Below are 57671 nucleotides of genomic sequence, written 5' to 3'. Positions count from 1 at the left end.
ATACCCCTACAATGCAAGAGGAGAGCAAGTAAGGCTCGATTCCCATATCTACTAAACGGGTGATGGCAGAAGGGGCATCGTTTGTATGCAAAGTGCTCAAAACCAAGTGCCCCGTCAAAGCTGCTTGAATCGCAATTTCGGCCGTTTCTTTATCGCGTATTTCCCCTACCATGATGACGTCCGGGTCTTGGCGGAGGATATGCCTTAAACCCGTTGCGAAATCCAATTTAATCTTATGATGCACACCAATTTGAGCGATCCCTTTTAAGTTGTATTCGACAGGATCTTCGATAGTCATGATATTAATTTCATCATTAGTCATGTCGCAAATAGCGCTGTAGAGCGTCGTCGTCTTACCACTTCCCGTTGGCCCCGTGACTAAGACAATTCCCTCTGGAAGAGTGACAAGCCTTTGAAACTGCTCAAACACGGGTGGCAGCATTCCGATTTTATCGAGTCCGAGCAGGACATTGCCCTTATCCAAAATACGCAAAACAATGCGCTCGCCGCCTGCAATCGGCACAGTACTGACACGGAAATCGACCTCACGCCTTCCCATGCGCAGTTTAATCCGTCCGTCCTGGGGCAAGCGATGCTCGGCAATGTCTAACTTAGACATGACTTTGATACGAGTCAACAACTGCACCTGATAATCTTGAGAGGGTGCATGCCTATTTTGTAAGACGCCGTCGATGCGATAACGCACGCGCATTCCATTTTCAGAGGGTTCAAAGTGAATATCTGAGGCACCTTGTTGAATGGCTTCGGTTAGGATTAAATTGAGCAGCTGAACAATCGGCGATTGATGTTTGGTGTGATCGAGAAGGTCGAAGACTTCGATTTCTCCATCCCGCCCATCATCATTCTTATCCATGCCAGCAATCAGTTGGGATGCGGCTCCATCCTCTGTATTGTAGCAGTCATGAATAGCAGATAAAATGACATCGCGAGGACTATAGGCCGCCTCAACTTCACAGTTGAGCAAAAAACGCAGCTCTTCAAGCGGGGCTAAATTGAGCGGATCGGCAACAGCCACGACGACCACTGAACCATCGTCTTGAATCGGCAGAATCACGTGCTTCTTAGCAAAGGCATAAGGAATTTGTTTGTAACGCTCTTTACTAACCCGGTATTCAGACAGGTCGTGATAAGAGGCCATTCCAAATTGCTTAGCTAGCTGCGCATGCGCATCATCGCTACCAAATATTCCTGGCAAAGACAACCCTTCATTTGATTCTAGTTCTTTTTCGTCAACGCCCGTCATACTCCCCTTCACATTCTATATCGCTGTCTGCCTTGCAGCAGTCAGAAATATAATAACGCTCGCGTGGACGGCCAAACAGAACTGTCATGCTTCCTTCCATCAAACGAGTCTTTTCATAGCGGTGCGCCTCTTCTACGCATTCCAAGAAATAAGGAACATCGCCTGGGCGCAAACAAAGAAGCTCTTGTCTTAAACATTGCAGCTGCTCTTTTGGATCCTTTACAATGTGAGGCGTGATGAAGATAAACATTTCGCTGCTGCTGTCCTTCAACGAATTAATACTGAAGAGCTTGCCAAGTCCTGGCAATTCGCCAAGAAATGGAATGGCATCGCGATTGTCATTCGTCGTTTTGCGGCGCAAGCCTCCCAAAATAACCGTATCGCCGTCTGGAACTTGTACCTGGTTGGTGATATGACGCCTCGTCACATCGGGACGCGAACGATCGCCGCCTGGCTGAATCGTATCAAAAGTAATGTCTGTTTCCAAAGTAACGTAGTCGAAGTCCCATTCATCTTCGGTATCATGCTCATTCAAGTGAATCGTTGGTCTAACACTGATGGTTATACCGTACTGTGCACGCGTAAAGGCATCTTTTAGCGTCACTCCTTTAGCCGTTTCGACTTCAAAAATACCGGTATTGATTGAGATGTCTTCATTGACCGCGATCGTGGCTGGCGTCTGATTCATCGTCAAGATAGAAGGATTAGAGTTAATCTGTACATCGTCTTGCGAAAGGAGGAATCGATAAGCTAAGTCGAAAGCGGGAATCCCGCTATGCGTCTCTTTACGGCTCAAGAAAAAGTCAAAAACGCCCGCATTGGCAGGAATGGGTTCTCCGCGAACCGGAAAAATGTTGTTAAAGGTGGCTCCCGTCAGATTCTTATTCGAAGCAATGTGTTCACCTATTCGGAGCAGATTCAAACCAAACGTGTTCTCACGCGTTAAAATCTTTTCAAACAAAAGCGTTTCAATTTGCACCATCTTTTTAGGCACATCCAATTTGCGGAGCAATTCTTTGATTTTAGGAAGAATATCGGCTTCCACAACCATGACGATAGAACCCGTCTTAGCATCGACAATGAAGTTATCGCGGCCCACATTGGGATCGGTTTGCACAAAAACACCCGGTTGCGCGGGAGCTGGATTGACGATGAAACCACCTTCTTGATAGAAGCCCTCTTGGCCATATAAAAGAATCGGCGGCTCTTTTTGCGGAGGAAGAAGAGGCGGAGGAACTGGAGGTCCTGCCGGATTGTTGTCGACAACGTTAATCTCATTTTCAACATTTTTCGGAGCTTGTCCAGGCCCTTGTCCTAAAGGTCCCTCTCTTACACCCGTGCCTGTCGTGATCATCAAATTATAGACGCGGAAGAGCACATCAGCCAATTCCTCAGCCATAGAGTGCTTCACCGTGTACCAATAGACCGTTTTGTCTCTTGCTCCGCCAATGCGAGATTCGACATTGCGAATGACCTCTTCAGCCTTGCGTACCTCTTCTTTCGTACCCACAACAAACAACGCTTGAGCCATGTTTTCTAACACAACAATTTTGAGACCATTGACATCGCCTGAAAATCGCATGCCACGTCCCGGCTCATTATCAGGTGGAATGGCCAACGTTCCTCCTTCTTCCTGATCAAAAATGGCCGCCAAAATACGTGCCATTTCATCGGCGCGCGCCTTATAGATAGGGATCAAACGATAATCTTTTTCGCCGCGATTGCAGGCAATAAAGTCATAGAGTTTTAAAAGGTCTTGAATCTCGCCAACCTGGCCGACGAGTAAAATATCGCGCCCCAACACTTGTAATACCATTGTATTGGGATTAATAAACCTCTCTAGAAATGTATAGGCACGGCGCACTTCGGATGGCTCTGGAGACAGAACAAACCCCACACGCGCATCGTTTGGGAGAACTTCTAAGTCTTGGCGCTGATTGGTGATGAGTCTTAAATTGGAGTTATCCTGCTTGATTAAATAAAGCTGTCTTAAATAAGGATTGAGCGTCCTGATCCCAACGCCATTTTGGGTCAAAATGAGCTCAAGCATTTCATTCCAAGCCGCGCGAGGAATGGGTAAATTGGAGTCAATGCTCAAACGAATGGCTCCAACCTCTGGCGGGATCAAATAGACATAGTCCTGCGACCCATAATCGATGATGAGCTGCTCTAATGTTGTATCAGGAGCATGCCAAAGCCCATAACCTTCCGTCCGATTACTCCTGGCAGCCAAATCGCGCCAGCGATTCTCCAAAGTATAAAGACGGCGCTTATATTCATTAATGCGATCGAGCAATTGCTTATATTCTTCTGAGCAAGCATCGGCTTGATAGAGTTGAAAGACGTCATCATACAGACGCTGAATTTGCATCTGAATATGCTGCGTTTCCCGATTCACTTGCATCAAAAAACGATCCATTTCTTCATCCAAATCACTTTCAGAGGAGGATAAACTAGCTTTTTTCTCTGAAATTGACTGCGCCCACAAGTTCGATAAACCGCCCTCAAGCAGAAAACATATTCCGGTAATCCAAATCCACTGCTTTATCATGTGTACCACAAATTATTGGTTAGAAGATTGATTTTTGAGAGGTGCAGGCACAACTGCAGGATGTGGAACGGCTTCTTCCAACTTGACACCTTTTTCGGTATTCACAACCTCTACAACTTCTTTAGCCTCTTTCACTTCTTTCTCTTTGCTGTCTTTTCCTACAACAGCCTTACTGCTATTTCCTGGCTGAAGCACAAGTTCAACCGTTTGATAATCGCTGCGAGTCGGATTGTAAAGCGTTCCCAGCATGACTTGACGCTCATCTTTACGCGTCAATCCCTCGAACACAAACAGCGTTCCTGGCGTTTTGCGCTTTACATAATTGTCGATCTCTTCCGCAGAGGCGAGCTTTTTCCACCCCTTCTGCGTCATCAAAAGCCAGTCGGAGGGACGCACAACCATTCGCTCATGGTTGATTTCAAATACACACTGCGAACGCGTACGCGCTCCAACAAATTTAAACATGTGCTGAATGTGTTGGGCATTTTGTGCCATCCAAGGTTCAGCCGACTTTAACAAATTCAATAAAATTTTTCCCTTTCCTTCTACATCCCACAACTCAAAAGTCATCAAACGCTCATCAATTTTTTTGACAACAAGCAAGGGATGATTGCGCGACTCACTACCGGGTTGAACCACTTTCCAGCGGTTTTGATCCCAAACCAAACAGTCGCCAACTTTGACAAAAACAGAATAAATGTCGGCATTTTCACCAAAATCCACTCTCTGCTTGCCTACGACCTCTTGATATTCTTCGCCCCCATGCTTCTCTAAAAAGCGATCAGGCCCAAACCAGCGCGCCCGCTGGCGAGCTAAAATTGTTCCGTCCACGCGCCAAGTTCCAAGCTCCCAACTGGCTCCCGCATAACGAATAAACTCTTTTTCAGCCAGACGAAATTGATGATTGCTCTCTGGCTCTACAACGAGATCACCCTTATCATTCGCCATCGTCAACTTGACTTGCACCTCGGAATCAACCGGTGTCCCCTCAATCCAAAGCGAGGAGGGCTCATTATGGGGACTAAATACGTAACGCCCCGGCTGACTTTTTTTATCATAAACCAAATAAAGCCGCTCGCCTGGAGCAATCGAAACAACCGCTTTATTACCATTAAAAGAAAAATGAAGCAGCGTGTGCTGTGACTGCGCGTCAGGACGACCATTTTTTCCGTAATAGATGAACTGCTGCCGCAAATCGGGTAATTGCAGCGAAGGAGGAGTCTGCTGCAAAGCCAGTAAAGGTCCATTTAATTCTTGATAGGATTCTGCCGGATGCTCAAAAGCACCCTTTGGTAAATTGCAAGGCCTCCCCTTAGGATCACCGCAAACAATCTCTACCGGACGCTTCAACCATATCACCCCCATTCCTACTCCCAAAAGTAAGATGGCGCCAACAATGATCCCATTTACGACTGTCAACCAACGACTAATCATCTCGCTCACATTTTCAATAAAAATAATAAAAGGATTGTATCAATTAATTTAAAATTACACAATAGTTTATTAAAAACCAACCAATTGCAAACAAAAGTTCGATGGATTAAAACGTTTATTTATTTGGATCCATCAAATTGACTGAAACATTCTTTTTTGACAAGGTCAACAAACTTATGTAAGGCTGTTTAACCACCGGTTTTTTAAAAATTTCATTTTCGCTGCTGTTAAAAAAATGATTGCATAGTTGAACAATGGCAGTTATAACAGAAACTAGCATTTTTAGGTACTCGATATTTACCCTTGTACCGCTTGAGCTTTAACAGTCAATTTAGGGGAAAAAATGAATACTAACGATCCAAAGTCCTCGCAAGATCCCACAAATCCCATTGCTCGGGACCCATCCAACTCCGCGCAGCCGGCTCGTCCAACCCAGCCCAATCGCTCCTCATCTGCCGAACCAGGTAAAGTCTCTCCAACCAATGAAGCTGGCAAGGCTCGAACGGGAGAGCCCAATCGTGTCGGATCAGAGTATACACAAAAGGAAAAAGATTATTATCAAAAAGAATCTGTAGAAGATAAAGTGCGCGAGCATCTACGTCAAGCCAGAGACTCTAAGAAAGTGGACGAGATCTACGATTATGCCCGCAACAATAAAGAGCAAACAATTACCTATATATTGCTTGGAATCGGCTTGCTTTTAATGCTATTTGTTTACGAGAGCATATTAGGCGAATTACTCATCGGTCTCGTAGCCGGTTATCACTTTGCACCTGAAATTTTGTTTTACTTGCGCAATATCGGCCAAGTTTTTACCGGCCAAGACCAGCTCCGCTATATTGTTTTAACCGCCGTATTACTGGGGTTATTCATTGCCGCTCCGGGAATCTTTATCGGATCAGCGATCGCAGCCTCATTCAAGCAAGTCATTCAAGGTTTTAACGATCGGGGTGGAAAAGCTTAGAAGTTAAGCCTATACGCGCAAATTGGCCTGACTCTTCATTTGAGATAGCAACACACGTAAAATAGACTTTTACGTGTGTTGCTCAATCCCGCACCCTGATTTACTTTAGCACATCAGCAGCATACCGGCGCAGCCCTGTGCGAATGATATCTGCCATTTCGATTTTTGATGGATCGACAAAGGTTGCTAGATCGAAATCCTCAGCATCGACTTCTAAAAGGCCCAGTTCTGCCGCCAAGTCATAGTCTTCTGCCATAACCGCTTTCACCAAGTGCATGGTTGGAACCGATAAGGGCATGACGTCGTCATACAAAGTACTATCGACAAAGGCGCGATGCTCACCATGTTGATTGGTTGTGAAGTCGTATTCGCGATGAGAATTGTCTAAATGCCCAGATAAATAAGTGCCGCTAAAGGTATACTTATCGGCTCCCAAACGGAAGAAGTGTAAAAATTCTCGTTTAGTATTTTCTGGAATGGCACAAAAACAATCGTCGTAATAGCCTAGAAAATCTTCAGATCCCACTTTGCGGCCGCTTAACGGATTTCCTGAAATCAGGCGGACAACCCCTTTTGCCAAACGCCCTGCAACAAGGCCCGCAATGGGAAATCCTTCACGCACCTTGAAATAGCCCGTTTTACCCTCGACAATGCCAGGCCCTGCGATGCTTATCACGCGGTCGACAAAATATTGGCCATGCAGAAGCTGATAGCCTAGAGCCACGACTGTATGAGCATCGAGTGTCCACACAACATCCTCTGCCGAGCGTATAGGATCGATTTCCTGAATATGCAAGGAGGTATTACCAACAGGATGAGGCCCTTCTACCGTATGCTTTTCGACGCCTTTAGCTTCTGTAAAGGCGGCCAAGGAAGAGCCTTGTCGATAAACCAGGTGGACGTGTCCGTCGGTTAATTTAGTCAAGGCATCCAGCCCTTTCTGAAACTCTCTTTCATAGCCTATCACCTGCATTTCTGCTGGGGGAACAAAAGCGGCTGACTCAACGGCTTTAACAAAAATAGAGCGAGGAGTTTTGTCGGGATTGGCTAAAAAATTAAAAGGGCGCTGACGGATATGGGCAAAAAGCCCTGCCAGCTTTAAGTGATTGACAAGCTCCTCTCTCGAATTCGTTGCAAGATCAAATGCAGGCTGTTTATCGATTTCTTCTTGGGGAGCCACTTCGATGACAATATCTAAGAGTCTCCGTTTAAGTCCACGGCGAATCTCACGCACAACGCCGCCTGCTGGGGAGACAAAAAAACGACCCGGCGTGCTTTTGTCTTCCGCTAAGGGCTGTCCCAATTTAACACTGTCTCCCACATGGGCTAACAATTTAAATCTAACATCTTCAAAAGGGTTGAAGTCGAGTGCCAGCTGTGTAGGATGGGTCAGTGCATGAGCATCTCCACTCGCGACTAAAGGCTTAATAGCCCCTTCTGGTTTCCCTTTTAACGGAATATCTAATCCTTTTGTGATTTTAATATGCACCATGTGGATCATCCTTATCGATAGTTTGACGACGCCATGAAAATAATTGAAAAAATTGTTTTAAGCAAGCTACCCGAACATCTCGTCACTCAATAGATTGACGAGGCTCTTTAGAGTGTTTATCTTGGTAAGCATAAAAAAATCTCATCATAAAAGGCGCCATGACGGTTGTAATCGCAATCACAATGATCATCGCAGCATAAATATCATCGTTAAAAATTTGACTACTGCGGCCAACCTCTGCAAAAATTAAGCCCACCTCGCCTCTTGGAATCATGGCAAGCCCTACAGCCCACTTGATCCACTTAGAGTCCTTTAAGAGTAAAAATCCAGAGCAAAGCTTTCCAACAACAGCAACCAGCAAGATCAATAAAGAAAGCGACCAAATAAAAGGAGAGCTCCAATCAATTTCGCGCAAATTGAGCGACAATCCAACCGTCACAAAAAAGATCGGGGTGAAAAGGTGCACAATAGGCTTCATTTGATTCTCCACTTTATGTGAAAACTCAGGATTGCTGTGAATAAAGGCTCCCAAAGGCAGGAAAAATTGACGCGATAACGCAAGCCCTGCTGCGAATCCCCCCAAGAGCTCTGGCGCTCCTATTTGGTGAGCCAACCAAGCAAATAAAAGAAGTAAAGAAACAATCGTCGTTGGCAATAGCCCCGGGATATCGCTCCTTTCCTCATAATATTTAATCGTATGGGAAATGAATTTGGCTGCAACGGGCGCAAAAACGAGAAAGAGTCCGATAAAAAGGATAATCTTTCCAACATTAAAGAAATTGATTCCGCCTCCCATCGAAAATTCATACAGCATGGAAAGAATGATAATGCCAATGATATCGTCAACGACTGCAGCCCCAAGAACAATTTGCGCCTCGTCACTGGCTTGTTTTTTCAGATCGGTCAAAACGCGAACGGTAATCCCAATGCTCGTTGCCGTTAAAGTACTGGCAATGAATAGTGAAACGAGCAAATTGAGATCAAAAATGGAGTAACTGACAAAAAAGCCTAACAAAAACGGCAGAGTGACTCCACCAACGGCAACAATGAAAGGCTTCATTCCTGTCTTGGCTAAACGAGAAAGATCGGTCTCAAGGCCAACTTCAAAAAGAAGCAAGATGATTCCAATCTCCGCCAAAAGCTTAATGGTCGCTGTCGGCTCGACTAACCCTAAAAGACTGGGACCAATCAAAATCCCAGCAAACAGCTCTCCTATGACGGAGGGAATATTGAAGCGCGCTGCCGCCTCACCTAATACCCGTGCAGCAAATAAGATGAGCACGAGTTGAAGAAAGAAATTTTGAATCAGCATGACCTACCTGTCAATCACATTTACTCGGAAAATGAATCTCTCAGCCCAAAGGCTATAACCTAAACCTTATTTTCAATACAAATAATCAATCACTGTAAGATTTTTTTCGAACTCACAAAAAAGAAATAAACTTAAAACAATGCATTTAAAATCCAAACTAAACGATAATTAGATTAAAGAAAATTAATAATAAGGAAATGAGTATGATCCCTTCAATCAACATGCAACAGGAAATACAGGGGCTAGAATCTGCAGCCCAAGAAGTTGCGGAAAAAAATCAGCAAGGGAGATTGTCCCGTCTCGTTTCTGTTAGTATGAGCTGGTTTAAGCAAATTTCAGATCCCAATGTAGAATTTAAAAAACATCTCAACAATCTTTTACTATTAAATACAGAATCTTCTTTAGATGAAAAAGTCATCGCTAAAATTAAAGACTGTCTGGACAGAGTATTTGTACAAGAAGATGAATTACTTGATAAAACGCTTATATTAGCACAGCTTAAAGACTCCGCGGCTCAAAGTAAACTTGAAGAGTGGATTGTTGAAGCGGCGCAAAAGCCTTCTTTAACGGCTAAAGAATTAAATGACATATTAAACGAAATTGCCGTGCTTCAAGGCATTAACTATCAAGGAGATTTAAAAAACAGTCTCTTCCAGTTATTTGAAACGCATGCGAAAGCTCGTCCCGCAGAAGGCATTAAACTTGCAACTTATTTAGCCTATTACGACAAAGAATTGGCCATTGCTTTACTGCGTCCTCTTGCAAATGAGTGGCTCAAAGACAATAACACTAAAGATGTGGGATTAAAAGCCTATGCCTCTCTTTTAGAGCAGCTGGAAGCTCAACATTCGGAGCAATCGGAGCAATTAGTTGTCAAAAAAGAACTGTTGGACGAGCTTCATCTATTTGGATTGATTCATCACTACGGTAAAGCAGCCATCAATTATCACTCCGCAAGTTTAGCGGATGCATTAACGCTTTTGGGAGGCTCCGCTTTCGGAGCTCAAATGATGCGCAATAAGAAAGTCATTAATGATGTGCAAAATAGCATTAGGAATTGGTGGAATGGGCTCGGTACGCATAGCCAATCGCCCGATATAGCTCGAGAAATTTACAGCCTGCAAGCACGCCATGGTGACCTTCGAGGCATTGAAGGATTAAAAAATCTGGCCCTTCATCATGCCGTTGGAATGGAAGTTGAAGCACGGGAATTTAAAGATCATCAACAGATTTATGATTTTCACACCCCTTCCAAGCTAGCCGAACCAATACACGAAGAAAACGCTCAGTTGAATTATCACCTATTTAAGGCTCCTTCGCTCAACGTTCATGTTAAAGAAGTTGGGGAAGCCATAAGCAGAGAGAGCAAGAGCACTTTCAATTCCAACCTCTTAAATCCATTAGCCTCGACGCTAAAAACGTCACTGATCGAGCAGGAACAATCTGGACATACGACGAAGGTTGATTTTTCAGCCTCTCTTCTTCAAATACCTTCCTTGTCTGTGACGACAACTGAATTAACTTACACCATTAAAGTCTCTTTAGATCAAACCAAACAGGCGGCTCTCGCCTTAAAAGAGTTTGTACCGCTTTTCTCTGAAGCACAACAAGCGATTGCAGACATCACAAATGAGCTTGAAAAACAAACCGGTGAACTTAAATCTTCTCCGGAAGCTTCAAAAGTCTTTCATTTCTGCGATTTAGCATTGGCGCTGAGTGCGATTGAACCAAGCCACAAAGAACAGGCTGTTAAAGATCTTAAAGATTTTCGTCAGTCATTTGAAAGTAGCTATTGGTCATTTGGCGGCCTAGTAGCAAGAGACATTGATCCTTCAGTTGCGATAAAAATTCAAGAAACACTCTACACTTTAACTCAAGATATAAAAGAGCTAGAAACTCTTCAAGCAATCGCCGATGACTACCTCTTAGGAAAGGGAAAACTCAAAAAAAATCTCAACCATGCGCAGAGTTGTTATCAAATCATAAGCAAGCACGCTCCTCGCAATTCTAAACTTCAATTTGATGCCAGGCAAGGGCTCGAAAGAATTGATGAATTGAAAAGAGCTCAACAAAAAAGTTAAAGTTTCCCAAAATTGAGTCCTTGGCTGCCAAATTCTTCATTCTTTCAGTCAAGGATCCCAATTAGAATTCGATAGAGCGAAAGTACTCCTTTGCTCTAAAGAACCTCTTTGAATTGGTTGGATTAATTCTTGCTTTAAAGCAACTCCCAGATGTGAGTCAGGCAAATAAAAGAAGAAAAGATATTTTCTTTTTCATATCCTATTAATGTCTATTGGCAGTGATTTAATCTTAAAAGAACAATTTGGCTAAAGTTAGCCCATTCTGGGAAAGGAGCAGATCTACCGTTATCGAAAATCGCCATGGCTCTACCAAGAAATATGCTTGCTATTCGTTTTGCCAATAACAAACATGTAGCCATTCCTATGACATTAAGAATCAATAACGGGACGAAATCTGTCTTGCTGATTTGAGAGAAAACTCCTTTAGCAATTATATCTATATTCTTAACAACAATCGCACAAAATATCCCGGTTGATACTAATCCAGCTACTCCATACGCAGAAGCCATGCAGTGATCTTTTATTCTTTCTATATTCATAAATGGTTCCTTATTGATTAAAATGATGAGTCCTTGTTTCGTAAACAGTTCCGTTAGCTACTCGGTATGGATGATGGGTTTGTATGGTTCCGCTAATATGATAATTTCCATCGCGATCATAATAAGTATGAGTGAATCCCAAAGAACTAGAGTTATAAGACCCTGTTAAGGTGGTACTTTTTAAGAAATTATAACGATCTACTTTCCTCTGTAAATAATCTTCTGCAATGTTTAATTGATTTGGGTCTATTGTATGATCCAAATTCAATTTCTTTTCTTTGATTTTCTCTATTTTACTTATCATTCTATTTATTCTAGGTCGGCCGGCATCCATTGCACTATGTCTTCTAGCTCTATTTTCAAGCACAAACATGTGAGCACCAAGACCTACAATTCCTCCCATTAAAGCGGCTCCAATAGGCCCACCCATTAGCCCTCCAAAAATAGCGCCAAATCCACCACCAACAGGATCAAATAGGATTTGACAAATTGATCGATTTATTATTTCTACCCTACATTTCTCCTCAGCTAATTCTTCAAGCGTTATGCGAGCATTGGTAGGTTTATCTTGAAGCGTGCGTTCTTGATTATCCATTTCTTGTAAAAATGAGCATAATTGGACATTCTTCAATTCATCTGAATTTTTAACATACATTTCATGAGCTAAAGGAATAAGGCAGGGATAAAAATGCTGTTCTAATAATGAAAGAGATTGAACGCTCATAGATGGCTCCTTTGTTAATTTAAATTTTTTTGCTTACATCAAAGAAACCGTGAATCATATGTAAAGATATTATAATCCAACAATATTTATTTCATGGGTCACATGTTCAACTTAATCGATAGGATCCCCTCTTTCCGGCTCGTATTGGTTGGATTAATTCTTGCTTTAAAGCAACTCCCTACGTATTCTCTTCCTTCTTTAACACAATGACTTAAACCACTCACTAGCCATTAAGAGGGTATTCGCAAAGCACAATGAGATGATTTGTGAACGCTCTCTAAGCTCGCACTATTAGCAATGCTTGTGCCTATGCTCGATTATCGAAAACACATCTTCTGCTTTTTCAGCTGTTTTGCTTGCTTGGCATGCTCCTTTCTGCCTGCAATCGATTTTGCATGCGATGATAGCCAATCTAATTTGATGGAAGACTTACTTGTTGTCGACTATTGGAATAAAAGGCATAACGAACGGTTGCCCGTGACCTTTAATAACCTTTTGCAAGGGGGTTATTTCAGCATGCCTTCGGCTCGCATGGGTGCTGAAGGAGAAGTGGGCGCAGGCTACTCTTGGGTTCCTCCATACTATACGTATAACCTGCGCGTCCAACTGGTCGATTTTCTGGAAATTACAGGTAACTATCGCATTTTTCGAGGGGTCGACGACCCTGTTTTGACTCCCATGGGATTCGGGGACTTTTCCGATAAGGGAGCCAACGTCAAACTCTCCCTTTTTAGCCCCGAAGCCAGTCATTACAAACTTCCAGGCGTTGCCATCGGTATGGAAGACTTCATGGGTACGCAGGCCTTCAAAGCCTACTACATCGTCTTGACTCAAGTTTTGCTAGACAACGATCTGGAAATTAGTTTGGGCTATGGAGCCCATCGCATTCACAAGTGGTTCGGCGGGATGACCTGGTTTCCGTTTCGCAAGTTGTGCTGGTCTTACCTTCAAAGCCTTGCATTTGTTTTAGAATACGATGCCATCCCTTATGAAGATGAAACCTATGAAAGGCACCCAAAGGGGCGGGTCAAGCATACCCCGTGGAACATTGGCGTTAAATACCGGTTATGGGACTCGATCGATCTATCTCTGTCCTATATAAGAGGCGATGCCGTCGCCTTCACAGCCTCCTCTTTTTTCAATTTTGGCAGCACAAAAGGAATGCTCCCCAAGCTTGCCGACCCCATGCCGTATAAAGCCCCTGTCAATACGCAGGCACTGGGATGCTTGAGACCGGAAGATGTGATGATTCAGGACTTTAGCTTTGCCATGAGGGAACAGGGCTTTGACTTGGTCGAAGCGTGGCTAAGCTATGAAGATGAAAGCACAGTCTTGCGCCTGAAAATCGTCAACATGGTGTATCGAGAAGAACGCCTCTTGAGAGATCGCTTTAATGCCCTCCTGGTGGCTTTGACTCCTGAGAATATCGATAAGGTGATCATTGTCATCGATGCTGTGCCAGCCCTCATTCAGGAATACCACTACAACATGAGCTTTGTCCGGCTTTTTCAAGTCCAGGCGATTGGCCGGTATGAACTCAACATCTTGACTCCTGTCTGCGAAGTGAGCTACCCCAATGTTTTTGAATCCAAGCTTCTTTTTAAAAAGAAAAGGGAATGGTTGAATCTTGAACTCCTTCCCAAAACCCACACTTTATTTGGTAGCTCGCGGGGTAAATTTAAATATGCATTGGGCTTGACCCTGGCTGTCAATGGCTTTCTTCCAGAAAACATTTACTATTCGATCAAATTTGGCTATTTTATTTTCTCAAATTTGCATGACATCCATAGCGTCGACCGCCTTAACCCCTCGCAATTAATCAACGTACGCACTGACATCATCACTTATTTCCAGCAAAAATCGATCACAGTTGACGAAGCCTATGTCGAGAAAGTGTGGAATTGGGGGCGAGGATGGTATACGCGTTTGACGCTTGGTCTGCTAGAGCAGGAATATGGGGGCGTGGGTGGCGAATGGCTCTATTATCCCGTCAATTCTTCGTGGGCTATTGGAATGGATTTCGCCATCTTAAAAAAGAGAACCCCGGAAGGAATCGGCTTTACCAACAGAGTTCGGCAGCTCCACGGTTTTGAGCCCCACTACGTCAAATTTATTGGATCACAATACTTTCTCAACCTTTACTACGACTGGAAATGCACAGCCCTGGAATTTAAAATCAGTGCCGGTAAATTTTTAGCGGATGATGTCGGCGTGCGCACAGAAATTTCGCGCTACTTCCCAAGCGGTTTGAAAATCGGCTTTTGGTATACCTATACCAATGGCAATGACGTCATCAACGGCCAAACGTACCACGATAAAGGGCTCTACTTTTCGATGCCTCTCGATATTTTCTACACCAAGAGCAGCCGCACGCGTTGGGGATATGGAATGTCGGCATGGCTCCGCGATGTGGGTGTACGTGCTTATACGGGGACTGAACTCTATCAATTGATCAATCAGAATCGTCAGTAAGTTCGAAGAGATGGCATTTGCTCCACCGCCTCGAAGAGCAAACTAGAAGTGCTATTTATCAGTGCTTGCACTTATACTTTGTCGCCCTGCACGCCGCCCTATCCCTTTTATTCTAGAATCGATCTCATATTATTTTATTATCATCTAGAACTGATCTTATTAATATAAATTTAATATTTAATTAACATTAAATATTAAATTTAAAATTATAATAATTACTTTAATATCAACAAAAAGGTATTATGGTTAATTATTTTAATTTCAATTCTGATTTAAATTCTTCGCCTATTTACTTTCAAAATCCAGAATTTTCAACTTCCGCTGTTACAGTTCCCCTTTTTTCTAATTGTCAATTACCGCTATCTTCTCAAATAAATACAAAAAAAAATAAACGGGTGATAAGGAAAATTACAAAAATAGCTGAGAAAAGTATAGATCAACAGATTCAATTTTGCTTAGAGACTAAAGATTATTTCAAAGTCGCCTCTTTACTAGCAAAAGAGTTAAAAAGCGGCAATGCTATTGCCGCAAAAGAGATTTTTTTTAACCTTTTAATTGAAGAGGACTTTGAAATAATTTTAGAAAACTTTCTTGCTCAAGCTCTCAGTGACTCTTTACTTGTAAATTTTTATAGAAAATGGGTACCAGAACTCGTCAAAGATGATCGTGAACTTGTCTACGATTTAACTTTGTCATTATTTAAGAATGATTTAGCTCAAATTGAATGTTATTTTAAAAAATACACGTCAATTTTTAAGAGTTTAAAATTTCATGCTCTAAAAGAGTCGTTTCTTTTAGAAGAAAAGTCCATGGTTGTTCTCAATAAATCATTAACTAAAGAAGATAAGCTTCTTTTTATTTCTATTTACGAAGATGATGAAGAGTGTAGAGACCTTATTCATTTCTTTTTTGAAAATACAACCTGCTTATATTCAGAATTTCGAATGAAAAAAGATATCGATTTTCAGTGTGCCTACACTAATGCAAAGATTAACTACAATTTTTTCTTAGATAAAGCAAATTTTAATCACTTAGAAGAATACGAAGATGGAGAATTGTGGTTACTAGAATATAGCATGCCCATATTTTGTCATGCATTACAACAAATAACTCAAAATTTTGAATTGACGAACCATCAAATTGATTATAATTTGTTCATAAAAATGGCAAAGTCTCTAGATCAAGCCCTCTATACCGTAAAAGAAACTGAAAGGAATAATGAAAATACAATTTATTCTAAAATTGAGGATTTAAAAGCCGGAGATTTATTTTTATATCCCATTGAAACAGCAGGGCATGCAACTCTTCTATGTTTAAAAAAAGAGAGCCAGGATAAGGCTACAGTTTACTTATATAACACAGGTTTAAGCAGCGACCGCTGGCATTTTAAATTAGAGGGTTCCTCTTATTATCAAACTTTTTACCAACTAAATCAAATTTCAATTGACTCTTTAAATCCTACTTTTTGGGCAGATTTAAAAAATTTGACTGAATCTCATCAATGTTATCATTCTTTTGATCCTGTCTATACATTTTTAAATGATAAATTAAATCAAGGTAAACAAATCAGCTATAAAGCTGAAAATCCCTTGTTATACGAACCAGTTCAACAGAAAGGCACTTGTACAGCGCAATGTTTATATGCTTTTTTTAGACATCAAATCCTTACACAACCTTCTTCTTCGATTGAGAAAAATTATCAAGATTATAAAATTAGCAAAGGATATCTGCAAAAAGCCATCTTTGCATTAGAGCAGAAAGAAGAAATCATTGATCTAGAGCAAGAAAAAATAAGAGATCTTGCATTAAGTAAAATAGAAAAAACACACCAAAACTTAGAAATTTTCTCTCTAATGACGCATCATTTTAAACAGACAAAGGCAAGCATTGCAGAAACTTTAGAAGTCTTAAACAAGAAATCGATGCCTTTTCTGTCTATCCAAAATTCATCTCCTTCGACGTTTATTATTTTAAAAGATTTATATAAGGAAATTGCAAAAACATGTAGAGAACAACAAAAAGCCCTTTCTCTCATGCATTCAAGTCCTTCTTTAAAACCCGCTCTTGTTTTATTTCAAAATTACAATTAAAATAAGTAATTTAATTCAACCTCCCTAGGGCCTTTATCAACCTAAATTTCAGATTGTACTCATCGAAATTTAGGTTGATTAACTAAACTACCCCTCATCGCTTGCGCTGATATTCAGCCACTCGACGAGCCGCATAAGTTAAAATAAAGTCCGCACCCGCTCGCTTAATCGACAAAAGCGATTCTTCAAAAACGCGATCCGCATCCAGCCAGCCATTTTGAGCCGCGGCCATCACCATGGCATACTCTCCGCTCACGTGATAAGCACCAACTGGAAGCGCCGTCTGTTCTTTGATCTTGACAATCACGTCCAAATAAGGGAGAGCCGGCTTAACCAAAATCAGATCTGCCCCTTCTTGCTCGTCTAATTGACACTCTAAGAGAGCTTCGCGGCTGTTAGCCGGATTCATTTGATAAGTCTTTTTATCCCCAAATTTTGGGGCCGAATGAAGGGCGTCTCTAAAAGGTCCATAAAAGGCAGATGCATACTTAGCCGTATAGGACAAAATGCCAACATGCTGGTGGCCGCCCTGATCAAGAATCTGCCTAATATAAGCCACTCTTCCATCCATCATATCACTCGGAGCCACGATGTCAGCCCCGGCTTCTGCCGCTAAAAGAGACATCTGCGCCAAAACTGGCAAAGTCAGATCATTGTCAATCTCCCCCTGCTCATTCACAATTCCGTCATGGCCATGATCGGTAAAAGGATCGAGAGCTACATCGACCATGAGGCACATGTCGGGCAACTCTTGCCTTAAACGCCTTAATGCAGTCTGGAGAAGATTACCTGGCCTAATAGCCTCCGAAGCTTGGGCATCTTTTTTTTCGTTTGGCGTATAACAAAAGAGATCGATGGCGCGAATGCCCAACTCATACAATGCTGTTGCTTCCTCAATCAAAAGATCCACTGAATAACGGGAAATGCCTGGCATGCTTTTAATTTCTTGTCGGCGATTGTCGCCCTCCAAAATAAAAACAGGTGCAATCAATTGGCTTGGATGCAAATGAGTCTCTTGAACAAGTCCACGAAGTGCAGCCGTTCGACGATTGCGTCGAGGCCTTCTTGTCAGAGCAGTTTTAACGGCTGGGTGAGAAAAATGTAAGTCCGGAATTGATGCGATTAAAGAATTATTCATAACAGGCCTCTGGTTTATGCACAGATTAAGGCGGTGTCAAATCGCTAATCGCCCAAACTCAGTTCTTTCCAGATAGATTGAAGAAATAATCTTGAATGTAGGCACTATGAATTTGACACGCCCTAGCTAAACTACTTTTTCTTCGTTAAAATTGAAACGACAATTCAATCCCTTACTCGAAAAATTTGCCCATCCTTTTTTCCCTTTTTTGCTATAATCCCTTTTAACCTGCTCTAAATTTAAGGCACATAACTCAAAGTTCAGGTTTTCATCATCATCTATCAGGAACAATGGCTATGGCTCTTTTATCAGTCGGAAGTGAAGTCCCTTCTTTTGAAGCAACTACTGCCAATGGGCAGGCGCTTTCGAACAAACAATTGCTAGATCAGGTGTATATTTTTTACTTCTATCCAAAGGACGATACTCCGGGCTGCACGGCTCAAGCATGCAGCTTCCGCGACGCCAAACCTTTATTTGATGCTGGCCAAGTGCGGGTAATCGGCGTCAGCCCTGACTCGGCCGCTTCGCATGCCCGCTTCACCTCCAAATATGGGCTCAACTACACTCTACTCCCCGATCCTACTCATCACCTCTGTGAGTTATTTGGTGTTTGGCAGGAAAAAGTCGTCTTTGGCAAAAAAAGGATGGGGGTTGTTCGCACAACTTTCATTGTTGACGCCCAAGGAATTATTCGTTGGATAGAAAGCCCCGTTCGCGTTGAAGGACATGCCGAACGTGTATTAGAAGCTCTTCAATCGCCATCTTTTCGGAATCCATCATGATACGTCTCCCCATCAGCGTCACCATTCTCACGAAAAACAGCCAAAAGTATTTAAAAGAAGTCCTGGAAGCTTTAGCGTCGTTTGATGAGGTTCTCATTTGTGATACGGGATCGGAAGACAATACGCTACTAATCGCTCAAGAATTTCCAAACGCTGTCATCTACAAGCGCTCTTTCATCGGCTTTGGCCCTACTCACAATATTGCCTCAAGCCTTGCACGCAATGACTGGATTTTGTCAGTCGATAGCGACGAGGTCGTTACAGGTGAATTGGCAAAAGAGATTGCAGATCTTAAACTAGCTGCTGGACATGTTTACTCATTCCCTCGCCACAATGAATATCGAGGAAAATGGATCAAATGGTGCGGCTGGCACCCTGACCGGCAGATCCGCCTTTTCAATAGAGCCGAAACGCGCTTTACAGATGCTCAAGTGCATGAATCGATCATCATTGAGCACCTAAAGCATGTCCATCTTCAAGCCCCTCTTCGCCACTACTCATACGACAAAGTCGCTGACTTTCTAACCAAAATGCAATCCTACTCAACCCTGTTCGCTACGCAATATCAAGGACGTAAACACTCATCCTTTGGAAAAGCCCTTTCACATGGAAGCTTTTCTTTTTTTAAGAGCTATATCTTAAAAAGAGGTTTTCTGGGAGGGCAAGAAGGTTTTGAAATATCCTTTTACAATGCTGCCACAGCCTTTTACAAATACCTTAAGCTAGCGGAGGCTAACCGTCAATTAGAGCTTGAAGGCCTTGAAAAATGCGGCGATGGCCAGACGAAAAAGCTCGCTGCTTCAAAGCCTCTACATCAAGCCACTCCAAATCAGGCACCGCCAAGCGGTGAGCACAAGCAAAAATAACAGGGTCAAGCCTTGCCTGATAGCGGGTAAAGCCATGTTCGACTGATGGAAGGGATTGGCCGGCCTTGACCGACAAGCCAAATTGGCTATTAATATGCCTTTGTAGCTGCTGAGGTGTCATCCCATCTCTAGCAGTCTCAAAGAAGGGAAACTCATACAGATCCGACATGATTTCCCCCTTCTTGCCGCGCTTAACCAAGAAATAGCCAGCACTTTGAATGACAGCCACTGCGCGGTAAAGATGCTCTGTTTTTGCAGCCCGGCTCTTAATGGGCAATTGATCGACAAGTCCATGCCGGAAGCTTCGGCATCCCGCTTGCAGAGGACATTCTCCGCACTGAGCTTTGCGTTGGCAAACCGTAGCCCCAAGCTCGATGAGCGCTTCCCCTACAATCCAAGGCTCTTCATCTGGTAAAAAAGACTCCGTTAAGGCTCTTATTTTTTTCACGGTGGAGGCTTTTGCAATGTCTTCTTCGATTTGAAAGTATCGGGCAAGTACGCGCAAAACATTTCCATCGACGGCTGCTTTTTTTTGATGAAAGGCAAAGCTTAAGATGGCGCCAATCGTGTATGGGCCGAGCCCCTTGATTTTAGCAAGCTGTTCTTCGTCAGACGGCAACTGCCCTTCAAAATGCGCGACTAGGTAGCGTGCCCCTTCATGCAGATTGCGCGCTCTCGAGTAATAGCCAAGGCCTTCCCATGCTTTGATCACCTCGTCCAAAGAAGCTGACGCCAAGGCCGGAATGGTTGGGAAAAGCTCCATCCATCGCAAAAAATAGGGAAGTACGACCGCCACCTGAGTTTGCTGAAGCATCACTTCAGAAATCCAAACAGCATAAGGATCTGGGTTGTTGCGCCAAGGGAGCTCCCGCTTTTCCGCTAAAAACCATTCCTTCAATTTTTCGTGCTCAAACTGAACATCCATCCGGCAAACCTTTAGTTGTAAAATTGAATATCGATAAAATTTCGGGGTGTCTGGTAAGTCTATTCTTAAAAGCGAAACCCAGGTTGCAAATCCGCTTGTTAAGCCCAAAAACTTGGAATACAAGTTTATTAGAATCAGGGTTTAAAGACAAAGGCTGATCTGATTCAAACTCTTGGATGCATTCCTCATAAGGCAGCCAACTCAAGCTCGAGGAGCGCATGCGGATCGCGCTCTAGCAGTACATTTTCTTCTAACTCTGCCAACACTTTTTCTCGCTTATAATAGGCCATTTTTGTGAAGTCTTGCGACAGTTCCAAAACGCGATTGTAATCGATTAGAGCAGCTTCTAAGTTTCCTTGTTGTACATGCAAATCTCCTCGGCATTCTAAAGCATTAACCGCATAGGGATCGATTTCCACGGCACGATTGAGATCGCTCAAAGCCTCTTCAACTCTGCCTTGCTTGAAAAAAAGCAAACCACGGCCACTTAAAGCCAAAACCGACCGAGGATCTAATTCCAATGCATGATTGAAATCGCGCAAAGCACAATCGAGCTGCGCATGGCTAACCCGATCAAGAACATGCCGCCAATAGAGCTCTGCTCGATAACAGAGGGCCTCCACTGAATAAGATCCCATGCGCAAGGCTCGGTTGAGATCATGCAGGGCATCCATTAGCCTCTTTTGCTTATAATAGATAATCCCGCGCAAGCGCAGTGCACAAGGAGAATCGGGCTCTGATGCGATCGCACGTTCAATATCCGCTAATGCCTCGTTCAATCTTCCTTGCTGGCTGTAAATATTTGCGCGCTTGCACAAGGCAGTAATTGAATTAAAGTCTTGTTGCAACTCTCTCTCAACATCGATTAATTCTTGTTCTAGACTTCGCTTTAGATGCCCTAGCTCCTGTTGGCGCTGTAAAATATAGACCGAGTCAGGATCGAATTGCAAGGCAAAATGGGTGTGATTCACGGCCTCTTCCAACTCTCCCTCTTCACAAGAGAGATTGACTCGATAGATAAAATGGTTCGCTAGCGTCTTTAATGCATAAACAGCGAGTTTCTCATGCCCTGCCACCCCTTGTATCCATGCACGCTTTAAAAATTTGCGATATTCCTTAAAACACAAAGGGATGATTGCAAGGGAGAAGAGGGTTGATGCAAAAGCTTTAATCATTTGCCCCATTTGCCATAACAATCCCCTTTCTGCAATCGTTTTTCCCAAATAGCAGTAAACTTTTCCCGCATGTATTCTTTCTCTCGGATCAGCTGCCATCGAATGGCCCTTATAATGAACATCCAACAATTGCAGCTGAAGATGACTCACTTCATCAATATAGAGAATACGCATGATCGATCCTTAACAGAGAGATATAATGGAATCTTTAGCTTGGTCAATTTAAGAATAGGGGCGAGATTAATGGGACTATCTTATTCAACCACCCATTAAAAAACAAATGAGACAAATAATCATACTTTCAAATGAAATTGGCTGACTTTGCCGATTGGCAGATGGTTTAAGGTTCAAAACCATCTGCCAAGAGCTCCTAGGAAGGATAAAATGGCGGACACAAATTTTTCTAACATCAAATAAAAGCTCATTAGGATTGAGCTCTTAGCTCTAAGCCTCACTAACCTGCAGGGTATAACCTCTTATATCACACTATTCTGGATAACTCATTACATTTCTCAAAAAGTCTATCCTTTCGTCGATGTAATTATTCATTGCCAAGGCATGCACATCGGTTCCAAATCTCTGAGTCACTTGTTGCCGCATTTTTTTATAGATTGGAATAGTAAAGGGGTCTTTTTCATGTATATCATGATCTCCCCGAGCTCTTCGGGCAATATTTTCACCTATAGGATGTTGGGAGTCCAAAGGGAAATCTTCTTTTAGTATAGCTAAGAAAAGTTGTTCAGCAGCATCTTCAAAGCGACCTTGTTGGCAATACAAATACCCCCTATACTCAAAGATTTTAGATAAATCGGTATCGAGAACTTGAGCTCTATTCAAATCGGCTGATGCTTCATCCAAAAGATTGTGTTTAAGATAGATATTTGCTCGGAAGGCAAGCAAAAAAGCTTCTTCTTTGCTATCTAGATTCAAACCTAACAAACGGTTCAAGTCATTTAAAGCCTCATTCAAGCGGTTTAAATGGTAATAGCAAAACATTTGATTTCTAAGGGCTGAAACTGAATCGGGCGCTATCGCTAATACCTGACTAAAATCGGCTAAGGCCTGTTCGTAATTTCTACTGATCAAATAACTCAGACCTCGCCCATTTGAAGCAAAGAGGGAATGAGGCTCGACTTCTAAAATGCTGTTAAAATCTTCAACATAGGTAGGATTAGCTTTTGCCACTATGCCTGCTCGGCCTTTTAGAGCCTCTAATGAATGAGTATCTAAATATAAAGCATAATTAAAATCGTACCAGGGATTTGCTCGCTTTTGCTGTGCACGCAGTGTAAAGTCATGAGATAAGGTCTTTAAAGCATATAAAGTGACCTTTTCATGCTCTCTTCCATATACTACTTGCTTCCAAGAACGCAATAGGAGCTAGCGATAGTGAACCGAAAACAAAGGCAAAATGGTGAAAGCTGCAATCGTTGTCACCCCTGTCGTTAAACCTAACTTTAAGACTTCGCCCAGGACACGCAGAAATCCCTCTTCTTTATCTACCTTACCCATTTTTACATAGCTACGACCGTCAATAACTTTTTCTTTTCGTCCTTCAATTTCTCGATCTAAATTAAAAGGTCGAGAAGGTAATAACATGGCATCATTAACAGAAGATTCATAATCCCTTTTTTGCCTTTGATAGGCGAGATCATCAGAATTATTAATATAAATAGGCATAATATTTCCTTCTTAATAGATTTATCCTATTATATTAATTTTAACTTTTATAGAAATTAATAAAAAATAACAATCAAATAATCATCGCAATCAAATATGACAAGACAATGCTAAACAGGGAATGCTTTAGAAAGCTTGAAACGCGTACATTTTTCTCTTTCGATCAGGGAAAAATCTATGGAATGCCCAACTTGCAAAACAGAGATTTAAAAAAAGAATGGTATACTTGGCATGGCAAACAAAACTATCGTTGTGTTGAATGTGATAAGCAATGCTCTCAGCATTAAGAATTAAACAGATAAAGGGAATTGGTCACGGACCTTATTAAAAAGGTGTCAGAATAGCATCTGTCAAATATTTGTGATCTTATGCCATAGCTAATCGAAAATAATGAACTTTAAAGTTTGTTGACCAGAAACCAAACGATCAGTAGCTGATGGCTCATTTTTTTATAAGAACAGTCGTCAAGTACTTGCAATGCAAGGCTCCAGGAATAAAAAGCATTAAAACCGTCTATTTCACAGATAAATTTAGTGTCTATTATGACATCTTTTCCCTGGAGCCAACCATTTCCATCCATTCTCAAAAAATCGGAGTCAGACAAGCTATATTGAAAGATTTAATTGTACGCTCAGGCGGTGAAGGTAAGAAAAACAATATTGGGAGCCACCACCTACCTGTCAAACGAAGCGCTTAAGATAGATGCTGAGTGCGAATGCTTTCTAGCATCGAAGGCAGCTCATTGATCAAATGCAGAGCCCTTTGATCCCAAGTATGATGGTGCATGACCTTTTCTCGTCCTTTGCCAACCAGGTGATGGCGCTTATCATCATCGGCTAAATAGGTGCGGATTTTGCGATTAAGCTCTTTCCACTGACGGGGTCCATACATTAAAATATTCTCTTCATCTGTAAAGTGCTCGCGAATGTAAGGGGTATCGAGGGTTAACACGGCAGCGCCGCAAGCCAGCCCGCTCAAAATTCTTTCATGGGCTCCTTGCTTGATCTCAGGGGTGCAGTTTAAAACAATTTTCGCTTGTTTAATCAACTCCAATGCCTCGCTGAAGGGGACAGCAGAGTGGATCTTTACATTGGATTTTTTGCCAAGATACTTTTTCCAGCCTCCAGTCTGCGGCTGAGAGCCAAAAATGTGAACGGTAGCCTCCTCAATCGATTGAACGAGTTCGATGCGGCTCTTGCCCCCAAGATAGGCTTCTAAATCATCAAGAAGAGCTTCATAGTCCAATTGACGGGGATCAATAGCCTTGCCGGCACGCAGATGGCGATCGAGGGTCTGAATAAATGCCTGCATATAAGAAATGTGCTGATCATTCAGGGTCAGTTCAGCCGCTTCTTCTAGAACGGCAATCAAATCTGGCGGATATTTTGCCGTCCATTCTTGTCGAATCGCTTCATAGTCAATAAAAGAGTTCAATAGCAGAAGATCATAACGGGGCGTGTTCGATAGCGGCGGCGCTAAAGACTTACTGACAGCATGCGGCATAAATAAAACGTGAGGAGCCTTAAAGTCGCGGAACGTTTGGCAAAAGTTGCGGTCGACGCAAGTAATGATAGTATAGGGACTCTTAACAAGCGGAAAAAAATGATTAGGCGCGTCAGTCAAGCACGCAACGTGGGGTATCTTAATCATATCGCTTAAAAAGCGACCATTTTCATCTGGCAACAGTCCATTAAATGACAACGTACAATCGGGCGGATCGTTGAGCAACTGATCGAGAAAAGAGCGGGGATCATCTCGCTTAGCCTCAATCACACGGCTGATGACGCCTTGGCGATTGAGAGCATTGTTCAATTCGCCTATAAAGTGGTCTAGCACCCCATATTGAGTCGATACCGAGGTGAACAGATAAACTTTTTTTAATTTCATAGTGATTATGCCCAATAATTTATTATCATCGAATGTTCGCACCTTCCGGAACAGATTGACCGCTGCCACGCTATCACCCGGATTTGGACGCGATCTCAACAGTTGCGATTGCGTCCTGCGCCTGACTTGTATCATAATCATTTGGGTAAAATGAGCAAGTCATTCATTTTTTGAAAGACTACACCATTTCCTCTCTTTAAAATCTGATTTCCAATCTTTTGTTTTTGAAGCAAAAAAAAGCCGCTAAATGCAAGCATTTAGCGGCTTTTTTTAAGCTTAGAGAAACCGTTACTTCATCGGAATCCAATTGCGGCGTGCCCCAATCGTCTTTCCTCTGCGCTCTTTAGTTGATTGAAGCGTCTCCCTGTCCTGCTGCGATTTAGTTTTCGTCGCAGGAGCCATGGCCAATTCTTTTTCAGTTTTGAGTGAGTTGAGAAAATTTTGACGCTCTAGTTGAACCCTTTCCCATTCTTCACGTGTAAAATTATTGGGGTTGTCTAAAAAAGTTTCGATGTATTTGGGTGACCAACCGGATTTTTGATAAATTTCATCGAGTTTACGATCAATTTCATCATGCAATTGACGCACGTTTGAGATCATTCGCTCCACATCTTTTAGGGTCATGGTCTCTGGATCGAATTGATCCAATTCAACCTGAGCCTCTTTCTTTCTATCTAAACCGAAAGGGTCTGACTGGGCAGCAGCAGGCTTATTAGCAGGTCTGTTGCTTGGTTTGGCTTCCCCTCTTTTTCGGGAGGCTTCATCAAAAATACTGGAACGCTGATCCATAAATACCTCAAGAATAATCTCTCCTATTTACTATTTTAGCAGAAAAAATTTATTTGGGGTATTAGGAAATTGAGCGATTAATTCAGTTAAACGATTAATCACTGACATTGAAAATAATAAAGTGAAGAGATATATTGCTTCACACAGAGCTTATAAAAAATGAGAAAAACAGTCTTTTGCTTGAAAATGATGGATTTGTCCGTATCAAGCATAAGAGGTGGCAATCTCTTAGAGGGTGTTTACAAAATATGATCAAGTTATTTTGCTGCTCTAGCGTATAAATAGCTGTAAAAATTTTTCGCAATAAATCCATATTCCGTAAAATTTTTATAACTATCTAGGCAATTTTAGCAACAAATCAACCGATCGGATTTTATAAACACTCTCTTAGGGCTATTCAAGTCTGTTTGTTTTGAACGAGATCCTTTTAGAAGAGTTTAGCATAAACTGGCAGTAACATCGTTGTCCTATTAGCAAAAATTTATGCTTGCGTCTTCAAAAATTGAATTAAAGCCGAACAAGCGGGTTTTTTACCCCCCTCTTAAAATGAAGACAAAACAACGTAAGGTTTGATGATGGGCTATTTGAAGGAGTTTCTGACGCAAATCAATAATCGAGATTTTCACAAATTTCTCGTATTATGGGAAGAGTATTGCACCAGCGACACAGTAGATACTGAAGAATTTAGTCAGCTTTTAAAAGCGATTAAGTCCTCGGATTTAGCAAAACATTTTGGACAAATTATTGAAACGGCCCTTCCTTTATGGAAGACAATTGCCGATCCTGCACAATCTTATGAGATCCTTCGATTACTGATCGATCTTCAAACGACAAACAGCCCGGCTTTAGTCGATTTGGCTATTGAAATTCTACAAAAGCATCATGGCCATGAAGCGAAGTTCAATGAACGCTTAAAGCTGGCCGGCTTGCGCAATAAGGATCAATTCCAAGGAGCCCTCTCCAAATACGACTTAGTGGCGCATATGGCCAAAGGGAATATGGTCTTCCACGTTGGTGGGTGGGGCACAGGAGAGATCATGGAAGTCTCTTTTGTTCGCGAACACCTAGTAATCGAATTTGAAAATGTCTCCGGGCGTAAAGATCTCTCTTTTGCCAATGCCTTTAAGACCCTCATCCCCCTCTCAACCAATCACTTCTTAGCCCGCCGTTTTGCAGATCCTGATCGTTTGGAAAGAGAAGGACGAGAAGATCCTGTTGGATTGATCAAGCTTCTTTTGCACGATATCGGACCGAGAACAGCCGCCGAAATCAAAGATGAGCTCAGTGAGCTTGTAATTCCAGAAAAAGATTGGACGAAATGGTGGCAAGGAGCTAGAGCAAAAATTAAAAAAGATCCTCTCATCGAAACACCAGATCATTTAAAAGAGCCATTCCATTTAAGAAAAGCAGAATTGTCGACCGAAGAGCGCTTAAAGAACGCGATGCATAATAAAACAGATGCAAGCGAAATCATTCAAACGACCTACAGTTTCGTCAGAGATACAGCAGGTGCCCTCAAAAACGCAACTACAAAAAATACTCTTCAGACCAGGCTCATAAATCTGTTAGAAACACCAGGATTGAGCGAAGACCAGCAGCTTCAAATCCATTTGCTACTCGAACAATTTTTTGGTTATGAGCCCTCCGAAAGCCATATTAGCCAGCTTGTTCAAAGCAACCTAGCCATTGAAAGAGTCATCCAAGACATCGAAATCATTGCATTCAAGAAACGTGCCTTAATTGCAGTCAAAGAATATAGAAAAGATTGGCCTTCAATTTTCTTGTCGCTGCTCTTCTCTTTATCACAGGCACAGCTGCGTGACTACCTTCTCAAAGAACTCAATCAACCAGCCACCATCAAATCTCTTGAAACAAAGTTAAAAGAGCTCCTAGCAAATCCTGCCGCTTATCCAGAAATGTTTGTGTGGTACTTCCAGAAACTGATTGCCTCAACGGATGAAGATCTTCCTTATCAAAATAAAGAAGGGTTAGAGCATTTCTTTGAGGCCTTTTTCATCCTTTTCCGCTCTTTAGAGAATCAACCAGATTATCGAGAGCTCTGGAAGAAAATGTATAGCATGCTTTCAAGCAAGCGCTACGCATTAGTCCGCCAGCTCCTCCAAGGAACTTCTCTGGAATTTACAAAAGAATTTTTATTGTTGGCATCTAAGTGCCAGTCCCTCAGCGACCATGACATGAAAATTTTGCGTTCATTAGCCGAAGTCGTGCATCCTTCTTTAGCATCTCCAAAAGGGCGTAAAGGGCACTCGTCTTCTGACGAAGATGAAATCTGGACGACAGAACAAGGATACTTGAAGATTCAAGATCGCATTCGCCAAATTGGAACTGTTGAAGTTGTAGAAAATGCACGCGAAATTGAAGCCGCTCGTGCATTGGGAGACTTACGTGAAAATTCTGAATTTAAATTTGCGCAAGAAAGACGCGCAAGATTGCAATCTGAATTAAAAACACTATCAGATCAGCTTGGCCGTGCACGCATTATCACGCCTGACGACATCCTCTTAGATGAAGTGGGAATTGGTAGCGTAATCGATGTGGTGGATAACCAAGGGCAACGTACTCAATACTCTATTTTAGGGCCTTGGGATGCCGATCCAGAGAAAAACATTCTATCCTTGAATTCCAAACTGGCCCAAGCGATGGTAGGAAAAAAGAAGGGTGAATCCTTTCAGTTCAAAGACGAAGAATTTCAGATCCTCTCTTTAAGCAGCTTTTTGAATTAAACATTCAGTAAAAGCTTCGATGTCACTTTCTAAGCGGAAGTGGCATCGAATAGCTTCCTATAGGCCTATTTTTTTACATTTTTGCGTATAATCATTTTTAAAAATTTTACATTAATGTATGAAGTCACTATATTCTTGCACCCATTAAGTTGAGTCCATATTCAACGTAAGAGTGAATATCTCTCAGATAAACAAAAACTAAGGCTTTGAAAGCTCTACTGGCATTTCAGACAGATCCTCACAAAGTACTAAGTTAATAAAATGGATTCCTATGGAAATTCTTTTGGCGACAACTAATTTGCATAAAATCCGAGAATTTCGGGAGATGTGCAAACCGTTTTCCCATTTAGAGATTCTTTCGTTACACCAATTTCCCTCTTATATCGCGCCAGTGGAAACAGGGAAGACCTTTAAGGAAAATGCCATATTAAAGGCAGAACATGCTGCCAAACAGCTCAATGTATGGGCAATTGCCGACGATTCGGGCTTGGTCGTTCCCTTCCTTCAAGGACAGCCTGGCATCTACTCTCGCCGCTATGCAGGGCCTGAGGCTTGCGATGCCGACAACCGGAAGAAGCTGCTGCAGGAAATGGCCCGTTTAACGACGCAAGAAGATCGCTCTGCCTACTATGAATGCTGCCTAGCGGTTGCCAATTCATCAGGATTAAAAAAGTGTGTACAAGGCGTCTGTGAAGGATTTATCCTCACAGAAGCTAAAGGTCGTTATGGCTTCGGCTACGACTCTCTTTTTGTTAAAAATGACTATGAAAAAACATTTGCAGAACTAGACGAAACAATTAAAAATCGCATCTCTCACAGACGCAAGGCTTTTGAGCGACTAGCTGCTTTTTTAGAAAATCTCAGAGGCTAACACATGCACTATTACATCGACGGATATAACCTTCTATTCCGCCTGATGCATGCGCATGATCATTTGCAAACTTCCCGAGAACAGATCATCCTCGACCTCAATAAGAAAGCGTCTCTTGTCAGAATCGACGTTTCAATCGTTTTTGATGGAACCTTTCAAGTGGGAGAGGGAACGCGTACCCACTTCGATCACATTGAAATTTCATTCACTGCCGAGGGAGAAACAGCCGATGAATTTATCTTAGATGAGCTCAAAAATTCTCGGCATCCAGAGCAAGAAACGGTGGTGACATCCGACAAAAAGCTTGCTTGGCAGGCAAGGTGCCGCCAAGCTCATACAGAAAGCGTAGAAGACTTTATGGCGTGGCTCAACAAGAGCTATAAAAATAAGCTCAAGCAGCTCAAAAATCCCCCAACGCGGCGTATCGCCCCCAAACTTGTTACGCCCTTGACTCCCGCAGAACCGCTGATTGAAGCGACAGTTGAGTCTTCCCATGACTATTATGCGCGCATTTTTGAAGCGCATTACCTCGAATTAGTCAAAAATGAAAAGCCGCGCAAACCCAAAGCCGAAACCAAGCCCCCTTCCCCTAAAAAGCAAAAACGCAAAAAAGATCCTTTCCAAAGCGAGCCTATCTTACCACTCGATGCTCCTTCACAAACAGAGCGGTGGCAAAAAGCTTTTGAGGAGCGCTTAAAACACTCATCCGATCATCCGCTTTAGAATTCGCTAGCCTCGCATTTAGGGCGTGTCGTCAAATTCATCATGCCTAAATTCACGTTCTTTCCAGGCATGTCGGAGCAAAAACTTTGGTAATATTATAAAGTATTTCCTACAGTTTTTTGCTTCAACCCGCCTAGGAAATAATTTTGAATATAGGCATGATGAATTTGACGACACGCCCTAGGTATTTTGTGTATAATCCTAGATACTGCTATAAATTAAATATGAAATGTCCATGCGGCATATAAAAAATTGAACTTTGGGTTTATCTGCTAAGGAATGCTATGAAAAAAATCGGATACTTGGGAATGGGAGCTTGGGGCTACTGCCTAGCTTCATTATTGGCCTCAAAAGGATATGAACTTGTTTGCTGGACCACAAAGCCCGAACTTGCAGAGCATTTAAATCGGACTCGCCAACACCCTCTTTTGCCCGGACATACGTCAACCGGACAGATGACATTTACAACAAACATGGCCGAAGCCCTGCACGGCGTCGACATGATTGTTGAATCGGTCACATCTGCCGGATTGCGCTCTGTATTTGAACAAGTACGCTCCCTTGGGCTTCCCAGTTGCCCCATTATCATCACTTCTAAAGGCATCGAACAGGACACTGGCATCATCCTTCCAGAAGTTGCGATTGAAGTCTTAGGAGAGCAGTTTCGTCCCCTAATTGGCTTTGTCAGCGGGCCAAGTTTTGCTCAAGAAGTTATCCGCGGTCTGCCAACCTCAGTCGTAGGAACAGGTTACACCTCAGAAGTTATTCAAGAAATCTGCGACACGTTTACGACCCCAACCTTTCGCATCTATCCGAATACAGATGTTTTAGGAGTCGCTTTTGGTGGAGCGTTAAAAAACATCATTGGAATTGCCTGTGGTATTTCAGATGGCTTATCGCTGGGGTGCAGCTCTAAAGCCGCTTTGATGACGAGAGGATTGCACGAAATCCGCAAACTAGCCGTGGCCTGTGGCTGCAAGGCAGAAACAATCAATGGACTTGCAGGTATGGGTGATTTATGCGTCACATGCAGCTCGCCGATCAGCCGCAACTTCCGCTTCGGCACTCTGTTAGCCCAAGGATTAACAAGCGAAGAGGCTCAGAAACGAATTGGTATGGTTGTAGAAGGCGCCTATACGTGTATATCTGCTTTACAGCTCAGCAAACAGCATAAGGTCATGATTCCAATCGCAGAAACCGTCTACGATATCATTAAAAATGCCATTCGCCCAATCGATGCAGTCAGCACTTTAATGCAAAGAACCATCAAAGAGGAACATTTATAGGTTTATGAAAGTCTTTACCGCCAAAGCAATGTCCCAGTTAGAAGCCGAAGCTTACCAACAAGGACATTCCGAGCATGACTTTATGGAAAAAGCGGGCTACGGCATTTCTTTGGCCATTCAAGACTTTGTTCAAACATATCCCTCTATCGATCATCTCATTCTTCTATCTGGCAAAGGCAACAACGGGGGCGACGCATTTGTTGCAGGCCGCTATTTGCTTGAAAAAGGCTATAGCGTCTCTGCTGTCCAGTTAGACGAGCTTAGTCACTGCTCACCCCTGTGCCAGCAAAATGGCAAGCACTTTCTTGATCGTGGCGGAAAGATCGAAAAACAGCTCGTTTGCCAACCAGGAACTCTGCTCATCGATGGATTATTTGGCACGGGCTTCAAAGGGGCAGTCAGGGAGCCTTACGCCTCCTTAATCGAGCAGGCTAATGCGAGCCTATGCCCCATTTTAGCCATCGATATTCCCTCTGGCCTAAATGGCTCTACCGGAGAAATAGAAGGAGCCGTCATCCGAGCCACCCAAACCCTCTTTCTTGGCCATCCCAAGTCCGGTTTTTTCCTGCGCGATGGATGGAATGTAGTCGGCAAGCTTCGCTTTGTCGATTTTGGCCTTCCTCAAGCGATCAGCGACGCAGAAATGGGCGACTTTATTCTCATGACATCTCCTTTCATCAAGAGACTACTCCCTCCCTTAAAGCGCAATCGCCACAAGTATCAGGCAGGTTATGTCATAGGACTCGCAGGATCGCCTTCTATGCCAGGTGCCGCCCTTTTATCCAGCTTGGCTGCCCTACGAACGGGAAGTGGAATAGTACGCCTCCTCCATCCTAAAGGAATGGAAGCAGAGCTTGCTAATAGCCCTTATGAACTTATTAAAGTCCCCTATTCGGTCGATGATCCAGATACCATCTTACAATGGCTCCAAAAAGGAAGCGCTATCTTTGTTGGACCTGGACTTGGAAGATCAGAAGCCATTAATAAGCTCTTACAATCCACCCTGCGTAGCCTTGTAAAGCCCTGTGTCATTGATGCAGACGCCCTTATAGTTTTTGCCGAAGAGCCTTTTAAGCTGCCTCCCCAAACCGTTTTTACACCTCATACAGGCGAAATGCAAACACTGCTTCATCAAGCGACGCATTTAAACCTAAACGAATCGCTTTTACAAACCTGTCAGCAATTTGCAGAGCAGCATGCTATCACGCTTGTCTTAAAAGGAGCCCCTACCTTTATTTTTCATCCAGGCAAGCCGATACTAGTGAATCCGACTGGCAATCCTGGCATGGCAACAGCAGGCAGTGGAGACGTTTTAACAGGCATGATCGCCTCTTTTCTCTCGCAGGGATTAAATGGCCGCGAAGCTGCAGCACTAGGCGTTTATCTGCATGGACTCGCAGGAGATTGCACAGCAAAAGAAAGGGGAACAAGGCGAGGGCTCATCGCAAGCGATCTCATAGCCCATTTGAATGATGCCTATTCTCTACTTGAGGAAAGCCCTGCTTAAAAAAAGTAGGGGCTTTTACGGATCACGTCATCGAGTGCAAGCAATGACGTGATAGAAACGAAGGACTATTGAGTATTGAAATATCTTTCGCCAGAATTATAATTAAAGCCTCTTAACGGAGCGTCTTTCACATCTGTAAATGGAAGATCGACTTCTCGCTTAATTAAGGCTAACTCACGGCTTTTTGTGTAGGGTTCAAAGCGATCATGAGACCAGTCGATGCTTTGATCTTTTCGGTCGAACGCATAGAAGTGAACGCATCCTGCTTGCAGCCACGCTAAACCAACATACTGCTCGTCAATGTAACGCCCATAAAAACTTTCGAAATTGATTTTGACGTCTAAGTCGTCAGCTGTGAATGGAAAGTGTTCCAATTCAAAACTAATCAAAGAGTGATTATTGATGCGATAAAGCAATTCCTCTACCAATTCTACCATTAGTAGACGAGCATCATAAACGGTCAGTAAGCGCTGGGAGGAATACTGTAAGCATAGCTTTTTGATGTAGTCGTCGTAGGCCGCCCATGAATCCTCAAGCTCTAGATGCTTGTCAATTTTCATTTTGGCAGAAAAACTGATTACAATCTTGGACAGCTCTTCTGAATCAATTTTTTTGACCCAGGGACCGTCTCCTACCGTTTTTGTCTGGCAGCTGGTTAAAACTAAAATCGCGGTGCATACCAGCCAAAATGTTAAGCGGTGCATGGTAATCGGTCTCCTCAATTGGCTTCTTCTGATTTTTTATCTTTACTGATATGGCAAATTAATCGAATAGGGAAAATAAAAAAATAAAAAAATGCACGTGACATACAGGGAAATGGCTGCACCCAATATCTAAAGATGAATTACGACCTTAACACCCCACCATCAAATCCGCCTTAAATCAACCACATGTAATTAATAATAAACAGCTTAAATTACCCGATAACGATCAAAGTCAATGCCATGACTTACATCTTTTGGATCATAAGAATCCTCTGTGCCTCTTTTCTGCATCTGCAATCATTTCGTCTACTAATTTAGAATCGCTAGCGTCTAAATAGTGAAATAACTGATTGGCTGCTCCCAATCCAACACACTCGATCCATTTTAAGCCGTATGTTTCCATTCCATCTAAAATTTCTCTTCGTTTGTGTGATGGTACTGGAGCATACAGCTCCTGCTTAACCTGATCGATGACGAGTGCAATAAAGCGGGCCTGTCGTTCTTTTTTCACTTTAATCGTGCATTTTTTTATCGAGTGGTAATGTTCTACAAGCTTTGTACTTATGCCTTGAGGAGACAGCTCGTTAACGGATAAAGCTTGGATGGCATTAAACATCAGAGTCGTCATGTCATTAATGATCGCTTTCCTCGTCTTATAAACATAATAATCAAACATTGTGCGGCAAGGTTCAATGACAAGTACTGGTCTATTATAATAAGAATTGTACTCAATATGCATATAACCCCCACTGATAGAATGTAAAGTTAATCATCACACTAAGTGTGTCTGTACACTACATCCAGCGTCTTTTAATTTGAAGATAATTCAAAAGCTCTTTATCCCTTCAAGGTTTGCAAAGATAAGGATCTAATGAAAGAGACGAAAATAACAAGAAGAGGAGACCGAAGAACAATGATAGGCAAGACTAAAAAAGCTTTCCTCACAGCATTTTAAAGTCTTCTGGCTAATCGAAAATGGCTCATTCGGCCTAAAGGCCTATAACACGCGTTCAGTTTACTTTATAAATGTTAACTGAGAGCCAAGGGACTTGAATAGAAAGAATCAGGTTTTCAGGGTAAAGGTTTAAACCCTTAGTGTTGCCAGTCAAGCTTTTCCATGACCGATTTGCCATAGCGGGTCGCAAGGGTTTTAAGTAAGAGGCTATTCATGATATTCATAGGGAAAGGAAGCTTCCGCTTCACATCGATGAATAAAACGACGCGGATACTTGGACTGTCGTTGATGACTTGATGGATCCACGTATCGTCGAACAAGACGCTTTCCCCTTCTTTCCATGTATAGTACTTGTCTTTGACGTGTAGGTAGGGCGGATTTACCTGAGGTACGATGAGTCCCAAATGATAGCGTAAAATGCCCATGTAAGGCCCCATATGAAAGGGGATAGACTTGCCCGGCTCTAGAATCGAAAAAACGGCATGTTGAATGGAGGGGATTTTATCTAGGATGGCGCACGTCTTGGGGCATAATCTGCGATTGGCTTCGGGCTTTTGTCCATAGCAATAGAGCTCGAACATGCGCCAATTCTTATTCGGCTGATTGGCGGAAATAAACGTTTGGGTCGTATCGATTTCATGAAAGCAGGGGATCTTGGTATCGGTCTTAAGCACTCCCTCTAATTCTTCCTTGATAATACTGTAATTGTCTTGAATGGCAAGCAGCTCTGGGTAGTCCTTGGCAATATCAAAAAAGACGGGGCGTTGCTTGCCGCCCACGCAATAGGCAATCGCCTGATTGATCTTCGTGATGACGCAAGGAATAGAGATCAACGGATTTTCCATGAGGTGCTCCTCTCATTTCAAACAGCGAGTCCCTTACTGTACATCTTTTATTTTAAAATGGTAATACTCTTTATACCATTCAACGAAGCGGGCCAATCCCTCTTCAATTCCAATTTTAGGCGTAAAGTTTAGTTGCTCAGCACTCTCTTGAATGTCGGCATACGTTGCCACCACATCACCAGATTGCATCGGAAGTAAAATTTTTTGCGCCTTTCTGCCAAGCTCTTTTTCCAGAATAGCTACGAAATGGAGCAATTGCTCAGGCTTATGGTGCCCCAAATTAAAAAGGGCACAAGGCATTTCCCGATCAATAGCCGCCATAGTCCCATCCACAATGTCATCGATATAGGTAAAATCGCGCATCATCTGCCCACGATTAAAAATTTCGATAGGTTTTCCCTCTACGATTGCATTTGCAAATGAAAAGTAAGCCATATCGGGACGTCCCCAGGGCCCATAGACCGTAAAAAAGCGCAGTCCCGTGGATGATATGCCGAATAAATGATGATACGTTTGAGCCATCAGCTCGTTAGTCTTCTTCGTTACTCCATACAGACTCGCTTGATGGTCAGTGCGGTCGTCTAGCGAAAAGGGGACTTTTTTATTGAGCCCATAAACGGAAGAAGAAGAGGCATAGGTCAATTTAAGCGACGGGTGGGCGCGGCAAATCTCCAAAATATTCAAAAAGCCGTCAACATTCGTTTTAAGATAGGCATAAGGCTGTTGAAGGGAATAGCGTACTCCTGCTTGTGCAGCCAAGTGGACTAAATGAGTCGTATGATGCTCTAAAATAGCCTTTTCTAACAGCTCAAAGTCCTGGATATCGCCTTCAATAATCGCGATTCCCAATTTAGCAAGCTCTTTGGCTCTATCCCGTTTCAAGCGAGGGTCATAATAGGGATTAAAATTATCAAAGCCAATGACTCGATCACCTCTTTGAGCTAGCTGACGAGCCAAGTGGAAGCCTATGAAGCCCGCAGCTCCTGTGATAAAAATATTTTTACTCATTTTACTCATTCACTTAAAGGTTTCCAATAACGCAATAATAACGCGTTTGCAACGACTGAGACTAAACTTGTCGCCATTGTCCCGGCTACTATCATGGGATTGAGTAATCCCGAAGCGGCTAAGGGAATTGCAAGGATATTATAGACGAAGGCTAGGAATAAATTCTGCCTCATTTTACTCATGCTTTTGAAAGACAAATCGACCGCATCAACAACTCCCATCAAATCATTCCGCTTCAAATTAATAGACGCCGCTTCAAGTGCCACAGCGCGATATCCAAAAGCAAAGCTCACATCAGCCTCTGCTAAAGCTTTTGCATTATCAATTGCATCACCTACTATCCCGACTATTCCCGCTTGCTTTGCTTCGCGAACAATACCCACTTTTTCAGCCGGTAGCAGCCCATTCCGGACATCTTCGATCCCCACAAGATGAGCAACACTCTCAGCAGTCCCTTTGCGGTCTCCAGTCAAAAGAATGGGATGAATGCCTCTTTCTTTTAACAAACGAATAGCCTCTGCACTCTTAGGACGTACTTGATCGATCAAGCTAATCAATCCCACTAAATGTTTAGCAGTCCAAACCAATACCAGGGTTTCCCCTTTGTGCTCGAGCAGTGTTAAGGCAGGCTCCACCTCGATTCCCATTTCCTCAGCAAAAGAAATAGAGCCAAGATAGTAAACCTTACCATCAATGGATCCAGAAACTCCTTTGTCCATGGATTGAAAGTCTTCGACGCGTTTTAAAGCAATTCCTTCATGCTTGGCCCGATTGCTAATGGCTTTAGCAAGAGAATGAAAAGAGAAGCTCTCTAAAGAAGCCGCTAGTTGCAGCACCTCTTCCTTAGGGTGCTTTGCATGAGGATAAATGGCAGATATAGTTGGACACCCTTCTGTGAGAGTTCCTGTTTTTTCAAAAAACAAGACTCTGAGTTGTCCGACCTGTTCTAAAGACGTTGCATCTTTAAATAAAATCCCCTGCTTTTCTCCAGCTTCCTTTGTCATGAGTAAAATAAGCGGATTGACCAGCCCAATTGCACAGGGGCATGCAATCGCAAGCACAGCAATGGCATTTAATGCACCGCTCTCAGGACTCTCCCACCAAAATGTCCATACACCCCATGTCAAGACACTTATCAATAGAATAAGGGGAATAAAAATGGCCGCTATGCCGTCACCCCTTTTTGAGACAGGGGTATTTGGCATCTGAGCTTGTTCGACAAGGCGAATCAATTGAGAGAGCCTGGTTTCAGCCCCTACTTGCGTCGCCTGTATGTGAATGAGGCCTCTCTCGCTAGTGGTGCCTGCAAAAACTGCGGATCCGGCCTCCTTAAAAACAGGTGTGCTTATCCCTGTTAAAAGAAGTTCATTGACAGAGGCTTCTCCTTCACGAACTATTCCATCAACGGGAATGCGCTCTCCAGGATGTACTACAAAAAGATCTCCTGGTTTAGCAACTGTTATATCGGCTATCGCCTGTTTTCCTTTGTCAAGCCTTGCACTTTTCGGCTGCGAGTGCAGCAGCTGTTCCAAGGTCTTGGACATTCTGCCCTGCATTAAGGCTTCCAGCCATCTTCCAAGTAGAGTGAGCGTTATGATGATCGCACTACTTTCAAAGTAAAGATATTGAGGCAGGTGCCAGAAATAAACGGCCAAGCTTAGACTATAGGCAGCGGTTGTACCAAGTACAATCAGCAAGTCCATATTGCCTCTTTTTGCTTTCAAAGCCCTATAAGCAGAAAGGTAGAGTGGCCAACCGCATCCAAATTGCACAAGGGTGGCGAGTATCCATTGCCAGGCAGAGCCAACTTCAAAAGAATAGCCAAGCCCCTTGGCTATCATTTGAATTAAAAAGGGAAACGAAAGAAGAGCTGCGATGAGAAAGGAATTGAAAGAGGATTGAACAACTTGACGCCTTAAGAGTCTTTGTTGATCCAAGACTTGCTCAGAAGAAAGGACATCAACGCGTTTTTCCATACCATGCCTTTTCGATAAAAAATGATTAAGTAAATCATTTTTTCTACCGAAGTTACGCTTTGATGGCAATGATCGTTCGAAAAAGTTCATAATTATTATTTTCAACGAAAAACTTGAAAAAAGAATTCCACATTTCTTGCTTCATTCCTCTCAAAAAGAAACTGCATGGAGAATAGGTCTTGAAAACCACCTAGCTTTGGGATCTGTTTCGGTTTAATCTAACTTGATTTGGTGCTCTTCCCCTTTTGACATTTTCATTGTAACGAACCCACCCCCCAGCAAAAATCGTCCAAAGCTAATATTCTCTAAATGATCAACTCTGTTATAGATTTCTTCTATTTTTTTATTAACAAATAATTGAATATTGTATTCATCTGGGAATTGCACACTATCCAATTCAATAATTTTGTTAAAAATGCAAGTAATTTTCTTGGTCATTAATGTATAATGAACGACTCTTTCGGGAACTTTACCATTCAATTTCACAATATACTCAATAGGATCGTCCGTCTCGATAGCTTCCTCAAACGCAATAGGCTGTCCAATTTTTAATGCTTTTTCTCTTGATGCGCCAGCTTGCACCAGATAACCCGCCCATAATCCTTTCACACAAACCACTATATCCTCGAACGTTCTCTCAATCTGTGCCTCAGCCCGCTCAAAGATTTTACACAATCGCTGTTCATCATAAGCAAAAGAGGGATCGTTAACCGCATGGTAATTAAGTAAAGCACAGCAGTAGATGGACCAGCCTTCTACAACGTGATTGCTTAGAATGGTATGAACATGTATGCATTTTTTTACAGCCTCTACATATTGTGCATCGCGTGGACTATATTTCAGAAACAGCTGAGCCATCCATCCCATTTTAGGCTCCTGAGAACTTTGCCTACGCGTAATCGCCAAGTTATTGGCTGCAGGAGTGGAATTAGAAGAGAGCAAATAAGAAACAGCTAGTGAAATCATATTATTTCCATAATGAATTATTTAAAGATTGCTTTTTATGTATATTTCTTTAAAAAACTGCTTATACGAGTCAATAAAAAAACAGGTGTTTTATTAATAGAACATCCCTCAAAGCTACAATGTCTAAGGTTGCTTGATCGGTATCAAATCTTAAATGCTCAGTCGAAAATATCTATCCCACCAAATTTAGCTTCCACTTAATAATAAGAAAACTGCACTTATCCGTATTTTAGGGCTTCTACTTTCGAAATTTCTCAAAAAAAGAGCCATTTTAACAATCGAGTGAAGTTTTGAAGAAATCTATCATTGCTAATTTGCCTTTTTTAAAACCACAGCTCTTATGTTTATTGAAGACTTTAATAAGTGGCAAAATTTGCACGTAAATTGATTGAGTTAGTACTCCTTTCCCCAGTCTTTTTAGCTTGTAGATTCATTCCCCTATTTTGCGAAAGCCCTCAAAGGAATATCAGAAACTCATTTGATTGGAAAAATGCCTTTTAATTTTCTTTCTCATTGATTTTATTCGGAATGCTTCTCCTGTTATTCATTTCAAAGTATCCAAAAAAAGAAAGAGTACGTCTCTAGTGAGAGGCAAATAGCTATTCGCCTTCTAATAGAGGAGAAAAGCGCATCAGATTCTAAAACAGACCGCCACATCTAATAGCTTCGCCCTTTACAACTTCCTACGAGCCGTTCATCTTAGATTATCAATCCAGCCTGATTCGCTTAGATCTCTTCCTTGACTCCAAAAAGATGGAGTAAGCGATCGAGATCATCCAAATTGTAGTAGTCGATGCTAATGCGGCCGCGCTTGCCTTTACCCTGAATCATGACCTTCGTTCCAAGCTTGTGTTGAATCTTTTCAGCCAATTGCTCCAGATAAAAATCGCGCGCCACATAGCTCAGTTGCTGCTTTTTTGCTTTTTCCCCGATACGCGTTGCAGCTTGCTCGGCTTCGCGCACATTGAGATCATCGCGTAGAATCAAATCATGCAGCAGTTGCTGCTTATCTTCTGACTCCAAGGCTAAAATGGCCTTAGCATGGCCCATCGAAATCGTTCCTTGCAAAATGCTCGTTTGAATCGAGTAGGGCAAAGCGAGTAAGCGCAAATAGTTGGCAACGGTTGAACGTTTTTTTCCGATTTGCTGAGCCAAGCGGTCTTGATTAAAATTAAAATCTTGCATGAGCTGCTTAAGAGCTTTGGCGATTTCCAACGGATTGAGATCGACCCGCTGGATATTTTCAATCAAAGCCGCTTGGGCCGAGAGAGCATAAGATGTATGACGCACGAAGACTGGAATGGTCTGCAGTCCAGCCAATTGAGAGGCTCGAAAGCGCCTTTCCCCGGCAATGAGTTCGTAGCAATCGTCATCGGCTAAGGGACGTACAAGAGGGGGGTGGATAATGCCCACTGCCTTAATCGAATCGGCAAGTTCCTGTAACTCTTCCGGCTTAAAATCGCGCCTTGGCTGATAGGGATTGATTCTAATCTGAGTCAAGAAAACTTCGCGCAAGTCGTCTTGCGCCGATTCTACTGGAAATTCTTTTTGCATGCGTCGACAAATGATTGCTTTAATTAAAAAAACAGGGTAAAAATTAATTCGCTTAGAGGATATGAAAATCCAATCGGTTGATTTGTGTGCTAAAATTGCCGGAAAAGTTGCAAAAATTTTCTAAACGATTATAGCAGCAAAGAAAACTGATCATATTTTGTAGCATCCTCTTACATGGACGTTCATAAACTGGAATAGTTTATATCTCAGCAATTGCTTTTCTGACTACGCTCACAGCCTAATTTACACGACTCCTTCGTAGCAATTCAATGAACAACCAAAGGAAATTCTTAAACTGACGTTATTTATTAAACTCTCATTTTACAAGAAATAGCTGAAAAATATCATGCTTTTATTTATGATTTCGCTCGCATTCTTTTTTGAGAGTCTATTATTAGGCAAAAACCCATTAACCTTGTGATGGCCATGAGTAAACAGTCTACACCTTCTTCTCTAGATCGCGAATTTTCCGATGGATGGATGGATCACCCTTTCATCGATTGGTTGACTGCCAATAAACAGATTCTTTTATGGGGCTTGGTTGGCTTGTTCGCTGCCTTGCTGATTTCTTACCGCTATTTATCGGTACGGAACCTCAATGCTGAAAACGATTTTATGCAGGCCGAAATGGCCTTTCAAAAAATCCAGCAAGGAACCGATTCAGCAACGACAGCGCGTTTGCAAGAACTCACAACCATCATGGCCCGCCACCCAGAGTTGCATGCTAAATATGATGGATCGCTTGCCCAAATGCTTCTAATCCAAGGTCAAATTCCCGAAGCTAAGGCATTGGCTCAATCGACGTTTAAACGCGTCAGGCCTGATCAGCTCGCTCCTTATGAAGAATATGCTAAAACATCTCTTCTGATTGGTGAAGGACTCTACGCAGAAGCCCTGCAACACTCGCTTCAACTTCAAACGCAGCTACAAGAACAGCCTGCGGCTGCTAGTACGATTCTTCCTGTCTATAATTTAGTACGCTTAGCCCTGCTTTATCAGCAACTAGGCCAAAAGCATGAAGAATCGGCTGCTTGGGATGCCTTACTGCAATACACTGAAGATCAAGTCCAAACTGTTTTAACGACTTATCAACTCTTTCAAGTTGGACACACTTCTTTAGGACATTACATTGCAGAGAGAAAGCAAGCCTTAGCCTTATAAGGTCTAAATAATTATTTAATAGATGTTTGAAAAACTGCCAAACTTGCAGAATTAATCATCGCCTGTTAAATATGAAAAAATAGTTAGTAATTATTTGATTCAATTCGCTTTAAATCATTAAGGTTTAAAACGAAGCAGATCAAAACCTTTTGTCTAGTTTTGGTAGACAAGGGATGGGACCTCGATTATTTTTCCCAAAAAGTGGAACACCGGAGCATCAAAGGAGGTGACATTAGGCTATTTACTGCTCGAAGCCACAAGACCGGGAATTTTTCTTTTAAAGCCATAAGAAATAAGCCTCGCCAATGGCGAGATAAAGATCAATCTGAGGGGACGATGAGTTGGCTGAAGCAAAGGCTGAAAGCCCTCTTTGTCTGGCTAAAGATGTTGTTATGTTGGAGTTTATTTATGACAAACAACCTAATTGCGTCAATAAACCGGGAGGAGAGTTATCCGCTTTAACAGCTTAACCTCACTCGTTCTCTTGTAACTACCTTTCTGAAGGTAGGTGGAGAATAACCGTGGGCAATCATAATAGCTCGCTCGCGCTAGAAGAAATCAATGAAAGAGTAGAGACTGAATTAGATCTACTCATTCAAGCGCGACATCTATCTATCAGTAGTGCTTCAGCTGAAGTACAACCCCTATTCAGGGTTGTCAAAGTCAGCGGAAGCATTACCGTTTCTTTCTAAGGAAAGAAAACCCGCTTGGCGGCTAATCGTTGATTAGCCGCTTCTTTTTTATCGTCTGTCAAACCTAGGATCAAATCGTGGCGGATCTTCTCTCTGCTACTCTTCCCGCTTCAACCATCGTCGCAGCTCATAGTTTGGATCGGCTGGCGTACCATCTCAATTTCTCTTGCAGTCAGATTGTCATTTTCACCCATCCTTCCCTTTGGTCTATTTATGGAGAGAGACTCGAAAGCCAACTCTCTGCAATCGCCCCTTTCACCGTGCTTCACATCCCGGAAGGAGAAGGAAGCAAAAGCCTCGTCCAAGCCAAGCGCTGTTGGCAGCATCTTGCCCGCAAGCGCGTCGACAGAAACTCCCTCATTCTCGCTTTAGGCGGCGGGGTGATTTGCGACTTGGCTGGTTTTGTGGCATCCGTCTATATGCGCGGCATCGATGCCGTTTACCTTCCCACCTCTTTATTGGCCATGGTCGATGCTGCGATCGGAGGAAAAACGGGAATTAATCTGGGAAAAAATAAAAATGTGATCGGCAGCTTTCATCTTCCCAAACGCGTACTTATTGATCCCCTCTTTTTACGTACGCTGCCTAGGCGCGAATACAACGCTGGATTTGCTGAAGTCATCAAGTATGGAATGATTGCTCATCCCCCTCTTTTAGATCTTCTCGAGCAACATTGGCATCGATTTGAGCAAAAAGACGAAGCGTTATTAGAAGAGGTGATTAAACAATCCTGCACAATCAAGCAATGGTTTGTAGATGCCGATTTTAAAGACAGAGGCATCCGGGCCCAGCTCAACTACGGCCACACCTTTGGCCATGCAATCGAATCGCTAACCCATTATCAATACCTGCATGGCGAAGCCGTAGCGATAGGCATGAGCTACGCCGCGCACTTGAGCCTTCGAATGAATTTGACCGATCGAGCAACCGTACAAAGGCAGGATGAAATCTGTAAACAAATCGGGCTGCCGCTTGCAGCGCCTCCTTATCCAATAACGCGCTTCATTGCTCTTATGAAAAGTGATAAAAAAGCAAGCGACGGTAAAATCAACTTGATTCTTCTCGAAAAAATCGGCAAAGTCATTCAAGTTTTTCAAGTCAATCCTTCGCTCATCAAGCAGATTCTGCTAGAGCATCAAATAAAAATAAGCATTTCCAAGTAAAAGGTCCCTATTTTGGATGAGTTAGAAGCTTTAATTATTTTGACGAGCATTCCCTCTCTTGGTTCGATTAAGGTGCGCCTACTCGTTCAACACTTTGGCTCGGCAGCCCAAGCTCTCCAATCCCCCTTAAGTGCAATTGCAGACTTGCCCGGCTTTGGCCCTAAAATTTTGCAAGCATGGCAACAGACATTAAAAGAAGGCACCTGGAAGCTCAGCCTTGAATTGGCCGAAAAATTGCACGCCCATTTAGTTCCGTATACCAGCCCCCACTATCCCAGGCGTTTGCTGGAACTCATCGATCATCCTCCCCTTCTCTATCTGAAAGGCGAACTAAACCGCTCAGATGAGCGCAGTTTAGCAATCATCGGTACCCGCCAAGCTACGATTTATGGATTGGAAATGGCTAAGCAAATGAGCCGCGAACTCGCCCAAGCAGGCTTTACCATTGTCAGCGGCTTAGCTCGAGGCATCGATACAGCCGCCCATCAAGGAGCGCTAGAAGGAAAAGGGCGGACACTTGCCGTCTTGGGATCCGGCCTTGCCCATCTTTATCCTAAAGAGAATGAGCGTTTAGCAGAGGCCATTGCCGAGCAAGGAGCTCTCATCTCAGAATTTCCCATGCAGACGCCACCCGACCGTACCCACTTTCCCCAGCGAAACCGGTTAGTCAGCGGTATGACTCTTGGAACCTTACTGATTGAAGCCCCCCTACAAAGCGGAGCGATGCTTACTGTTGAAAGAGCCCTTAGCCAAGGGCGCCAGGTCTGGGCACTGCCAGGTCGGGCAGATCAAGACAATTTTAGGGGCAATCACCTCCTCATTAAAGAACATAAAGCAGCATTAGTTGAAAATAGCAGCGATATAGTACAATGCTTCGACACTCTCTTTGCTGCCGCACCGTCAAATGCAAAAAATCCTCCTACCGTTGTATTAGAACAAGAAGAGGCCTTTTTATTAAAACAGCTACCAGTCGAAGAAGTTTCAATTGAAGAAATCGTCAGACGCACTCAATTACCCATTAATCAAATAAATGGAGTATTGATGAGTTTGGTGTTAAAAAAAATAATTAAAGAATTTCCTGGTAAAATTTATAAAAAAATTCAATAGAATGAAGAATGATGCATTCTTCAAGATGGAGTCAAGACAACATGGGTAAAGCGCTGATCATCGTCGAGTCACCCGCCAAAATTAAAACGCTTAAGAAATTCTTGGGCCCGAATTATATCTTTGAATCATCCATTGGTCATGTTCGCGATTTACCAGAAAGGGAGTTTGGAATCGATATCGAGCACGACTTTGAGCCCAAGTATACGATTATGCCCAATAAGGAAGAGGTGATCGCTAAACTGCGCAAGGCCGCTAAAGAATGCGATGTCGTTTACCTCTCTCCCGACCCGGACCGCGAAGGAGAAGCAATCGCTTGGCACATCACGCAAGTTTTGCCTGCCGATACGAATATTAAACGGGTATCCTTCAATTCCATCACCAAAGATGCCGTAGTCAAAGCATTGGAAAATCCACGCGCCATCGATACGGCTTTAGTCAATGCACAGCAGGCGCGCCGCCTGTTAGACCGGATCGTCGGCTACAAAATTTCTCCCCTTCTCAACCGCCGTATTCAAAGAGGAAAAGAAAATTTCTTATCGGCCGGCAGAGTCCAATCAGTCGCCTTAAAATTGGTGGTCGAGCGCGAAAAAGAAATCGAAGCCTTCAAACCTGTTGAATATTGGAATTTAGGAGCGATCTTAAAAACGAGCAAGGAAGATCGCCTCTTCAAAGCGGCGCTTTACTCAGTCGATGGTAAACGCTTCGAAAAAGAGGCCATCGAGGGAAAAGACGTCACCCTGATTAGCCATAAAGAGGCGGCCGATGCTATTTTAGAACGAATGAAGCCAGGCCCCTATCAAGTAATGAAGGTAGAGCGTAAAGAAAAAAGGCGTTTCCCGGTTCCCCCCTTCATCACATCGACACTGCAACAAGAAGCGAGCCGCCATTATGGTTTTTCTTCGGCTCGCACAATGAATATTGCTCAAGGTCTGTATGAAGGTATCGATCTTGGTACTGAAGGGGCAGAGGGTTTGATCACCTATATGCGTACCGATTCTGTCCGTATTGCCCCAGAGGCCATTCAGGAAGCCCGGGAATTTATTCAAAAGCAATATGGCAAAGACTTTATTCCATCAGAACCCAAACAGTATAGCACCCAGAAAAGTGCTCAAGATGCGCACGAAGCGATTCGTCCGACGAGCTTATTAAATACACCGGAAAAAATTCAGCCTTATCTAACCAAAGAGCAATTTTCGCTCTATCAATTGATTTGGCGTCGCTTTTTAGCTTCTCAAATGGTTGCGGCTATTTACGATACCGTAGCTGCCGATATTCTAGCCGGAAAAGGAATCCTGCTGCGTGCGACAGGCTCTATTATCAAGTTCCAAGGCTTTTTGGCAGTCTACGAAGAAAAGCATGATGACGATGAAAAAGACGATGAAAACCGCATGCTGCCGCTTCTCGAAGAGGGACAACCCCTGCTCATGCAAGAGCTAACGGCCGAGCAAGCTTTTACACGCCCGCCTCCCCGCTACACCGAGGCCTCATTGGTCAAAGAACTTGAGAAATCGGGCATTGGACGACCATCGACCTATGCAACGATCATGAACAAGATTCAGAGCCGTGAATATACGATTAAGGAAAATGGCCGGCTTAAGCCGACCGAACTTGGCCAGATCATTGCACAAATGCTAGAAGCAAGCTTCCAACAAATCATGAACATTGGCTTTACCGCTTCTATGGAAGACGACCTAGAACGCGTTGCCGAAAACATGAAAGATTGGAAAGCGCTCATTCGCGACTTTTGGGCCCAGTTCAATCCAACCTTGGAAACGGCTCTAAAAGAAGCCTTTGTTCCCAAAGTCATGACTGAAATTGAATGCCCCAAGTGCAAAACAGGCAAACTTCAAAAAATTTGGGCGCGCTCAAAATACTTCTTCGGCTGTTCGCGCTATCCTGAGTGTGACTATTCAGCACCCGTCGAAGAGGTCACCTTTAATCGTGATGATTACGCGACCGATTTTGACTGGGACCAACGCTGTCCCGTTTGTGAATCTGAAATGAAAATTCGCCATGGGCGCTATGGAGCTTTTCTTGGATGTACCCGCTATCCTGAATGCAAAGGGATTGTCAACATTCCCAAAAAAGGAGAAACAGCGATCTCGCAGCAAGATCTTCCAGCTTGTCCAGCCATTGACTGCCCTGGCCACATGGTGGCACGCAAATCGCGCTTTGGCAAGCTCTTTTATTCTTGCTCCACTTTCCCTGAATGTGACGTCATCGTCAATAATTTAGAGCAGCTGGAAAGCAAGTATCCAAACCATCCACGCACGCCTTTCCAGAAAAAAGAGAAGAAAGGCAAGAAAGGAGCGGCTGCTAAAGCCAAAGAAGCGCCCAAAACCAAAGCGAAAAAAGGGAAAGTGGCTGCTAAAGCTACCAAAGCTGCACTAAGCGACAAACCTAAAAAAGAGCGTCAAATGCCGGCTTATCCGATCACGCCTGAGCTTGCGGCTGTCGTCGGGGTAACGGAAATTTCACGCACTGAGATGACTAAAAAAGTGTGGGATTACATTAAGGCTCACCAACTGCAAGATGCCAACAATAAGCGCCTCATTGTGCCAGACGAGACATTAGCTAAGGTCTTTGGAACAAAAGAACCGGTCGACATGTTTAAAATGGCAGCCCTTCTCAATCCCCATCTAAAAAAGTAATCCAAGCCTTATTGACAGGTTAAGCTCGTCTTAGCCTGTCAACCCAAATTTTGGGGTTGCCATTCCTACGGCCAATCATCCTTGATCAATGAGCATCAGCTGCTGATCGGCTGCTTGTTCAATTTCTAAATGGCCCATACTGAGTCGTCCACCTCTTTGCAGCTATGACTCCACTTGCTGGAAGTCTCCATAGGGAAATCCGTAATGCTGCTTTGCTTGCTGGGGATGAGTATCTTGAACGGCCAAAAACTAATACCCATATGCGCACCAATAATGCTCCTTGAGGAATTAATCCTCTTTTTCAGCAGATGGCTGCACGGCACTCCACCTACTTCCCCCCCGATCAAACTTTCCTGCTTCTATCAATTGTTTGGCATAATGAACTTCCGTAGCATTTACTTTTAAACTCATGCTTCCTCCCTTCAGAATAAGATTTAAGGCTCGTCTCCAAATGTAAAGGCATACGCTGAAACGCCTTTAGGAATCTGTAAAGAGAGGACATGGCGTCCATATTCCCCTTTTAGATTAATCACGTCGTATTTGCGGGCCTCGCTTACTAAAATCTCGCCATTCGCATTCATATCAGCAGTGTAGTATTTTTTAGGCAATGGCACTCCATCGAGGAAGACAGCAACGGCGTGAGGTGCAACGCTATCCATGACCAAATACACGCGAGTGGCAATAAAATTCAAATCAAGCTCGCTCGCATCGCTTTGCGAAGTAATTTTTTCAGATTCGACCAACCATTGCCCTTTCAATCCCGCTCGATCATTGCCAAGAGGGAGCAAGTAGCCATAAAAGGCGACTTCATTGGGTTTAAGGTGGATATCGGACTGATAATCTTTAGCGCGGCTTGCGCCAAGATATGTTTCATGAGTAATGGGTCTAGCAATCTCACGCTCAGGCTCCTTACCTTCCATCTGAGAAAGCCCCAGCAAATTCCGGATAGCATTTTCAGTCCCCAAATATCCCCCTTCACCAAAATGAACCTGCCTGATAATGCCTTCTTGATCGATTAAATAATGGGCAGGCCAGTATAGATTATGATAAACTTGCCATGTTTGATAAGTGTTGTCTAAAGCAACAGGATAGTGAATATGAAAGCGCTCGGTTGCATTCACAACATTATCTGAATCCTTTTCAAATTCAAATTCAGGAGTATGCACTCCAATAATAACAAAGCCCTTGTCTTTATAGCGATCGTACCAGCTCGTCAAGTAAGGAAGCGTCCTGATACAGTTAATACAGCTGTATGTCCAAAAATCGATCAACACTACCTTGCCGCGTAGTTGTGTAAGAGTTAATGACTCGCTATTGATCCATTTTTCAATTCCAGCTATTTCAGGGGCCGGGGCTATGCGCGGCAGCTCGCTTCCGTGCACTTTTTTTAAGGCAGTCACAGTCTCTTCCGAAAAAGGCGACGCCGGCCTCAATTTATCCAACTCCCGCCTAACATCAGGGTTATTTTCGATTTGCAAAGTTGGAATGTATTTGACAGCAATTTGCTGGAGATAGACTTCAAAATGGAAAAACAGGCCGATTGCAGTTAAAATCATGAGGGCACCAAAAAAGCGCTTGATTCCTTCCGAATGGCGAGCCAGAAAGGGAATCGCCGTCAATGCCTTATTCCCCCCGTAGGCAATCAAAAACAACGGGATCCCCGATCCCAAACTATAAGCCAGGGTTAACAAGATGATTTCTGTCGTTACGTTTTGAGTGGCGACAAGAGTTGTGATAACGGCCAAAATTGGCCCAGCGCAAGGCGTCCAAACAAGCCCAAGAGCCGCTCCTAAGAGTAGTCCGCTTTTAAATCCTGTTTGTTGAGATGCGTGAGATTGAACCTGGGCACCTAACGTAGCAATCGATGACGCGGCAAGCGCAAATCGATCTCCTAAAGCTGGAAAAAGCATGACAAGCCCAAAAAGGGCAATGATGGCCATAGCCAAGTAGCGCAAGGCATTGGCCGATATTCCCAGCAGATGAACGAAAAAGGTCAGGGCTAGGGTAAAAAGCGCAAAGCTTACCATTAAGCCTATTATGATTCCCAGAGGCCTATAGCGGCCACGTCCTAAACCCGCCGATAAAATGGCTGGTAAAACGGGCAACACGCAAGGAGAGAGAACGGTCGCAATACCTGCCAAAAAGGTAAAAAGATACAAAATCATCACCTTCCCTCACTCTCTCATTAGTGAACTCGGGATTTGCCTATAGCAAATACCCTCTATCCATTCATAACTCCTTTTTTCCTAAAAAATCTAGACTCTTCTATCGGCCCAATCCAATAAATAATAGGGAGAACAGGCAAAATAACGCATATAAAAGGAATAAAAGAGAAAATGAAAAGGAAGAAAGATTTTGGCCAAAGCCGGAGCATTCTCGAACCCGAGGGATTGAAGCAGCTCTATGAGCTAGAACCTCTTATCAAAGTGAAACCTTACCTCACAAATCAGTCAGAAGTAATCAAGGTGAGTGTTGCATGGAGGCCTGCAAGAAAATGAGGAATAGGTTGAGCAAGTCTGTCTCTTTCTTCCTCTGAAAGATTGGCATAACAGGCAGTCTCTCAAAGAGGAACAGCAATCTCTCTTCAAGAAAAACGAAAAATCAAATTTTCATTGATTACAAAAGCCGTATTATCCTAGCCTGCTCCCAATAACCGAATTTTGAATAGAGGAAGGTCAAGAAATTGTTCCCAAATCAATTCAAGCGCCAAGCGAGGTTCTAGTATCTGCTGAGGTTCCCATTGATGGACCATAGCGATCTCGTGTTCCTTTATGAGAGCTTAGTTGCAATCCATTTTTCATAAGTTCCAATCGAAAAGTGGACAACTATGCAATTACTAACTGCCCACTCATGATTTTCAATGCCCATCATGCAACAAACAGCCCAATGGATACCCCCATGAGCTACGATCAATGAAGGTCCGGGTAAAGAAAGAGCATGGTTGATCCCATCTCGTACTCGCTCCATAAAAAGACGTGCTTCGCCACCACTAGGAAAAGGAGAATACATGCCCAAACGCGTCATCTCTTTCCAAATTTTTCCGGAGCATTCACCAAGATTGCCTATTTCATAATGAGGTACTAACAATCGTGCACCAATGATTTCCTTGGTTTCTTGTGCTCTTTTCATCGGGCTTGCACAAATGGTTTGAATTGGCAGGAGAGCAATCATAGGCTCAATAGCTGCAGCCTGATTTCTTCCAACCGTATTTAATGAAATATCCTCAGGATGGTCTCCTTTTCCTGCACCTTCTAGGATATTATGATCTGTCTGTCCATGCCGAACAAAGTAAAACTCCTTCTTTAAGATCATCGATCCCACCCAATTTCAGAATAAAATTCTCCTTGCACAATGTGATCCAAAGCAATTGCGACATAGTCAACAATATTTGAAGGCAACACGCTGACAGGAAAAAATTCCAATTTTTCACATTTCTCAGACTCAAGATTCTTGATGACCCCATGCCAAGATCGGCAATCGAAAAACACATCAACGTTCAATCGATTTGTTTTTCGATGCATCACGTGAACAACATTAATTTGTGAAGAAGAGAGTTCTATTCCAATTTCTTCGCGAGTTTCTCGGATCATTGCTGTCGATGCCGGTTCACCATCTTCAACGTGACCAGCTACTAAACCCCACATGCCATCGCAATAACCGGTATTCTTTCTTAAGTAAAAAAGAATCTCGTCTTTATGTCTCAAAATAAGATAAGCGTTTACGCTAGCACCAGAACGCTTCTTTATCAGCGTTTTACGATAGTAGTCTAAAATTTCTTTTCCTCCAGCCATCAATGGCATTTCTTCCAGATCTTTTAAAGAGGCCCATTTGTAACTTTCATGTTCATTGGAGAGGCAAATATCAGGCATTTGATCGACCTGAACCTTAAGCAGATGGTAAACATAATCGACTGTTGGCTTTCTGATGTATAATGCTCCTACATATCGAACTTGCGATAGGTGCTCAAGAGAGATCCCAGTCTCTTCCGATAATTCACGAACTGCAGCTTGTTCTGGCGTTTCTTTTTTTTCCAGTTTCCCACCAGGAACCCCCCATCTGCCAGGCTCTAACTTATTGCTGGCTCTCTGCAGCAGAAGAAGCTTGCTGTCTAACTCAAGATAACAAGCCGCAACCTGTACTTGAGGTGAAAAACCTTCAGGCTTTTTTTCATGTATTTCTATATCTATTGCTTTTTTCATAGCCTCAAATAATACCCTGTATTTTCCCAAAAAACAAGAGGTGAAGCGTACGAGTCTATTTTTTTTAATTTTGTAAGAAAAACGTGCTATAATTTCTTACATAAAAATAGCAAGGTCTTGATTTTGAGTCAATTACAGATATAAATAAATGTTTATATTAGCAAAAAACCTGAAGGAGTTACTTGCATTTGTAAGAAAATGGTGGAAAAAAGCGGAAGAGGTATGTGAGAGCGCTGTTCGCAATCAAATTATGTCGATACTAGAAACATCAGCATTGAACGTATTAAACCCGAGCAGGCAAAATTCGAGTTTTTAAAAGACCCCCAAACCAAATCGCCAGTAATTCTTTTTCATTATCCATCATCACTGCAACAGGGCTTGCCTATATCAGGCGTTCTGTAAAGCTCGAGTTCGGCTCTCTGACTGATCAGTAGCGATTTCTTACGGGAGAGATGGACCCAGATTCTTATAAACGGCTGATAACGCATGCCATCGAGCAAATTGATAGGCTAACGATCCAAATGAGCGATCTGGAAGTCGCAAACACTGCTTTCGAAAAATATACCCGCTACGGGATGAGTCTTTTGAATGATTTGACTTGGTATTTTCAAGAGGCCGAAACGCACGCTCGACGAAAATTGCTTGGTTCGATCTTCCCGGCAAAATTAGTCTTCAAAGACAGAAATTATCGAACCAGCGCATTGAATCCAGCGGATTAGAAAATGAAAAAGCCGAAGACATTGCCATTTCTGAAAATGTCTCCGGCGATATGGAGCGTAACGGAGTCGAACCGTTGGCCTCAACAATGCCATTGTTGCGCTCTACCAACTGAGCTAACGCCCCAAAATTAAGAAGATTCATATCTTAATTCAGTCGTTTTTTTTTAAGCAATTGAAATCATCACTCGACACAACGTTTAACACTTAAAAAAATGCACTTGAATGTACTTACAAGATTAATCTTGCCGTGTGAAAGCTCGCAACAGCTTAAGTCGCTTCTGGATATGTTAGGCTTCTGCGATTCCTTTATCAAAAACTCCAAAAAAGATCCTGTAGCCGTAATTCTCAAGCTTGAAGGATGTGTCTTATACACCTAGTTTTTAAATAGAATTAGCTTCTTTTAAACTATCCGGAAGAATTGTTCGATCGCTCTTATTTGCCCCCAATTGCCTGTTTTGATGAATAGACACTCTCTTTAACACGTTGAATTATTCTGTTCCTTAATTTTTAAAAAGATAGAAAACAAAATAAATTCACATTGAAATCAATCGATCAACAATTAATAATAAACAAAATCAATAATTCATAAATTCAATAGATTAAAAGTATCTAATCATGATTCACCTATCGAATGCTTCCAATAGTAGACGCCTGCTTCATGCAGAACCACGGCCTACTTTACGTGAGATTTTTGTACTCTATTTAGGTTCTTTATGATTGCAGCCATCCCTTATTTCAATGGTGCCTTAACCTTGATAGATAACACCTTTAACGTATTGGGTTACTTGCCCAAATGCTCTTTGCCCCATTTTCACGACTCCGTGACAACCTGGCGTTGGCGCTATGGAGCGGCTCAGACAGTGATGGGAATCGCCCTTTTCACCTTGAGCGTCTCAGCCGAGTGCTTGAGCCGCCAAACTCAACATGCCAAATACTTGACCATTTACCAGCAAGCAATGTCTTTGGGACTTCTCTACGCCAACCATGGTGTGTTTAATGTCGCCCGTGCCATGATTGAAAAACAAGGGGGAAGTAGATTGACATTTGCCTATGATTTTTATGGCCGCAAATGGTTGCCAGCGTTAGCACCCGCTTTTGATCTGCAATCGCAATTATTTGAAAGAATCAAGCAGATATTGGATCGGCTCTATTTTGTGACCCTGTTTCCTCCGCAGATTTCATTCAAATTAAATTAGGAGTAAGTATACCACTGCAAACTCCTTGAATAATAAACAATGATGCATGAAAATCCGACCAAAACTCTAAGAATTGGATGATTCCACGTTTATGAATAGTAATCGCATCAACTCTTTTGAGTGAAAACCAAGGATTGCCATGTCATTTTTTAATGATACTCCCTTACTGCCGGATGATCCCATTTTAAGCCTGCCCATCCTCTTTGCAGAAGATCCCCGTCCGAATAAAATCAATCTTGGCATAGGTGCTTATAAGACTGCCGATGGACGTCCACTCGTTTTAACATCAGTCAGAAAAGCTGAAAGTCAAATCCTCCAAAAGCAACTTAATAAAGAATACCTACCAATTGATGGAGATGAAGGCTTCCTTAAAGAAGCGCTTCAACTTCTTTTTGGCCGCGAACACCCCATACTCCAAAGCAAAACGATTGTAGCAGCTCAAGCGATTGGAGGATCAGGAGCTCTACGCCTTGGTGGAGAGCTTTTGGCTAAGCTTGTGAGTAAAACAATTTTTCTGTCGCAACCCTCCTGGTCAAATCATAAGCAGATTTTTGAAAAATCTGGTTTAAATGTCGGCAGCTACCCCTACTTCGATCCAAAAACCTATCAATTAGACTTTGCAGGAATGTGTGAAGCAATTCGCAACATGCCTCCAGGCAGCGCCATTCTTCTGCATGGATGCTGCCACAATCCAACGGGACTCGATCCAACATTCGATCAATGGAAGGAACTTTCCGCCCTGATTAAACAGCAAAAATTGATCCCTTTTTTCGATATCGCCTATCAGGGGTTTGGCCAGGATTTAGATCAAGATGCGCAAGCCATTCGTTACTTTGCAAGCCAAGGGCATGAAATGGTGGTGGCGTATTCCTTTTCAAAAAATATAGGGCTCTATGGAGAACGGGTAGGTTTTCTTACTGTCATTCCAACCAGGCCTGATTTAGTCGCCAATATTGCCAGCCAAGTAAAGTTTTTAATTCGTTGTAATTATTCCACTCCTCCGCTGCATGGCGCCCGCATCGTAGCAGCCATTTTAAAGTCGCCAGAATTGACACAAGAATGGAAAACCGAATTAAAAAACATGTGTGAAAGAGTCAAAGAAATGCGTAAAGCATTAATTGCTGCCTTGCTCGTCAAAGCGCAAGACAAAAATTTCACTTATATGCATCATCAGAGCGGTCTTTTTTCATTCAGCGGATTAAATAGCGACCAAGTCCTTCGCCTAAGAAAAGAAGCCGCCATTTATATGCCAAGTAATGGACGCATCAACATTGCAGGACTAAATACGCAAAACATTGAATGCGTTGCAGAAGCCCTTTTATCAGTCATGTAGAACCTAAAAATAGCACGTAAGCTTGAAAAAACAATTTGCCCTTTCTTATCTCTTTATTTTTATAGCCTTACTAGTCTCTTTGAGCCTTTCCAAGCCCGCGAGCGACAAAATGAGGGGACGATCAATCGCCTTCTTTGCTCCTTTATGGGATAAGCTACTAATCGCAAAGCACTTTATTTTGCATCCCTTTCAGCCCACGCCCTCACTCACCGCCCTCTCTTTGGAAGAGATCAATCAAAAGCTTGAATTGGAAAATCAGTTGTTGAGCAATGAACTCGCTCATCTGCATCAATTATTTTACCATCAGCAAAACCTGCAAAATCAATTGAATACATTAGCCTCCATCACCTCTAAAGAGGCTCAAGCCTTGCTACCCGAATATCAAAAAATACAGCAGCGCCTTGCCAGAAATCTCAAACTCCAGATCCAAGCCGTGCCAGCCAGGGTTTTATTTCGCTCTTTTGATACGTGGAATAATTCACTTTGGATCAATGTAGGCGAGGCTGATAACCCCGCCACCGGCAGCAAAATCATTGTTAACAACAGCCCTGTTTTGATTGGCGAAGCTGTCGTTGGCGTCATTGATTATGTTGGCCAGCATCAATCCCGCGTACGATTGATTACAGATTCAGGACTTGCCCCTTCCGTTAGAGCCGCAAGAGGAGGCGAACAAGATGTTCTCGTCGAAGAGCAGGTCGAAGCTCTGTTGAATCAACTTCAACGAAAAAAAGTCAAAAGTATGCCTTCAATTGATCAAGAGCAGCTATCCAAGCTTTTGAAAAACCTCAAAGACTCTCTTCAGCCTCAAAAGAAAACATGGTACCTGGCTAAAGGGCAGCTTCAAGGCAGTAGAAGACCTATAGGAAGAGGCGATGCCTTTATTTTAAAAGGAACAGGATTCAACTACGACTTTGACGATGAAGAAGGAGGTGGGCGTGATTTGCGTACAGGCAAGCCTCTGAATGAGCAAGGATCCACAGTGCCTATTTTAAAAATGCATGATCTCTTAGTAACAACGGGCATGGATGGAGTCTTTCCCCCGGGTCTTAAGGTAGCTACAATCAATAAGATCCATTTATTGAAGGAAGGAGACTATTTCTATGAAATAGAGGCCAAGCCTTTAGCCCCCCATCTGCAAGGCCTTTCTTTGGTTTTTGTCATACCGCCCGTCGGATATGAACCAGCGGACAGTGCAAAAAATTGATTTTTCTTTGCATCTATGGTTTAATTTCGAAAGCAACACCCGTAATGTAATCTGATCCTAATGCAGGTTTTTTATGCACCCCTCCTCTATTGGCGTACTCATTCCGACTTTTCAAGCAGCAAAACACCTTCCCTTCTGCCTGCCTCCACTGCTTCAATCTCCCCTAAAACCACGCGTTCTTCTGATCGACTCTTCTTCTACAGATGGAACAGTAGAAATCGCGCGCTCCATGGGAGTCGAAACGATCGTGATTCCCCAAGCAGAATTCAATCACGGCCTTACCCGTGAAAAAGGAAGGGCTCATCTAGGCACCGAAATAGTCGTCATGATTACTCAAGATGCCTATGCAACCTCTCCTCATATGTTAGAAAAACTCATTCACCCCCTAATCAACAAACAAGCATCAGTCTCATATGCAAGGCAGCTACCTCATTTTGGAGCCGGATTCTTCGAAACATTTCCTCGCCACTTTAACTATCCATCTACCAGCCACATACGCAGCATCGACGATATCGATACCTACGGCGTCTATACATTCTTCTGCTCCAATTCTTGCGCCGCCTATCTCAGCACTGCTCTAGACGAAATCGGTGGATTTTCATCTGTTTTATTCGGAGAAGATACGGTTGCCGTCGCTAAACTTTTACACTTAAAGCATCGCATTGCCTATATTGCTGATGCTGAGGTGCGTCATTCTCACGACTACACCCTAAAACAAGAATTTAATAGACATTTTGACATTGGGCTTGCAAGGCATTCGTATCAACATCTGCTTCAAAGTGGCGGAAAAGACACCAAACGAGGACAAGCCTATGTCATGTCGATGCTAAAAACACTTGGAAATCAACACCCCTCTTTAATCCCCTATGCCATCATCCAGACAGCCATAAAATTCATTGGATATCGACTGGGACAAACCTGTACCAATGCCCCTCTCTGGTT

General features: G+C 42.9%; 47 protein-coding genes, 1 tRNA gene and 1 pseudogene (2 of these 49 cut by a window edge). 23 read left to right on the top strand and 26 right to left on the bottom strand.

Going from position 1 to position 57671, the window contains the following annotated elements; translation table 11 throughout:
• The 3 genes in view from gspE to PNK_RS00475 are tightly spaced (at most 12 nt apart) and all read right to left on the bottom strand, a layout consistent with a single transcriptional unit that may run on beyond the window.
• Window positions 1-1264 carry the 5' portion of a type II secretion system ATPase GspE gene (gene gspE, locus PNK_RS00485; protein WP_162264028.1) on the bottom strand. The gene continues 371 nt to the left of window position 1, outside the view, so 1264 of the gene's 1635 nt are visible here — the first part of the coding sequence; it begins with the start codon at window positions 1262-1264; its stop codon lies beyond the left edge, outside the window.
• Window positions 1251-3815 carry a hypothetical protein gene (locus tag PNK_RS00480; protein ID WP_059059604.1) on the bottom strand — a complete coding sequence of 855 codons (2565 nt, stop codon included), beginning with the start codon at window positions 3813-3815 and terminating at the stop codon, window positions 1251-1253. The genes gspE and PNK_RS00480 overlap by 14 nt, the downstream gene beginning before the upstream one ends.
• Window positions 3816-3827: 12 nt before the next feature.
• A complete protein-coding gene (locus tag PNK_RS00475) occupies window positions 3828-5249 on the bottom strand; it encodes a hypothetical protein (protein WP_051981810.1) in 1422 nt (473 codons plus the stop codon).
• A gap of 343 nt (window positions 5250-5592) precedes the next feature.
• On the opposite strand from PNK_RS00475, the gene PNK_RS00470 reads away from it, so the two are divergent.
• Window positions 5593-6213, top strand: coding sequence for an RAD23 family protein (locus PNK_RS00470; RefSeq protein ID WP_059059602.1), 621 nt, complete (start codon window positions 5593-5595; stop codon window positions 6211-6213).
• A gap of 100 nt (window positions 6214-6313) precedes the next feature.
• Here PNK_RS00470 and PNK_RS00465 read toward each other — a convergent pair whose 3' ends face one another.
• Window positions 6314-7705 carry a Na(+)-translocating NADH-quinone reductase subunit A gene (locus PNK_RS00465; RefSeq protein ID WP_059059599.1) on the bottom strand — a complete coding sequence of 464 codons (1392 nt, stop codon included), beginning with the start codon at window positions 7703-7705 and terminating at the stop codon, window positions 6314-6316.
• A gap of 82 nt (window positions 7706-7787) precedes the next feature.
• Window positions 7788-9017 carry a cation:proton antiporter gene (locus tag PNK_RS00460; RefSeq protein ID WP_059059596.1) on the bottom strand — a complete coding sequence of 410 codons (1230 nt, stop codon included), beginning with the start codon at window positions 9015-9017 and terminating at the stop codon, window positions 7788-7790.
• 203 nt (window positions 9018-9220) lie between these two features.
• Between PNK_RS00460 and PNK_RS00455 the strand changes: the two genes are divergently transcribed.
• The gene (locus PNK_RS00455) at window positions 9221-11098 is read left to right on the top strand and encodes a hypothetical protein (protein WP_059059594.1); all 1878 of its coding nucleotides are present in this window, start codon (window positions 9221-9223) and stop codon (window positions 11096-11098) included.
• 209 nt (window positions 11099-11307) lie between these two features.
• On the opposite strand, the gene PNK_RS00450 is transcribed toward PNK_RS00455, so the two are convergent.
• A complete protein-coding gene (locus PNK_RS00450) occupies window positions 11308-11637 on the bottom strand; it encodes a hypothetical protein (protein ID WP_032124765.1) in 330 nt (109 codons plus the stop codon).
• Window positions 11638-11647: 10 nt separating this feature from the next.
• A complete protein-coding gene (locus PNK_RS00445; protein ID WP_032124764.1) occupies window positions 11648-12361 on the bottom strand; it encodes a hypothetical protein in 714 nt (237 codons plus the stop codon).
• A 309-nt stretch (window positions 12362-12670) separates the two neighbouring features.
• Between PNK_RS00445 and PNK_RS00440 the strand changes: the two genes are divergently transcribed.
• Entirely contained in the window at window positions 12671-14833 is a 2163-nt protein-coding gene (locus tag PNK_RS00440; protein WP_059062295.1) for a YjbH domain-containing protein, read from the top strand.
• A gap of 242 nt (window positions 14834-15075) precedes the next feature.
• Entirely contained in the window at window positions 15076-16923 is a 1848-nt protein-coding gene (locus PNK_RS00435) for a hypothetical protein (RefSeq protein ID WP_032124762.1), read from the top strand.
• A 94-nt stretch (window positions 16924-17017) separates the two neighbouring features.
• On the opposite strand, the gene hemB is transcribed toward PNK_RS00435, so the two are convergent.
• Window positions 17018-18061, bottom strand: coding sequence for a porphobilinogen synthase (gene hemB, locus PNK_RS00430; protein ID WP_079992741.1), 1044 nt, complete (start codon window positions 18059-18061; stop codon window positions 17018-17020).
• A gap of 296 nt (window positions 18062-18357) precedes the next feature.
• On the opposite strand from hemB, the gene PNK_RS00425 reads away from it, so the two are divergent.
• Together PNK_RS00425 and PNK_RS00420 are read left to right on the top strand one after the other, a co-directional pair.
• A complete protein-coding gene (locus PNK_RS00425; protein ID WP_032125845.1) occupies window positions 18358-18843 on the top strand; it encodes a peroxiredoxin in 486 nt (161 codons plus the stop codon).
• Entirely contained in the window at window positions 18840-19709 is an 870-nt protein-coding gene (locus PNK_RS00420) for a glycosyltransferase family 2 protein (protein WP_231909263.1), read from the top strand. The genes PNK_RS00425 and PNK_RS00420 overlap by 4 nt, the downstream gene beginning before the upstream one ends.
• On the opposite strand, the pseudogene mutY reads toward PNK_RS00420, so the two are convergent.
• The 4 genes and pseudogenes from mutY to PNK_RS00400 all read right to left on the bottom strand — a co-directional run.
• Window positions 19663-20634: pseudogene (mutY, locus tag PNK_RS00415) on the bottom strand (A/G-specific adenine glycosylase); the annotation flags it as partial. The gene PNK_RS00420 and the pseudogene mutY sit on opposite strands and share 47 nt — an antisense overlap.
• 185 nt (window positions 20635-20819) lie before the next feature.
• Complete coding sequence (locus PNK_RS00410; RefSeq protein ID WP_059059591.1) at window positions 20820-21983, bottom strand: tetratricopeptide repeat protein; 1164 nt, start codon at window positions 21981-21983, stop codon at window positions 20820-20822.
• Window positions 21984-22295: 312 nt separating this feature from the next.
• Window positions 22296-23183, bottom strand: coding sequence for a tetratricopeptide repeat protein (locus PNK_RS00405; RefSeq protein ID WP_059059589.1), 888 nt, complete (start codon window positions 23181-23183; stop codon window positions 22296-22298).
• 6 nt (window positions 23184-23189) lie between these two features.
• Window positions 23190-23489, bottom strand: coding sequence for a hypothetical protein (locus PNK_RS00400; protein ID WP_059059586.1), 300 nt, complete (start codon window positions 23487-23489; stop codon window positions 23190-23192).
• A 436-nt stretch (window positions 23490-23925) separates the two neighbouring features.
• Here PNK_RS00400 and PNK_RS00390 point away from each other — a divergent pair, with 436 nt between their 5' ends.
• Window positions 23926-24186: a hypothetical protein gene (locus tag PNK_RS00390; protein WP_059059582.1), complete on the top strand. Its 261-nt coding sequence runs from the start codon at window positions 23926-23928 to the stop codon at window positions 24184-24186.
• Here PNK_RS00390 and PNK_RS00385 read toward each other — a convergent pair.
• The gene (locus tag PNK_RS00385; RefSeq protein ID WP_059059580.1) at window positions 24183-25376 is read right to left on the bottom strand and encodes a glycosyltransferase family protein; all 1194 of its coding nucleotides are present in this window, start codon (window positions 25374-25376) and stop codon (window positions 24183-24185) included. The genes PNK_RS00390 and PNK_RS00385 overlap by 4 nt on opposite strands.
• A 288-nt stretch (window positions 25377-25664) precedes the next feature.
• Window positions 25665-26165: a hypothetical protein gene (locus PNK_RS00380; protein WP_059059578.1), complete on the bottom strand. Its 501-nt coding sequence runs from the start codon at window positions 26163-26165 to the stop codon at window positions 25665-25667.
• 572 nt (window positions 26166-26737) lie between these two features.
• Here PNK_RS00380 and PNK_RS00375 point away from each other — a divergent pair.
• From PNK_RS00375 to PNK_RS00355, 5 genes are all read left to right on the top strand, one after another.
• The gene (locus PNK_RS00375; RefSeq protein ID WP_231909262.1) at window positions 26738-28909 is read left to right on the top strand and encodes a GreA/GreB family elongation factor; all 2172 of its coding nucleotides are present in this window, start codon (window positions 26738-26740) and stop codon (window positions 28907-28909) included.
• A gap of 271 nt (window positions 28910-29180) precedes the next feature.
• Window positions 29181-29780: an RdgB/HAM1 family non-canonical purine NTP pyrophosphatase gene (rdgB, locus tag PNK_RS00370; protein ID WP_032124754.1), complete on the top strand. Its 600-nt coding sequence runs from the start codon at window positions 29181-29183 to the stop codon at window positions 29778-29780.
• Between the two features lie 3 nt (window positions 29781-29783).
• Entirely contained in the window at window positions 29784-30503 is a 720-nt protein-coding gene (locus tag PNK_RS00365; RefSeq protein ID WP_032124753.1) for an NYN domain-containing protein, read from the top strand.
• A 284-nt stretch (window positions 30504-30787) separates the two neighbouring features.
• Window positions 30788-31789 (top strand): NAD(P)H-dependent glycerol-3-phosphate dehydrogenase, encoded by a 1002-nt coding sequence (locus PNK_RS00360; RefSeq protein WP_032124752.1) that lies wholly within the window; start codon window positions 30788-30790, stop codon window positions 31787-31789.
• A gap of 4 nt (window positions 31790-31793) precedes the next feature.
• Complete coding sequence (locus PNK_RS00355) at window positions 31794-33296, top strand: bifunctional ADP-dependent NAD(P)H-hydrate dehydratase/NAD(P)H-hydrate epimerase (protein ID WP_059059574.1); 1503 nt, start codon at window positions 31794-31796, stop codon at window positions 33294-33296.
• 65 nt (window positions 33297-33361) lie between these two features.
• On the opposite strand, the gene PNK_RS00350 is transcribed toward PNK_RS00355, so the two are convergent.
• From PNK_RS00350 to PNK_RS00320, 7 genes are all read right to left on the bottom strand, one after another.
• Window positions 33362-34000: a hypothetical protein gene (locus PNK_RS00350; protein ID WP_059059572.1), complete on the bottom strand. Its 639-nt coding sequence runs from the start codon at window positions 33998-34000 to the stop codon at window positions 33362-33364.
• A 259-nt stretch (window positions 34001-34259) separates the two neighbouring features.
• On the bottom strand, window positions 34260-34739 hold the full coding sequence (locus PNK_RS00345; protein ID WP_059059567.1) for a hypothetical protein: 480 nt from the start codon (window positions 34737-34739) through the stop codon (window positions 34260-34262).
• Between the two features lie 353 nt (window positions 34740-35092).
• Complete coding sequence (locus PNK_RS00340; RefSeq protein WP_051981808.1) at window positions 35093-35800, bottom strand: aspartyl/asparaginyl beta-hydroxylase domain-containing protein; 708 nt, start codon at window positions 35798-35800, stop codon at window positions 35093-35095.
• A 33-nt stretch (window positions 35801-35833) separates the two neighbouring features.
• Window positions 35834-36817, bottom strand: a complete 984-nt coding sequence (locus tag PNK_RS00335) for an NAD-dependent epimerase (protein ID WP_032124748.1) — start codon at window positions 36815-36817, stop codon at window positions 35834-35836.
• Entirely contained in the window at window positions 36814-38784 is a 1971-nt protein-coding gene (locus tag PNK_RS00330; protein ID WP_059059566.1) for a heavy metal translocating P-type ATPase, read from the bottom strand. The genes PNK_RS00335 and PNK_RS00330 overlap by 4 nt, the downstream gene beginning before the upstream one ends.
• Window positions 38785-38997: 213 nt before the next feature.
• A complete protein-coding gene (locus tag PNK_RS00325) occupies window positions 38998-39750 on the bottom strand; it encodes a hypothetical protein (RefSeq protein WP_158021648.1) in 753 nt (250 codons plus the stop codon).
• 726 nt (window positions 39751-40476) lie between these two features.
• Window positions 40477-41304 carry a ParB/RepB/Spo0J family partition protein gene (locus PNK_RS00320; protein ID WP_032124744.1) on the bottom strand — a complete coding sequence of 276 codons (828 nt, stop codon included), beginning with the start codon at window positions 41302-41304 and terminating at the stop codon, window positions 40477-40479.
• A 426-nt stretch (window positions 41305-41730) separates the two neighbouring features.
• On the opposite strand from PNK_RS00320, the gene PNK_RS00315 reads away from it, so the two are divergent.
• From PNK_RS00315 to topA, 6 genes are all read left to right on the top strand, one after another.
• Window positions 41731-42465 (top strand): hypothetical protein, encoded by a 735-nt coding sequence (locus PNK_RS00315; RefSeq protein ID WP_158021647.1) that lies wholly within the window; start codon window positions 41731-41733, stop codon window positions 42463-42465.
• A gap of 341 nt (window positions 42466-42806) precedes the next feature.
• The gene (locus tag PNK_RS13840) at window positions 42807-42935 is read left to right on the top strand and encodes a hypothetical protein (protein ID WP_269446522.1); all 129 of its coding nucleotides are present in this window, start codon (window positions 42807-42809) and stop codon (window positions 42933-42935) included.
• Window positions 42936-42986: 51 nt separating this feature from the next.
• Complete coding sequence (locus PNK_RS13265) at window positions 42987-43157, top strand: hypothetical protein (protein WP_158021646.1); 171 nt, start codon at window positions 42987-42989, stop codon at window positions 43155-43157.
• 77 nt (window positions 43158-43234) lie between these two features.
• Window positions 43235-44320, top strand: coding sequence for a 3-dehydroquinate synthase (gene aroB / locus PNK_RS00305; RefSeq protein WP_059059562.1), 1086 nt, complete (start codon window positions 43235-43237; stop codon window positions 44318-44320).
• Window positions 44321-44332: 12 nt separating this feature from the next.
• Window positions 44333-45427: a DNA-processing protein DprA gene (gene dprA / locus PNK_RS00300; RefSeq protein WP_059059560.1), complete on the top strand. Its 1095-nt coding sequence runs from the start codon at window positions 44333-44335 to the stop codon at window positions 45425-45427.
• 41 nt (window positions 45428-45468) lie between these two features.
• Entirely contained in the window at window positions 45469-48078 is a 2610-nt protein-coding gene (topA, locus tag PNK_RS00295) for a type I DNA topoisomerase (protein WP_059059558.1), read from the top strand.
• Window positions 48079-48366: 288 nt separating this feature from the next.
• Here the strand turns inward: topA and PNK_RS13835 are convergent, their stop codons facing one another.
• The 4 genes from PNK_RS13835 to PNK_RS13665 form a co-directional block, all read right to left on the bottom strand.
• A complete protein-coding gene (locus tag PNK_RS13835; protein WP_269446521.1) occupies window positions 48367-48489 on the bottom strand; it encodes a hypothetical protein in 123 nt (40 codons plus the stop codon).
• A 23-nt stretch (window positions 48490-48512) separates the two neighbouring features.
• Complete coding sequence (locus PNK_RS00290; RefSeq protein WP_059059555.1) at window positions 48513-50243, bottom strand: cytochrome c biogenesis protein DipZ; 1731 nt, start codon at window positions 50241-50243, stop codon at window positions 48513-48515.
• Between the two features lie 604 nt (window positions 50244-50847).
• Complete coding sequence (locus PNK_RS00285; protein ID WP_059059553.1) at window positions 50848-51390, bottom strand: histidine phosphatase family protein; 543 nt, start codon at window positions 51388-51390, stop codon at window positions 50848-50850.
• Entirely contained in the window at window positions 51387-52277 is an 891-nt protein-coding gene (locus PNK_RS13665; RefSeq protein ID WP_197560216.1) for an NUDIX domain-containing protein, read from the bottom strand. Before PNK_RS13665 ends, PNK_RS00285 begins: the two co-directional genes overlap by 4 nt.
• Window positions 52278-52729: 452 nt before the next feature.
• On the opposite strand from PNK_RS13665, the gene PNK_RS00275 reads away from it, so the two are divergent.
• A complete protein-coding gene (locus PNK_RS00275; RefSeq protein ID WP_059059551.1) occupies window positions 52730-52996 on the top strand; it encodes a hypothetical protein in 267 nt (88 codons plus the stop codon).
• A gap of 51 nt (window positions 52997-53047) precedes the next feature.
• Here the strand turns inward: PNK_RS00275 and PNK_RS00270 are convergent.
• Window positions 53048-53120 (bottom strand) — tRNA-Ala (locus PNK_RS00270).
• A 589-nt stretch (window positions 53121-53709) separates the two neighbouring features.
• Between PNK_RS00270 and PNK_RS00265 the strand changes: the two genes are divergently transcribed.
• The 4 genes from PNK_RS00265 to PNK_RS00250 form a co-directional block, all read left to right on the top strand.
• Complete coding sequence (locus PNK_RS00265) at window positions 53710-54192, top strand: hypothetical protein (RefSeq protein WP_032124735.1); 483 nt, start codon at window positions 53710-53712, stop codon at window positions 54190-54192.
• Window positions 54193-54331: 139 nt separating this feature from the next.
• Window positions 54332-55525, top strand: a complete 1194-nt coding sequence (locus PNK_RS00260) for an amino acid aminotransferase (RefSeq protein ID WP_059059549.1) — start codon at window positions 54332-54334, stop codon at window positions 55523-55525.
• Window positions 55526-55547: 22 nt separating this feature from the next.
• A complete protein-coding gene (locus PNK_RS00255) occupies window positions 55548-56729 on the top strand; it encodes a rod shape-determining protein MreC (protein ID WP_059059547.1) in 1182 nt (393 codons plus the stop codon).
• Window positions 56730-56802: 73 nt separating this feature from the next.
• Window positions 56803-57671, top strand: partial view of a glycosyltransferase family 2 protein gene (locus tag PNK_RS00250; protein ID WP_059059545.1) — the 5' portion only. It continues 40 nt past the right edge of the window; the window shows 869 of its 909 coding nt (coding positions 1-869); the start codon lies at window positions 56803-56805; its stop codon lies beyond the right edge, outside the window.

The sequence above is a fragment of the Candidatus Protochlamydia naegleriophila genome, from assembly GCF_001499655.1.
Lineage (GTDB): Bacteria > Chlamydiota > Chlamydiia > Chlamydiales > Parachlamydiaceae > Protochlamydia > Protochlamydia naegleriophila.
This window is presented reverse-complemented; position numbering and strand designations above follow the sequence as displayed.

Coding starts and splice junctions, on each gene's coding strand:
- topA (WP_059059558.1), top strand. CDS start 45,469: ATGGGTAAAGCGCTGATCATCGTCGAGTCACCCGCCAAAATTAAAACG.
- PNK_RS00480 (WP_059059604.1), bottom strand. CDS start 3,815: ATGATAAAGCAGTGGATTTGGATTACCGGAATATGTTTTCTGCTTGAG.
- PNK_RS00360 (WP_032124752.1), top strand. CDS start 30,788: ATGAAAAAAATCGGATACTTGGGAATGGGAGCTTGGGGCTACTGCCTA.
- PNK_RS00375 (WP_231909262.1), top strand. CDS start 26,738: ATGATGGGCTATTTGAAGGAGTTTCTGACGCAAATCAATAATCGAGAT.
- PNK_RS13835 (WP_269446521.1), bottom strand. CDS start 48,489: ATGAGTTTAAAAGTAAATGCTACGGAAGTTCATTATGCCAAACAATTG.
- PNK_RS00365 (WP_032124753.1), top strand. CDS start 29,784: ATGCACTATTACATCGACGGATATAACCTTCTATTCCGCCTGATGCAT.
- PNK_RS00465 (WP_059059599.1), bottom strand. CDS start 7,705: ATGGTGCATATTAAAATCACAAAAGGATTAGATATTCCGTTAAAAGGG.
- PNK_RS00320 (WP_032124744.1), bottom strand. CDS start 41,304: ATGCAAAAAGAATTTCCAGTAGAATCGGCGCAAGACGACTTGCGCGAA.
- PNK_RS00425 (WP_032125845.1), top strand. CDS start 18,358: ATGGCTCTTTTATCAGTCGGAAGTGAAGTCCCTTCTTTTGAAGCAACT.
- PNK_RS00325 (WP_158021648.1), bottom strand. CDS start 39,750: ATGATTTCACTAGCTGTTTCTTATTTGCTCTCTTCTAATTCCACTCCT.
- PNK_RS00265 (WP_032124735.1), top strand. CDS start 53,710: ATGATTGCAGCCATCCCTTATTTCAATGGTGCCTTAACCTTGATAGAT.
- PNK_RS00275 (WP_059059551.1), top strand. CDS start 52,730: ATGGACCCAGATTCTTATAAACGGCTGATAACGCATGCCATCGAGCAA.
- PNK_RS00470 (WP_059059602.1), top strand. CDS start 5,593: ATGAATACTAACGATCCAAAGTCCTCGCAAGATCCCACAAATCCCATT.
- PNK_RS00330 (WP_059059566.1), bottom strand. CDS start 38,784: ATGGAAAAACGCGTTGATGTCCTTTCTTCTGAGCAAGTCTTGGATCAA.
- PNK_RS13665 (WP_197560216.1), bottom strand. CDS start 52,277: ATGAAAAAAGCAATAGATATAGAAATACATGAAAAAAAGCCTGAAGGT.
- PNK_RS00345 (WP_059059567.1), bottom strand. CDS start 34,739: ATGCATATTGAGTACAATTCTTATTATAATAGACCAGTACTTGTCATT.
- PNK_RS00335 (WP_032124748.1), bottom strand. CDS start 36,817: ATGAGTAAAATGAGTAAAAATATTTTTATCACAGGAGCTGCGGGCTTC.
- PNK_RS00460 (WP_059059596.1), bottom strand. CDS start 9,017: ATGCTGATTCAAAATTTCTTTCTTCAACTCGTGCTCATCTTATTTGCT.
- PNK_RS00355 (WP_059059574.1), top strand. CDS start 31,794: ATGAAAGTCTTTACCGCCAAAGCAATGTCCCAGTTAGAAGCCGAAGCT.
- PNK_RS00315 (WP_158021647.1), top strand. CDS start 41,731: ATGAGTAAACAGTCTACACCTTCTTCTCTAGATCGCGAATTTTCCGAT.
- rdgB (WP_032124754.1), top strand. CDS start 29,181: ATGGAAATTCTTTTGGCGACAACTAATTTGCATAAAATCCGAGAATTT.
- PNK_RS00260 (WP_059059549.1), top strand. CDS start 54,332: ATGTCATTTTTTAATGATACTCCCTTACTGCCGGATGATCCCATTTTA.
- hemB (WP_079992741.1), bottom strand. CDS start 18,061: ATGAATAATTCTTTAATCGCATCAATTCCGGACTTACATTTTTCTCAC.
- PNK_RS00435 (WP_032124762.1), top strand. CDS start 15,076: ATGGTTAATTATTTTAATTTCAATTCTGATTTAAATTCTTCGCCTATT.
- PNK_RS00475 (WP_051981810.1), bottom strand. CDS start 5,249: ATGATTAGTCGTTGGTTGACAGTCGTAAATGGGATCATTGTTGGCGCC.
- PNK_RS00455 (WP_059059594.1), top strand. CDS start 9,221: ATGATCCCTTCAATCAACATGCAACAGGAAATACAGGGGCTAGAATCT.
- PNK_RS00340 (WP_051981808.1), bottom strand. CDS start 35,800: ATGGAAAATCCGTTGATCTCTATTCCTTGCGTCATCACGAAGATCAAT.
- PNK_RS00450 (WP_032124765.1), bottom strand. CDS start 11,637: ATGAATATAGAAAGAATAAAAGATCACTGCATGGCTTCTGCGTATGGA.
- PNK_RS00390 (WP_059059582.1), top strand. CDS start 23,926: ATGGCTCATTTTTTTATAAGAACAGTCGTCAAGTACTTGCAATGCAAG.
- PNK_RS00440 (WP_059062295.1), top strand. CDS start 12,671: ATGCTCGATTATCGAAAACACATCTTCTGCTTTTTCAGCTGTTTTGCT.
- PNK_RS00350 (WP_059059572.1), bottom strand. CDS start 34,000: ATGCACCGCTTAACATTTTGGCTGGTATGCACCGCGATTTTAGTTTTA.
- PNK_RS00445 (WP_032124764.1), bottom strand. CDS start 12,361: ATGAGCGTTCAATCTCTTTCATTATTAGAACAGCATTTTTATCCCTGC.
- PNK_RS00400 (WP_059059586.1), bottom strand. CDS start 23,489: ATGCCTATTTATATTAATAATTCTGATGATCTCGCCTATCAAAGGCAA.
- PNK_RS00285 (WP_059059553.1), bottom strand. CDS start 51,390: ATGATCTTAAAGAAGGAGTTTTACTTTGTTCGGCATGGACAGACAGAT.
- PNK_RS00380 (WP_059059578.1), bottom strand. CDS start 26,165: ATGGATCAGCGTTCCAGTATTTTTGATGAAGCCTCCCGAAAAAGAGGG.
- PNK_RS00385 (WP_059059580.1), bottom strand. CDS start 25,376: ATGAAATTAAAAAAAGTTTATCTGTTCACCTCGGTATCGACTCAATAT.
- PNK_RS00420 (WP_231909263.1), top strand. CDS start 18,840: ATGATACGTCTCCCCATCAGCGTCACCATTCTCACGAAAAACAGCCAA.
- PNK_RS00290 (WP_059059555.1), bottom strand. CDS start 50,243: ATGATTTTGTATCTTTTTACCTTTTTGGCAGGTATTGCGACCGTTCTC.
- PNK_RS00410 (WP_059059591.1), bottom strand. CDS start 21,983: ATGCGTATTCTCTATATTGATGAAGTGAGTCATCTTCAGCTGCAATTG.